This window comes from Streptosporangium sp. H13245, from assembly GCF_055690525.1.
On the sequence record NZ_JBSZKT010000004.1, the window covers coordinates 334023 to 391693 of the forward strand.

General features: G+C 70.5%; 47 protein-coding genes and 2 riboswitches (2 of these 49 cut by a window edge). Of the genes, 17 read left to right on the forward strand and 30 right to left on the reverse strand.

Going from position 1 to position 57671, the window contains the following annotated elements; all coding sequences use genetic code 11:
- On the reverse strand, positions 1–771 hold the 5' portion of the coding sequence (locus ACW9TB_RS11340; RefSeq protein WP_472747929.1) for a sugar phosphate isomerase/epimerase family protein. It extends 39 nt beyond the left edge of the window; only the first 771 of its 810 coding nucleotides appear in the window; the start codon lies at positions 769–771; its stop codon lies beyond the left edge, outside the window.
- A gap of 162 nt (positions 772–933) precedes the next feature.
- Here ACW9TB_RS11340 and ACW9TB_RS11345 point away from each other — a divergent pair, with 162 nt between their 5' ends.
- The 5 genes from ACW9TB_RS11345 (at position 934) to disA (ending at position 5263) form a co-directional block, all read left to right on the forward strand.
- Positions 934–1632, forward strand: coding sequence for a class I SAM-dependent methyltransferase (locus ACW9TB_RS11345; RefSeq protein WP_472747930.1), 699 nt, complete (start codon positions 934–936; stop codon positions 1630–1632).
- 171 nt (positions 1633–1803) lie between these two features.
- The gene (locus ACW9TB_RS11350) at positions 1804–2184 is read left to right on the forward strand and encodes a MerR family transcriptional regulator (RefSeq protein ID WP_472747931.1); all 381 of its coding nucleotides are present in this window, start codon (positions 1804–1806) and stop codon (positions 2182–2184) included.
- A complete protein-coding gene (gene trxA, locus ACW9TB_RS11355) occupies positions 2181–2495 on the forward strand; it encodes a thioredoxin (RefSeq protein ID WP_472747932.1) in 315 nt (104 codons plus the stop codon). Before ACW9TB_RS11350 ends, trxA begins: the two co-directional genes overlap by 4 nt.
- A 90-nt stretch (positions 2496–2585) precedes the next feature.
- Complete coding sequence (gene radA, locus ACW9TB_RS11360) at positions 2586–3989, forward strand: DNA repair protein RadA (protein ID WP_472747933.1); 1404 nt, start codon at positions 2586–2588, stop codon at positions 3987–3989.
- Positions 3990–4177: 188 nt separating this feature from the next.
- Positions 4178–5263: a DNA integrity scanning diadenylate cyclase DisA gene (disA, locus tag ACW9TB_RS11365; RefSeq protein WP_472747934.1), complete on the forward strand. Its 1086-nt coding sequence runs from the start codon at positions 4178–4180 to the stop codon at positions 5261–5263.
- A 104-nt stretch (positions 5264–5367) separates the two neighbouring features.
- Here the strand turns inward: disA and ACW9TB_RS11370 are convergent, their stop codons facing one another.
- Positions 5368–6039, reverse strand: coding sequence for a hypothetical protein (locus ACW9TB_RS11370; RefSeq protein ID WP_472747935.1), 672 nt, complete (start codon positions 6037–6039; stop codon positions 5368–5370).
- A 144-nt stretch (positions 6040–6183) separates the two neighbouring features.
- Between ACW9TB_RS11370 and ACW9TB_RS11375 the strand changes: the two genes are divergently transcribed.
- The gene (locus ACW9TB_RS11375; RefSeq protein ID WP_472747936.1) at positions 6184–7059 is read left to right on the forward strand and encodes an HhH-GPD family protein; all 876 of its coding nucleotides are present in this window, start codon (positions 6184–6186) and stop codon (positions 7057–7059) included.
- A gap of 105 nt (positions 7060–7164) precedes the next feature.
- Here the strand turns inward: ACW9TB_RS11375 and ACW9TB_RS11380 are convergent, their stop codons facing one another.
- The 5 genes from ACW9TB_RS11380 to ACW9TB_RS11400 all read right to left on the reverse strand — a co-directional run bounded on the left by ACW9TB_RS11380 (position 7165) and on the right by ACW9TB_RS11400 (position 14925).
- Positions 7165–8115, reverse strand: a complete 951-nt coding sequence (locus tag ACW9TB_RS11380) for a TIM barrel protein (protein ID WP_472747937.1) — start codon at positions 8113–8115, stop codon at positions 7165–7167.
- A 373-nt stretch (positions 8116–8488) separates the two neighbouring features.
- Positions 8489–10996 (reverse strand): ATP-dependent Clp protease ATP-binding subunit, encoded by a 2508-nt coding sequence (locus ACW9TB_RS11385; protein WP_472747938.1) that lies wholly within the window; start codon positions 10994–10996, stop codon positions 8489–8491.
- A gap of 279 nt (positions 10997–11275) precedes the next feature.
- Complete coding sequence (locus tag ACW9TB_RS11390) at positions 11276–11608, reverse strand: histone-like nucleoid-structuring protein Lsr2 (protein ID WP_012895497.1); 333 nt, start codon at positions 11606–11608, stop codon at positions 11276–11278.
- A 1292-nt stretch (positions 11609–12900) separates the two neighbouring features.
- Positions 12901–14055 (reverse strand): RDD family protein, encoded by a 1155-nt coding sequence (locus ACW9TB_RS11395; protein ID WP_472747939.1) that lies wholly within the window; start codon positions 14053–14055, stop codon positions 12901–12903.
- A gap of 228 nt (positions 14056–14283) precedes the next feature.
- Complete coding sequence (locus tag ACW9TB_RS11400) at positions 14284–14925, reverse strand: amino-acid N-acetyltransferase (RefSeq protein WP_472747940.1); 642 nt, start codon at positions 14923–14925, stop codon at positions 14284–14286.
- Between the two features lie 337 nt (positions 14926–15262).
- Positions 15263–15412: riboswitch (cyclic di-AMP (ydaO/yuaA leader) on the forward strand.
- Between the two features lie 5 nt (positions 15413–15417).
- On the opposite strand from ACW9TB_RS11400, the gene ACW9TB_RS11405 reads away from it, so the two are divergent.
- The gene (locus ACW9TB_RS11405; protein WP_472747941.1) at positions 15418–16467 is read left to right on the forward strand and encodes a C40 family peptidase; all 1050 of its coding nucleotides are present in this window, start codon (positions 15418–15420) and stop codon (positions 16465–16467) included.
- Positions 16468–16660: 193 nt separating this feature from the next.
- Here the strand turns inward: ACW9TB_RS11405 and ACW9TB_RS11410 are convergent, their stop codons facing one another.
- The 6 genes from ACW9TB_RS11410 to ACW9TB_RS11435 all read right to left on the reverse strand — a co-directional run bounded on the left by ACW9TB_RS11410 (position 16661) and on the right by ACW9TB_RS11435 (position 24974).
- The gene (locus tag ACW9TB_RS11410) at positions 16661–16861 is read right to left on the reverse strand and encodes a helix-turn-helix domain-containing protein (RefSeq protein ID WP_030905642.1); all 201 of its coding nucleotides are present in this window, start codon (positions 16859–16861) and stop codon (positions 16661–16663) included.
- A gap of 1046 nt (positions 16862–17907) precedes the next feature.
- Positions 17908–19365: a bifunctional lysylphosphatidylglycerol synthetase/lysine--tRNA ligase LysX gene (lysX, locus tag ACW9TB_RS11415; protein ID WP_472747975.1), complete on the reverse strand. Its 1458-nt coding sequence runs from the start codon at positions 19363–19365 to the stop codon at positions 17908–17910.
- 122 nt (positions 19366–19487) lie between these two features.
- Positions 19488–20270 carry a type III pantothenate kinase gene (locus ACW9TB_RS11420; RefSeq protein WP_472747942.1) on the reverse strand — a complete coding sequence of 261 codons (783 nt, stop codon included), beginning with the start codon at positions 20268–20270 and terminating at the stop codon, positions 19488–19490.
- Positions 20270–22822, reverse strand: a complete 2553-nt coding sequence (locus ACW9TB_RS11425; RefSeq protein ID WP_472747943.1) for an L-aspartate oxidase — start codon at positions 22820–22822, stop codon at positions 20270–20272. Before ACW9TB_RS11425 ends, ACW9TB_RS11420 begins: the two co-directional genes overlap by 1 nt.
- A gap of 212 nt (positions 22823–23034) precedes the next feature.
- Entirely contained in the window at positions 23035–23850 is an 816-nt protein-coding gene (gene panC / locus ACW9TB_RS11430; RefSeq protein WP_472747976.1) for a pantoate--beta-alanine ligase, read from the reverse strand.
- A 233-nt stretch (positions 23851–24083) separates the two neighbouring features.
- The gene (locus tag ACW9TB_RS11435; protein WP_472747944.1) at positions 24084–24974 is read right to left on the reverse strand and encodes a Rossmann-like and DUF2520 domain-containing protein; all 891 of its coding nucleotides are present in this window, start codon (positions 24972–24974) and stop codon (positions 24084–24086) included.
- 300 nt (positions 24975–25274) lie between these two features.
- Here ACW9TB_RS11435 and ACW9TB_RS11440 point away from each other — a divergent pair, with 300 nt between their 5' ends.
- Complete coding sequence (locus tag ACW9TB_RS11440; protein ID WP_472747945.1) at positions 25275–26240, forward strand: SAM-dependent methyltransferase; 966 nt, start codon at positions 25275–25277, stop codon at positions 26238–26240.
- Between the two features lie 165 nt (positions 26241–26405).
- Here the strand turns inward: ACW9TB_RS11440 and ACW9TB_RS11445 are convergent, their stop codons facing one another.
- Positions 26406–27605: a cytochrome P450 gene (locus ACW9TB_RS11445; protein ID WP_472747946.1), complete on the reverse strand. Its 1200-nt coding sequence runs from the start codon at positions 27603–27605 to the stop codon at positions 26406–26408.
- A gap of 175 nt (positions 27606–27780) precedes the next feature.
- Entirely contained in the window at positions 27781–28608 is an 828-nt protein-coding gene (locus tag ACW9TB_RS11450; RefSeq protein ID WP_472747947.1) for a TerC family protein, read from the reverse strand.
- A 231-nt stretch (positions 28609–28839) separates the two neighbouring features.
- Positions 28840–28955, forward strand: a riboswitch (SAM riboswitch).
- Between the two features lie 52 nt (positions 28956–29007).
- On the opposite strand from ACW9TB_RS11450, the gene ACW9TB_RS11455 reads away from it, so the two are divergent.
- The 3 genes from ACW9TB_RS11455 (at position 29008) to ACW9TB_RS11465 (ending at position 32809) form a co-directional block, all read left to right on the forward strand.
- Positions 29008–30315: an aminotransferase class V-fold PLP-dependent enzyme gene (locus tag ACW9TB_RS11455; RefSeq protein ID WP_472747948.1), complete on the forward strand. Its 1308-nt coding sequence runs from the start codon at positions 29008–29010 to the stop codon at positions 30313–30315.
- A 17-nt stretch (positions 30316–30332) separates the two neighbouring features.
- On the forward strand, positions 30333–31517 hold the full coding sequence (locus ACW9TB_RS11460; RefSeq protein ID WP_472747949.1) for an NADH-quinone oxidoreductase subunit D: 1185 nt from the start codon (positions 30333–30335) through the stop codon (positions 31515–31517).
- Between the two features lie 179 nt (positions 31518–31696).
- The gene (locus ACW9TB_RS11465) at positions 31697–32809 is read left to right on the forward strand and encodes an acyltransferase family protein (RefSeq protein ID WP_472747950.1); all 1113 of its coding nucleotides are present in this window, start codon (positions 31697–31699) and stop codon (positions 32807–32809) included.
- A gap of 126 nt (positions 32810–32935) precedes the next feature.
- Here ACW9TB_RS11465 and ACW9TB_RS11470 read toward each other — a convergent pair whose 3' ends face one another.
- The 11 genes from ACW9TB_RS11470 to dacB all read right to left on the reverse strand — a co-directional run bounded on the left by ACW9TB_RS11470 (position 32936) and on the right by dacB (position 43806).
- Complete coding sequence (locus ACW9TB_RS11470) at positions 32936–33388, reverse strand: DUF3180 domain-containing protein (RefSeq protein ID WP_472747951.1); 453 nt, start codon at positions 33386–33388, stop codon at positions 32936–32938.
- Entirely contained in the window at positions 33385–33882 is a 498-nt protein-coding gene (folK, locus tag ACW9TB_RS11475) for a 2-amino-4-hydroxy-6-hydroxymethyldihydropteridine diphosphokinase (RefSeq protein WP_472747952.1), read from the reverse strand. The genes ACW9TB_RS11470 and folK overlap by 4 nt, the downstream gene beginning before the upstream one ends.
- Positions 33879–34229, reverse strand: a complete 351-nt coding sequence (gene folB / locus ACW9TB_RS11480; protein WP_472747977.1) for a dihydroneopterin aldolase — start codon at positions 34227–34229, stop codon at positions 33879–33881. Before folB ends, folK begins: the two co-directional genes overlap by 4 nt.
- Positions 34230–34690: 461 nt before the next feature.
- Positions 34691–35131: a nuclear transport factor 2 family protein gene (locus tag ACW9TB_RS11485; RefSeq protein ID WP_350972537.1), complete on the reverse strand. Its 441-nt coding sequence runs from the start codon at positions 35129–35131 to the stop codon at positions 34691–34693.
- A complete protein-coding gene (folP, locus tag ACW9TB_RS11490; RefSeq protein ID WP_472747953.1) occupies positions 35128–35979 on the reverse strand; it encodes a dihydropteroate synthase in 852 nt (283 codons plus the stop codon). Before folP ends, ACW9TB_RS11485 begins: the two co-directional genes overlap by 4 nt.
- Before the next feature lie 500 nt (positions 35980–36479).
- Complete coding sequence (folE, locus tag ACW9TB_RS11495; protein ID WP_472747954.1) at positions 36480–37064, reverse strand: GTP cyclohydrolase I FolE; 585 nt, start codon at positions 37062–37064, stop codon at positions 36480–36482.
- A gap of 2 nt (positions 37065–37066) precedes the next feature.
- The gene (gene ftsH / locus ACW9TB_RS11500; RefSeq protein WP_472747955.1) at positions 37067–39073 is read right to left on the reverse strand and encodes an ATP-dependent zinc metalloprotease FtsH; all 2007 of its coding nucleotides are present in this window, start codon (positions 39071–39073) and stop codon (positions 37067–37069) included.
- Positions 39074–39353: 280 nt separating this feature from the next.
- Entirely contained in the window at positions 39354–39911 is a 558-nt protein-coding gene (gene hpt, locus ACW9TB_RS11505; protein WP_435289114.1) for a hypoxanthine phosphoribosyltransferase, read from the reverse strand.
- 12 nt (positions 39912–39923) lie between these two features.
- Positions 39924–40937, reverse strand: coding sequence for a tRNA lysidine(34) synthetase TilS (tilS, locus tag ACW9TB_RS11510; RefSeq protein WP_472747956.1), 1014 nt, complete (start codon positions 40935–40937; stop codon positions 39924–39926).
- A 355-nt stretch (positions 40938–41292) separates the two neighbouring features.
- On the reverse strand, positions 41293–42387 hold the full coding sequence (locus ACW9TB_RS11515; protein WP_472747978.1) for a zinc-dependent metalloprotease: 1095 nt from the start codon (positions 42385–42387) through the stop codon (positions 41293–41295).
- Positions 42388–42438: 51 nt separating this feature from the next.
- Positions 42439–43806, reverse strand: coding sequence for a D-alanyl-D-alanine carboxypeptidase/D-alanyl-D-alanine endopeptidase (gene dacB, locus ACW9TB_RS11520; RefSeq protein WP_472747957.1), 1368 nt, complete (start codon positions 43804–43806; stop codon positions 42439–42441).
- Positions 43807–43928: 122 nt separating this feature from the next.
- On the opposite strand from dacB, the gene ACW9TB_RS11525 reads away from it, so the two are divergent.
- Positions 43929–44426, forward strand: a complete 498-nt coding sequence (locus tag ACW9TB_RS11525) for an inorganic diphosphatase (RefSeq protein WP_350941556.1) — start codon at positions 43929–43931, stop codon at positions 44424–44426.
- Between the two features lie 52 nt (positions 44427–44478).
- Here the strand turns inward: ACW9TB_RS11525 and ACW9TB_RS11530 are convergent, their stop codons facing one another.
- From ACW9TB_RS11530 to ACW9TB_RS11545, 4 genes are all read right to left on the reverse strand, one after another.
- Positions 44479–45768 carry a C40 family peptidase gene (locus ACW9TB_RS11530; protein ID WP_472747958.1) on the reverse strand — a complete coding sequence of 430 codons (1290 nt, stop codon included), beginning with the start codon at positions 45766–45768 and terminating at the stop codon, positions 44479–44481.
- 343 nt (positions 45769–46111) lie between these two features.
- Positions 46112–48166, reverse strand: coding sequence for an RNA polymerase sigma factor (locus tag ACW9TB_RS11535; protein WP_472747959.1), 2055 nt, complete (start codon positions 48164–48166; stop codon positions 46112–46114).
- Between the two features lie 228 nt (positions 48167–48394).
- On the reverse strand, positions 48395–49213 hold the full coding sequence (locus ACW9TB_RS11540) for a hypothetical protein (RefSeq protein ID WP_472747960.1): 819 nt from the start codon (positions 49211–49213) through the stop codon (positions 48395–48397).
- Between the two features lie 63 nt (positions 49214–49276).
- On the reverse strand, positions 49277–50887 hold the full coding sequence (locus ACW9TB_RS11545; RefSeq protein WP_472747961.1) for an ABC-F family ATP-binding cassette domain-containing protein: 1611 nt from the start codon (positions 50885–50887) through the stop codon (positions 49277–49279).
- 261 nt (positions 50888–51148) lie between these two features.
- Between ACW9TB_RS11545 and ACW9TB_RS11550 the strand changes: the two genes are divergently transcribed.
- The 5 genes from ACW9TB_RS11550 to ACW9TB_RS11570 all read left to right on the forward strand — a co-directional run.
- Complete coding sequence (locus tag ACW9TB_RS11550; protein WP_472747962.1) at positions 51149–53017, forward strand: ABC transporter ATP-binding protein; 1869 nt, start codon at positions 51149–51151, stop codon at positions 53015–53017.
- A complete protein-coding gene (locus tag ACW9TB_RS11555) occupies positions 53017–54843 on the forward strand; it encodes an ABC transporter ATP-binding protein (protein ID WP_472747963.1) in 1827 nt (608 codons plus the stop codon). The genes ACW9TB_RS11550 and ACW9TB_RS11555 overlap by 1 nt, the downstream gene beginning before the upstream one ends.
- 276 nt (positions 54844–55119) lie before the next feature.
- Entirely contained in the window at positions 55120–55599 is a 480-nt protein-coding gene (locus ACW9TB_RS11560; RefSeq protein ID WP_472747964.1) for a hypothetical protein, read from the forward strand.
- Positions 55596–56522 (forward strand): oxidoreductase, encoded by a 927-nt coding sequence (locus tag ACW9TB_RS11565; RefSeq protein WP_472747965.1) that lies wholly within the window; start codon positions 55596–55598, stop codon positions 56520–56522. The genes ACW9TB_RS11560 and ACW9TB_RS11565 overlap by 4 nt, the downstream gene beginning before the upstream one ends.
- Before the next feature lie 302 nt (positions 56523–56824).
- Positions 56825–57671, forward strand: the start of a protein-coding gene (locus ACW9TB_RS11570; protein ID WP_472747966.1) for a tetratricopeptide repeat protein. 2210 nt of this gene lie beyond the right edge of the window; only the first 847 of its 3057 coding nucleotides appear in the window; its start codon is at positions 56825–56827; its stop codon lies off the right edge, out of view.

Genomic DNA, 57671 nt, shown 5'->3' on the forward strand with positions numbered 1-57671 from the left:
GGCCAGCGCCTCCGCGAGGTCGTCGATCCGCTCGGAACGGCTGGTCGCCCTGCGCGTGTTGATCTCCAGCACGACCAGCCCGGAGTATCCGTTGCCCGCCATCCGCTCCAGGATCGGCGCGCACGGCTGGCCGCCCCGCCCGGGAACCAGGTGCTCGTCCTTGTTCGGCACGCCCATGCCGTCGGCCAGGTGCAGGTGGGCGAGCCGGTCGCCGAGCTTGGTGAACATCTCCAGGGCGTCGGACCCGGACACCGCCGTGTGCGACAGGTCCAGCGTGACGTGCGGGAAGTCGTGGTCGACCGGGTTCCAGTCGGGGGAGTAGGGGACGACCTCGTTGCCCCTGGCCTTCAGCGGGAACATGTTCTCCACCGCGAAGACCACGTCGGTCTCCTCACGCATCCTGGCCAGGCCGACCTCGAAGTCGCGGGCGTAGTCGCGCTGCCAGCGGAACGGGGGGTGCACCACGACCGTCTGGGCGCCGACCCGCTCGGCGGCGCGCTGCGCGCGCTGGAGTTTGGCCCACGGGTCCTTGCCCCAGACGCGCTGCGTCACCAGGAGGCACGGCGCGTGGATGGCCAGGATCGGCAGCTGGTAGTGGTCCGACAACCGCTCCAGGACGTCGACGTCCTGGCTCACGGGGTCGGCGCCCACCATGATCTCCACACCGTCGTACCCCAGGCGCGCGGCCAGCTCGAACGCGTCGGGAGTACGTTCGGGATACACCGACGCGGTGGACAGCGCGATCTTCGCGCTGGATACACGGACGCTCATACCGCTTCCTCGTCTCCGGCTCGGAGCGCACACTCGCGAACACCGCCGGGCCGACCGGCCCCCTCGCTCAAGTCGCTCACCTTTGCCAGCCTAAGCGGGTCCGGAGAGCAGTGCTGTCCGCCACCGCCGACGCGTCCGAGATCACACCATTACGGTGAGGGCATGCCGAGGTTCTTGAGGGGCGCCATCCCCAGCCCCAACATCTGGAACGCCCCCCAGACCTACGAGCTGGAGAACCGGGCGGTGGACCCCGAGGGACGCGCCGAGGCCGCGATGGCGGCCATCCGGTCGTGGACCGGGGCGACGGTCCTCGACATCGGCTGCGGCACCGGCTACCACCTGCCCGCCCTCGCCGCCACCGCCACCCGCGTGATCGGCGCCGAACCGCACGCGGACCTCGTCGCGCTGGCCAGGCGCCGCTGCCACGCCCTGCGGAACGTCGAGATCCACGCCGCCACCGCCCAGGCCCTCCCGCTGCCCGACGCCTCCGTGGACGTGGCCATCGCCCGCTGGGCGTACTTCTTCGGCCCCGGGTGCGAGCCGGGCCTGGCCGAGCTCTCCCGGGTGACGCGGCGCGGCGGCGCGGCCTTCGTGATCGACATCGACACCACCCGCGGCGCCTTCGGCCGCTGGTTCAGCCAGTCCATCCCCGCGTACTCGGCCAGGTCGGTCGAGAACTTCTGGAACCGCCAGGGCTGGCAGACGAGCAGGCTCGACCTGCGCATGTCCTTCGAGCGCCGCGCCGACCTGGAGGCGGTGCTCCGCATCGAGTTCACCCCCGCGGTCGCCGACCAGGCCATCGCCGAGACCCCCGGCCTGGAGATCGCCTATCCCAACCTGCTGCGCTGGAAGCTGTTCTGACCCTCCCCACGGACCCGGCGGGCTCTCGCGGACCCGGCGAGCTCTCGCGGACGCGGCGGGCTCTCGCGGACCCGGCGAGCTCTCGCGGACACCGTGGGCCGGGAACAACGCGACGGGGCTTGACCTTGACGTTGATGTCAAGGTCTATCGTCGTGTCATGGGGAGGGCCGGATGCGGATCGGTGAGCTGGCGCGGCGGGCGGGTGTCAGCACCCGGGCGCTGCGCTACTACGAGCAACAGGGGCTGATCACGGCCAGGCGCTCGGCCAACGGCTACCGGGAGTACGGGGAGGCGGACCTCAGGCTCGTCTCCGAGATCCGCTCGCTGCTCGCCGTCGGCTTCACCCTGGACGACGCCCGCCCGTTCGTCGACTGCCTGCGGGCCGGTCACGACTCCGGGGGGTCGTGCCCGGAGTCCGTGGCCGTCTACCAGCGCAAGCTGGCGGAGATCGACGACGAGATCCGCACGCTTCTCACCCGGAGGGCGGAGGTCGCGGCGCAGCTGACCACGGCCTGCCCAGGATGCGTACTGAGGAAAGTGGGAAAATCATGATCACATTGACCGCGGAGAACTTCGACGAGCAGGTGCTCAAGAGCGACAAGCCCGTCCTGGTCGACTTCTGGGCCGAGTGGTGCGGGCCGTGCAAGATGATCGCGCCGGTCCTGGCGGAGATCGAGGCAGAGTACGGCGACCGCGTCACGATCGCCAAGCTCAACGCCGACGACTACCCCGAGATCACCGCGAGGTACGGCGTCCTCGGGCTGCCGACGCTCAACCTCTACAAGGGCGGCGAGGTGGTCCAGCAGATCAAGGGCGCCAAGCCCAAGCGCCTGCTCCTGGCCGACCTCGAAGGCCACATCTGACGGGACACACCGTCCCTCCCGACAACTTTCACCCGGTACGGCATGCCGTACCGGGTGAAAGTTGTCGGGCCCTGCCGGTAGCGTGCGGCCATGGCGAAGAAGGCTGGTGGCTACCGCTGTGCCGAATGCGGGTGGCAGACGGCCAAGTGGGTGGGGCGCTGCGGCGAGTGCCAGGCCTGGGGCACGGTCGAGGAGGAGACGGCACCCGCCGGGGCGCGCGTGGCCTCCGCAGGGGCGGTGTCGGCTCCCGCGGTGCCGATCGGCCAGGTCAAGGCCGAGGTGGCGCACGCGCGCGGCACCGGGGTCCCCGAGCTCGACCGGGTCCTCGGCGGCGGCCTGGTCCCCGGAGCCGTCGTGCTGCTCGCCGGTGAGCCCGGCATCGGCAAGTCGACCCTCCTGCTGGAGGCGGCGGCCAAGATCGCCCGGCAGCAGACGGTCCTCTACATCACGGGCGAGGAGTCGGCCGCCCAGGTGCGGATCAGGGCCGACCGGATCGGCGCGATCCAGGACCGCCTCTACCTCGCCGCCGAGACCGACCTGGGCGCGCTGGTCTCGCACGTCGAGAAGGTCCAGCCCGACCTGCTCATCGTCGACTCGGTGCAGACGATCGGCTCCACCCAGGCGACGGGCGTGCCCGGCGGGGTGACCCAGGTCAGGGAGGTCGCGGGAAACTTGGTGCGGCTCGCCAAGGAGCGCGGCATGTCCACCGTGCTGGTCGGCCACGTCACCAAGGAGGGCTCGATCGCCGGTCCCCGCACCCTGGAGCACCTCGTCGACGTCGTGCTCCACTTCGAGGGCGACCGGCACTCAAGGCTCCGCCTGGTCCGCGCGATCAAGAACCGGTACGGCCCGGTCGACGAGGTCGGCTGCTTCGATCTTCACGAGAGCGGCATCGAGGGCATCACCGACGCCAGCGGCCTGTTCGTCTCCCACCGCACCGACCCGGTGCCCGGCACGTGCGTCACGGTCACCCTGGAGGGCACCCGGCCGCTGCCGGCCGAGGTCCAGGCGCTGGTCGCCAGGACCGAGGCCCAGCAGCCGCGCCGCTCCTCCTCCGGGCTCGACACCTACCGGGTGACGATGGTCCTGGCCGTGCTGGAGCGGCGGCTCAACGCCAAGCTGGGCGGGTGCGACGTCTTCACCGCCACCGTCGGGGGGATCAAGCTCAGCGATCCCGCGGTCGACCTGTCGGTGATGCTGGCGGTCGCCAGCGCGGCGGGCGACAAGGCGCTCCCCTCCGGCCTGGTGGTGCTCGGCGAGGTGGGCCTGGCGGGAGAGCTGCGCCCGGTGCGCGACGTGCGGCGCCGCCTGTCGGAGGCCGCCCGGCTGGGTTTCACCCGGGCGCTGGTCCCCGCGGGCTCCCTCGACACGGGCAAGAAGCGCAACGGCGACAACTCCCTGGTCCCCGTGGCCGGGCGCGGCGCGCCCTTCGCGCCCGGCTTCGACGTCGTCGAGGCGGAGAACGTCTGGGATGCCCTCACCCACGTCACCTGAGACCCGCCCTGGCGCCGTGGCCGCCCCGGGCGCCGTACGAGAGCCGCGCCCCCGGCGGTGCGGCGCGGGCGGGCTGTACGGGACGCGGCGCGTCACGGGTGCCGTACGGCGCGTGGCATCCGCCGATTCCGGACCGCGCGGGTCCTTCGCCGGTAAGCTGAGCGTTATACGCAGACCACGGGGGTCATGTGGCAGCAACCTACAAAGGACTCGACGAACGCCGCAGAGCCGTCCTGGCCGCGGTCGCACCGGGCACCGCGCTGCGCGACGGGCTGGAGCGCATTCTCCGCGGGCACACGGGCGGTCTGATCGTGCTGGGATATGACGGCACGGTCGAGGAGATATGCAGTGGCGGCTTCGAGCTGGACGTCGAGTTCTCCGCGACGCGGCTGCGCGAGCTGGCCAAGATGGACGGCGCCATCGTCCTCAACTCCGGCGATCTCAGGATCGTGCGCGCGGCCGTGCACCTGATGCCCGATCCGTCCATTCCCACCGACGAGTCCGGCACCCGGCACCGCACCGCCCAGCGCGTGGCCCTGCAGACGTCGCTGCCGGTCATCTCCCTCAGCAAGTCCATGCGGATCATCGCGCTTTACCTTGAGGGCATCCGCTACGTGGTGGAGGAGTCGGCGGTCATCCTGTCCAAGTCCAACCAGGCCCTGGCCACGCTGGAGCGCTACAAGCTCCGCCTGGACGAGGTCTCCGGCACGCTCTCGGCGCTGGAGATCGAGGACCTGGTGACGGTCCGTGACATCGCGGTGGTCGCCCAGCGGCTGGAGATGGTCAGGCGCATCTCCGAGGAGATCGCGGGTTACGTGGTCGAGCTCGGCACCGACGGCAGGCTGCTCTCCCTGCAGCTGGACGAGCTCGTGGCCGGTACGGAGAGCGACCGCGAGCTGATCGTGCGCGACTACCTGCCCGCGGCGGGCCGCCGCCCGCGCAAGTTCGCCGAGGCGCTGCACGAGCTCGACCAGCTCTCCTCCGCCGAGCTGCTCGACCTCTCGGTCGTCGCCCAGATCCTCGGCCACTCGGGCAACGACGCCCTGGAGGCCCCGGTGAGCCCCAGGGGCTACCGCCTGCTGGCCAAGGTCCCGCGCCTGCCGAACACGGTGGTCGACCGTCTCGTCGACCATTTCGCCAGCCTGCAGAAGCTCCTGGCGGCCAGCATCGGCGAGCTCCAGGAAGTGGGCGGGGTGGGCGAGGCCAGGGCCCGCCACATCCGCGAGGGCCTGTCCCGTCTGGCGGAGTCGTCCATCCTGGAACGCTACGTCTGAGATCCCCGCCTCGGCGGGGATCCGGGTGCCCGGCGTTCCGCCCGGCGCGGACCCGAGGTCCCCGCCGGGTGAGGATCCCCGGCGGGCACCCGGGCCCTAGACGGCTATCGGAGGTGGAAGACGGCCTTGCGGCTTTTCAGGCCCGGGGCGTGGACCACCGCGACGTAGGTGCCGGGCAGCGCGGCGGCCCGGTCGGCGGCGCAGTCGTCACCGGACCTGCGGCGGTCCCACACCAGCTCCTTGACGTACGGGATGCCGCGGTTGAGCTCGCGGACGTTGGTGGCCTCTCCGCTGACGCAGTCGGAGGACGACCACACGCGGTCGTCGCCGGAGGTGATGCGCACCTCCATGGCGCGCGGCCCCACGTCGGTGGTGCACATCACCTTGCCGACGTTGACCAGGGTGAGGACGAACCGGGGCCGGATGCCCGGCGGGTAGACCGTCCCCTGGCCCTCCATGCTCAGCACGAGCTGCGGGGAGACGCAGGGCTCGCCCGGCCGCCTGGGGCTGGCGGCCGTCCTGGTCACCCCCGGCGTGGGCGTGGGGCTCGCGGACGCCGAGGGGATGACCGTCACGGTCGGCAGGACGGCCAGCAGCGGGTCCGGTGTCTCCTGCCGGGCGGCCGAGTCTCTCTCCCTGACGTCGTCCGGCCCGCTCGTCGAGGAGCAGGCCCACGCCACGACGGCGACCACCACGAGCACACCGACGAGCGCGGCCATCCGGCGCCGCCAGTAGACGTCGACTCCGATATCGCTACGGAACGTGTCGGGATCCATACGCTCAGTATGGTTAGTCCTGGCGGGCCGCAGGAGGCGACCCGCCGCTTCCGGCCTGTTTCGGCCTCCGGCCGCTGGGCCGGGGGCGGGTGAAGACGGGCGAAGACCGTCCAGGGCCGCCCGATCCCGCACTATCGTCGAAAGGTGCCCGAGTCGAACCGCTTACTCGAACCCATCCTCGACTGGTACGCCGGCAACGCCCGCGACCTTCCCTGGCGGACGCCCGGCGCCTCCCCCTGGTCGATCCTGGTCAGCGAGATCATGCTGCAGCAGACTCCGGTGGTCAGGGTGCTGCCCGTGTGGACCGAGTGGATGGAGCGCTGGCCCACGCCCGCCTCCCTGGCCCGCGAGTCCCCCGGCGAGGCCGTACGCCACTGGGGCCGCCTCGGCTACCCCCGCCGGGCACTGAACCTGCACGCGTGCGCCCGCGCGATCACCGACCGGCACGGCGGGGAGGTCCCCACCGGCCACGACGCCCTGCTGGCGCTTCCCGGCGTCGGCGAGTACACCGCCGCCGCGGTCGCCAGCTTCGCGTTCAAGGGCCGCCACGCGGTGCTCGACACCAACGTGCGGCGGGTCCTGGCGCGGGCCGTGGGCGGCCAGGAGTATCCCCCCAAGGCCACCACGCCCCCCGAGCGCAGGCTCGCCGCCTCGCTGCTCCCCGACGCCGACCGCGCGCCCGTCTGGGCGGTCGCCGTCATGGAACTGGGCGCCCTGGTCTGCACCGCTCGCGCCGCCCGCTGCGCCGACTGCCCGATCAGCGACCTGTGCGCCTGGCGCCTGGCGGGCAAACCGGCCCACGACGGCCCGGCGCGCAAGGGCCAGACGTACGCGGGAACGGACCGCCAGTGCCGCGGCCGCCTCCTCGCGGTGCTGCGCCAGTCCTACGGCGCCGTGCCCAAGGACGCCCTCGACGTGGTCTGGGACGACGCCCCGCAGCGCGAGCGCGCCCTCGACGGCCTGGTCGCGGACGGCCTGGCCGAGGTCCTCGACGACGGCACCTACCGCCTCCCCGGCTGAACCGGGGCCCTCCCGCCGGAGCCCGCCCCGTCGAGGCCTCCGTACACGACGGGGAGGGCTCCCGCCGCCGCGCCGTGAGACCGGCGGACCGGCGGGCGAGGAGGGTCAGGCGGCGAGGCGCAGGCCGAGGGCGGTGAGGCTGGTGCGCGCCCAGTCGAGCTCCTCGGCGATCATGTTGACCAGGGCGCCGGGGCCCCTCGCCCTCAGGGGCACGGCCAGGTCGTGGGTCTCCACCTCGATGTGGGCGGTGCCGTTCACCGCACCGGAGAGCATCGCGGTGAGGGTGTCCTCCAGGACCGGCCGGGTGCTGGGCAGCTCCTGACAGGCGGCGGCCATGTGGTTGTGTACGTGGCCGAGCTTCACCACCGGGGCCCCGGCGTCCGCCAGGCCGCGCAGGGCGGCTCCGGGCTCCTCAGAGCCGCCCGCGAGGTAACAGGCGTCCAGGCAGATGCCGAGGTGCTCGGAGTCGATGCCGCCGACCCGGTCGAGGGCCTGCTTGGTGGTCTCCAGCACGCATCCGGGCCACGGCTCGAAGCCGACCCTGATCGTCTTGCCGGTGACGCTGTGCAGCCCGCGCAGCTCGCGGGCGAGGCGCTCCAGCCGTCGCGAGGCGATCGAGTGCAGGTCGGCCGGCCAGTCGCGGCGCCAGCCGATGGGGATGGTGGAGATGCTTCCGAAACGGACGTCCTGCGGGAGCAGGAAGGCCAGGATCTTGGCCAGCGCCATCGTGTAGCGGTAGCGCTCGGGCTTGGCCCAGTCGGGGCCGGGGACCTCCTGGTTCCTGCCGCCGGTGCCGTTGAGGCTGACGACCTCAAGGCCGCGCTCCTCAAGGGAGCGGCGCAGGCGCACCAGCTCGATCCTGTCGGCGGTGAGATGGTCGGCGACACTCGGGGAGAGCCAGAGGCCGACCCCCATGCGCTCCACCCCGAGGCGCTTGCGCACCGGCACCGCGTACCGGGTCAGGTGCGCGATGAGGTTCTCCAGGTCCTCGGCGGGGTGCACACCCGCGTTGTAGGCCAGGTGAACGAGTGTCCCGTCCTCGTGCCGTAAACGCATGCGTGCCTCCAAGGCGTACTTCGTGTAAGCGGCCCCGATGGCCCCGCGCCGGTCGACGGCGCCGTGAGCCGGAGCTCTCCCTGTCGGGAGCTCGACCCGGTCCTCCGAAGCATCCCGCGCGGCCACCGGCTCCGCGTCACTCCCGGAGCTGATTCGCTGGTACGCCGCTGGGCTGACCTCGATACCGCTCTCACCGCAGCCAGTACTACTTTGAGATCATCTGGATGAGATTCACCGAACTCGCTCTACAGAGTGTAGTACTACCTGTCGTGGCGAGATACCGTCTTTGGTAACAAATAAGCAGACCCCGCCGTGAGTCTCCTCACGGCGGGGTCTGCTTGTTTCCGCCTGATCAGGCCATGCCGGGCCGGCCCTAATTCTGGATCGGCTCCGCGATGGCGGCGGCCGAGTCGGGAACCTGGGTGACCGGCGCGTTCTCACCGATGAAGGTGAACTTCGCGTTCTCCCCCTCGCCCTCGATCGCGATCTTCACGATCTGGCCGGGACGGAGCTCGCCGTACAGGATCTTCTCGGACAGGGTGTCCTCCAGCTCGCGCTGGATCGTACGGCGGAGCGGACGGGCGCCCATCACCGGGTCGTAGCCACGGTCGGCCAGCAGCTGCTTGGCCTCCTGCGTGAGCTCCATCCCCATGTCGCGGTCCTTCAGACGCAGGCCCACCTGGGCCAGCATCAGGTCGACGATGCGGATGATCTCCTTCGGCGTGAGCTGATGGAAGACCACGATGTCGTCGACACGGTTGAGGAACTCCGGCCGGAAGTGCTGCTTGAGCTCCTCCTGGACCTTCGACTTCATCCGGTCGTAGTTGGACTCGGCGTCGTTGTTCTTCGCGAAGCCGACTCCCTGACCCTTGGAGATGTCGCGGGTGCCGAGGTTCGTCGTCATGATGATGACGGTGTTCTTGAAGTCGACCACCCGGCCCTGGGCGTCGGTCAGGCGACCGTCTTCCAGGATCTGCAGCAGCGAGTTGAAGATGTCGGGGTGGGCCTTCTCGATCTCGTCGAACAGGACGACCGAGAACGGCTTGCGCCGCACCTTCTCCGTCAGCTGACCGCCCTCCTCGTACCCGACATAGCCGGGAGGCGAGCCGAACAGGCGGGAGACGGTGTGCTTCTCCATGAACTCCGACATGTCCAGCATGATCAGCGCGTCCTCGTCCCCGAACAGGAACTCGGCCAGCGCCTTGGACAGCTCGGTCTTACCGACACCGGACGGACCGGCGAAGATGAACGAGCCACCCGGACGGCGCGGGTCCTTCAGACCGGCGCGCGTACGGCGGATCGAGCGGGACAGACCCTTGATGGCGTCGTCCTGGCCGATGATCCGCTTGTGCAGCTCGTCCTCCATGCGGAGCAGTCGCTGGGACTCCTCCTCGGTGAGCTTGAAGACCGGGATGCCGGTGGCGGTCGCCAGGACCTCCGCGATCAGCTCCTCGGTGACCTCGGCGACGACGTCCATGTCGCCGGCCTTCCACTCCTTCTCGCGGCGCTCGCGCTTGAGCTGGAGCTGCTTCTCCTGGTCACGCAGCGCGGCGGCCTTCTCGAAGTCCTGCGCGTCGATCGCGGACTCCTTGTCGCGCCGCACGTTGGCGATCTTCTCGTCGTACTCGCGGAGGTCCGGCGGCGCGGTCATGCGGCGGATGCGCATGCGCGAGCCGGCCTCGTCGATGAGGTCGATCGCCTTGTCCGGCAGGAACCGGTCGCTGATGTAGCGGTCGGCCAGCTGCGCGGCGGCCACCAGGGCGCCGTCCGTGATGGAGACGCGGTGGTGTGCCTCGTAACGGTCGCGCAGGCCCTTGAGGATCTCGATCGTGTGGCTGAGGCTGGGCTCGGCCACCTGAATCGGCTGGAAGCGCCGCTCTAGCGCCGCGTCCTTCTCCAGGTGCTTGCGGTACTCGTCGAGGGTGGTGGCCCCGATGGTCTGCAGCTCGCCCCGGGCCAGCATCGGCTTCAGGATGCTGGCGGCGTCGATCGCGCCCTCGGCGGCGCCCGCGCCGACGAGCGTGTGGAGCTCGTCGATGAACAGGATGATGTCGCCTCGGGTGCGGATCTCCTTGAGGACCTTCTTCAGCCGCTCCTCGAAGTCACCTCGGTAGCGGGAACCCGCCACCAGGGCGCCCAGGTCGAGGGTGTAGAGCTGCTTGTCCTTCAGCGTCTCCGGCACCTCGCCCTTGACGATCTTCTGGGACAGGCCCTCCACGACGGCGGTCTTGCCGACGCCGGGCTCGCCCACCAGGACCGGGTTGTTCTTGGTCCTGCGGGACAGGACCTGCATGACCCGCTCGATCTCCTTCTCCCGGCCGATGACCGGGTCGAGCTTGCCCTCCCGGGCGGCCTGGGTCAGGTTGCGGCCGAACTGGTCCAGCACAAGGGAGGTCGACGGTGCGGCCTCGGTCGGACCGCCCGCGGCGGCCGGCTCCTTGCCCTGGTAGCCGTGGAGCAACTGGATGACCTGCTGCCGGACCCGGTTGAGATCGGCTCCCAGCTTCACCAGCACCTGGGCGGCGACGCCCTCGCCCTCACGGATGAGGCCGAGCAGGATGTGCTCGGTGCCGATGTAGTTGTGTCCCAGCTGCAGGGCCTCGCGGAGCGACAGCTCAAGGACCTTCTTGGCACGCGGGGTGAACGGAATGTGCCCCGACGGCGCAGACTGACCTTGGCCGATGATCTCCTCGACCTGCTGACGCACACCTTCAAGACTGATGCCGAGGCTCTCCAGAGCCTTGGCGGCAACGCCTTCACCTTCATGGATCAAACCAAGAAGAATGTGCTCCGTACCGATGTAGTTGTGGTTGAGCATCCGGGCCTCTTCTTGGGCCAGGACGACAACCCGCCGTGCGCGGTCGGTGAACCTCTCGAACATCTCGTCGCTCCTCACAGAGCGGTCAGGCAGGTCCGGGATATCCGAGCCCTGTCATCCCGCATGGTAGCCCCGACCCGGCGACCGCTCTATACAGAAGACGTTCCCCGAGAGCAGGGCGTTCACCCTCCATCCAACTACTTACGAGGGGTGGGATGTTCCCGCTACGCCGCAAGCGAACGACGTTTGTCGAACCGCCAAACGCATCATGCGGTCATGGCCGCCACCGGACCCCACCGTGACCGCCATAACCGCATGATTCACCCGATCCGCTGAGCCGATCTAGTGAGCGGCTTCGTACTGCTCGACGATCTTGGAGGCGATTCGACCGCGCTCGCTGACATTAAGGCCGTGAGACTTCGCCCACGCCCGGATGTCGGCGCTCTTCTCTCGCGTGAGTGCCCGCGCTCCGCCCGCGCGGCGGCGGCGGGGAGCCAGGGCGCCGGAACGACGGGCGCTCTGCACGAAAGGCGACAGGGAGTCGCGGAGCTTCTTCGCGTTAACGTCACTGAGGTCAATCTCATAGCTGGTGCCGTCAATCGCGAAGGCGACAGTCTCATTGGCCTCGCCCCCATCGAGGTCGTCGATGAGAATCTCCTGGATCTGCTTGGCCATCTACACAATCCTTTCGCGGAGTATTGTTTCATTCGCAAGCTAAACATATACCCGCGATCGAAGAGCGGCAATTCCAGGAGCCCGGCGATTCTCACAGGCAACCGAGACTCCCAGTCGAGCCTCCTGTGGATCAGCTCTTCTGCGACTCGGGGCCGGGCCGTTTTGCCGGGCGCCGGCCGACGGCTTCACTCCGAAGTAGCTTGACGACTCCGAAGATGAAGGCCCCGCCGACGACCGCCGGGGGTATCAACGCGGACAATACGTCGTACATTCGTCCTCGCTCCGCACCGTGGGTGGCTTTCTGGGGACCATGGAAATGTGGCGGCGACTCTCCGGGCCGCGCGGGCGCGCCCGATCGGTCCGGAACCGCCCACAGATGACCATAGCGCCACCAGCCGGTGACGCGCGTCAGGCAGGGGCGACCATGCCGTCTCTCTCCAGCCTAATGCTTCTCTCCAGCCGCCTTACCGGTTGCAGTCGTAAAGCCGTGAGGAAAAACCGGCGAGGCGATCAGGTGATCATCACCGTCTCCGTAATACCAATGCCCGGCGGGTTCCCGGCCGCCCCTCCATCGGCCTCCCGGCGACGAATCCCCTGCTGGAGGGGCCTGCCCGCCGGGATGAACGGCACCGTGCCATGGAACCGGAGATCGCCGCGATCGGGTTCATCACGGGAATGCCCGCCACCGGCAGAACGCCCGGACGGAGAGCCGCTCGCTTCATCACCCCGGTGTGAGCCGATGCGACACAAGCGTATGGAACAAGACGGATCTTCAACACTTTCTCGTCAAGAGTACGACCCGCTCTGGCACGGAGTACATAGTCGTAGACCGTATAACCACCAAAGACGATGGGCCCCTCGGACAACCCCGCCAACACCACGCGTCCCCGATCCGGATCCGTAAGAAGGCCTTCACCGACCGTCCTGAACACGCGACGGAAGGCGAAGAAGAGAATCCGGCGCGGGGTCACCGAGGATGCCGGAGGCACGCCGAGCCGACCATTCGGCGAGTAGTGCGCGAACCCCCGACGGGGGTGGATCCGGCATTGACGCCTCATAGGAGACCCACGGGCGCCTGTGAGCCCGTTGTGGGCACCGTACGCGAATATTCCGGCGAGCGGGCCGAGACTCGGTCATAAGTTCCCCCACGTTGCTCAGGGCGCGGCAAATGGTTTTGCGGCTTCCGTGACCCCGGACCCGAGCCCCTTACGGGCCCCTATGGCCCCCCGTTTTCTCGCCCGCGCACGAAAACGGGGCCGGCGGTTGAACCGCCGGCCCCGTTATTCAGGGAACTACTTGATCTTGACGACGACCGTCCCGGCCACCTTGTCGTGCAGGGCCTGCTGCAGCGGCTTGTCCCACAGCTGCCACAGGACGTTGACGACATAGAAGATGTAGGCGACGAATCCCAGGAACGGGATCCAGGTCAGGCCGTAGGGGCCCCAGAGCACGCCGGCGCGCTTGACCGCCGCGTCGGAACCGAGCCCGCCGGGCGGCAGGGCGCTGCCGACCGGAACGACCTTGATGCCCAGGACCATCTTGCCGACCGTCTGCCCGCCCCGGCTGAGCATGAAGAACTCGTAGGCCACGTAGATGGCCGCGGTGATCAGGGCGGTGAGCAGGGCGGCGAGGAAGTAGCCGCCCCCCTCCGTGATCGTCGTGCCGTTGAAGGTGGGAGCCGTCACGACCAGCGCGGTGATCACCGTGTTGACGATGAACAGCGGGATCGCCAGGATGACCCCGTCGACGATCCTCGCCACCAGGCGCTGCCACCACTCGGCGAGCGGGGCGGGCGCCCCGGGGGGACCGCCGTACGGCTGGCCGTAGCCCTGCTGCCCGTACGCGGGCTGCTGCTGGCCGTAGCCCTGCTGCTGCCCGTAGTCGGGCTGCTGACCGTAGCCCTGCTGCTGGCCGTACCCTGGCTGCTGACCGTAGTCGGGCTGCTGGCCGTAACCGGGCTGGGACTGCTGGCCGTAGCCGGGCTGCTGCTGGCCGTAACCCGGCTGCTGGCCGTAGCCCTGCTGCTGACCGTAGTCGGGCTGCTGGCCGTAACCGGGCTGAGACTGCTGCCCGTAGCCGGGCTGCTCGTGGGACGCCTGCTGGCCGTAGCCGGGCTGCTGTCCGTACGCGCCGGTCCCGCCCTGCTGGCCGTAACCCTGCCCGTAGCCGGACTGCTCGTGGGACGCCTGCTGGCCGTAGCCGGGCTGCTGACCGTACGCGCCCGTCCCACCCTGCTGTCCGTACGCGCCGGTCCCGCCCTGCTGACCGTAGCCCTGCTGCTGTCCGTAGTCGGACTGCTGGCCGTAGCCCTGCTGCTGCCCGTAACCGGGCTGCTGGCCGTAGCCCTGCTGTCCGTAGCCCTGCTGTCCGTAGCCCTGCTGGCCGTAACCGGGCTGGCTCTGTCCTGGGCCGGTGTTCGGCTGTGAGGCCTCCGACCGATATCCCACAACTGTCACGTCGGGGTCGAGTTCGCCAGCGGCTCGACCCGCGTTGTGCTGTCCGTAATCCGGGTGCCCCGACGGTGTGCGATCGCGGTCGGGATCATCCTGTGGATACGGCGGCTGTCCGGTGCTCACCGCGTCACCTCACTTAGACTGCGCATGTGGCAAATGTCAGACGCACATGCTTGCTGCTGCACAAGGTATCGACATAGGTATCGACAGTCACCTTTCCGATCAGTCAGCTCCAAAGTCATCGGAGTCGGGCTCACGTGTCAGGTGCAGCAGCATCCGGGAGTTTCCCAGGGTGTTGGGCTTGACGTGCTCCAGGTCGAGGAACTCCGCCACACCCTCGTCGTAGGAGGCGAGAAGCTCGGCGTAGACCGCGGGGGCGACGGGAGTGCCCTGGATTTCCCGGAATCCGTGCCGGGCGAAGAAGTCGAGCTCGAAGGTCAGGCAGAAGACCCGGCGCAGGCCCAGTTCGACGGCCGTGCGAATGAGCGCGGAGACGATCCGGTGGCCGATCCCCATTCCCCTGCGGTCCGGATCGACGGCGACGGTGCGGATCTCGGCCAGGTCCTCCCAGAGGACGTGGAGCGCCCCGCAGCCGATGACCGCGCCCTCCGCGTCGGTGGCGACCCAGAACTCCTGGACGTCCTCGTACAGGGTGACGGTGGCCTTCTCCAGCAGGCGCGGGCCGACGCCGCCGTAGGTGTCGACGAGCCGCCTGATGGCGCGGACGTCCGGGGTGCGGGCGCGGCGGACCGTGATCTCGGGGCCCGCGCCGGGCACGGGCGAGGCTCCCTCGGATTCGGCGCGCCGCTCCCCTTCGCCGGGGGCACGAGCCGGTACGGGAGAATGCTCAGCAAGCTGCTCCATGACCGTTCAGCGTACGTCCCTCGCCGCTCTTCAATTACGGCTCATCCTTAACTCGCAGCCCACAGCCCCCACGTGACCCTTGGTGATCGCTTTACCACACCGAGCGCACGGTGCCTCCCATGTGCCGAGATTCACCTTTGGCACGGTCCCGGACCTGGGAAGACCTTCGCCACACCCGTCACCTGGGCGGTAAAGCCAGCGTAATGGCCATGTTGATCATATTGCCATGTGATCTTTCCGTGACATTTCAGTTGCGAAACCTCTACTGAATTCGCAGTTCTGGTTGAGCAGGAACCACGGGTGCACTAATCTCCGTGCTCGATGTCAGAGACGTAAAAAGCCTGACCCGCCGAATCCCCCGCCGAGGGGGAACCGGGGACCCACCACAGTCCTCCGGGGTGAATCCGAGTGCCACCGGCGCACCCGGTAGGGCTGCCTCCGGCCCGAACCCGTCAGCTAACCCGGTAGGCGGCCGAGGAGAGGAGCCTGTTGGTGAAGCGCACGCGCGACCGCGGAGGAAAGCACGCGGGCGACGACGCCCGCTGTCGAGAACGCGCGCCGCGAGGGCTGCGCCGCCGCATGGCGGTGATCGGCCTGGCATTCGCCACCCTCACCCTCGGCACGCCGCTGATGTCGGCCACCGCCGACCCCGAGCCCAGCCTCCAGCAGCTGGCCAAGCAGGCCGAGAAGCTGCACGAGGAGATCGGCACCCTCGCCGAGCGGTACAACGGCGAGCGGGTCAAGCTCAAGCAGGCCCAGCGGGCCGCGGAGAGCGCCAAGAAGACCCTCGCGTCGAGCGAGTCCGAGCTGGCGTCCCGCCGCACCAAGGCCACCCTCCTGGCGCAGAGCACCTACATGTCGGGCGGCCTGAACTCCGGGCTCGCCTTCACGCAGGCGACGGACCCCGACACCTTCCTCGACCAGGCGACCACCAACTACGCGCTCCAGCAGCAGCAGAGCGAGGAGGTCGCCCAGGTGGCCCGCGCGATCGAGGCCGCCGAGCGGGCGCAGGCCGGGGCCAAGGCGAGGACCTCCGAGGTCAAGAAGCTCCTGGCGGAGATCGACGGCAACCGGACCAGGATCGAGCGGCTGGTCGCGCGGGTCGAGAGCAACCTGTTCAGCGAGGTGCGCAGCAGGGCCGTCAGCAACAGGGGCGCCCGGGTGCGGACCAACGTGCCCATCGTGGGCAGCGGCAAGGCCGCGGAGGCCACCCGCTGGGCGCTCACCCAGCAGCTCAAGCCGTACGTCTGGGGCGCCGAGGGTCCCAACTCCTTCGACTGCTCCGGGCTGGTCATGTGGGCCTACCAGAAGGTCGGCATCAGCCTGCCGCACTACACCGGCGACCAGTGGACCGCGGGCACCCACGTCGGCAGGGACGAGCTGCGTCCCGGCGATCTGGTCTTCTTCTACAGCGACCTGCACCACGTCGGGATCTACATCGGCGCGGGCCTGATGATCCACGCGCCCCAGACGGGTGACGTCGTCCACATCGCCACGATCGACAACCGGCCCTTCGCCGGAGGCGTCCGCATCGCAGGCTGATCCGGAAATGTCCGCGTCGTCGGCTGAACGTGCTCGGAGGGGTCACCGGCTGAACGCATCCGGAGGGGTCACCGGCTGGACGCGCTCGAAAGCGTTCGCGTCGTCGGCTGAACGCACCCGGAGGCGTCGCCGGTTGAACGGCGCCTGGACCGCACGCGTGTCCGGCCCGACCTGCCGGACACGCGGCGGTGTGTCAGATCAGGCGGCGGCGGGCGGCCCAGGCCACGGCCTCGATCGCCGTGGCGACACCGATGCGGTCGCAGATGCCTCTCAGCCTGCGCCTGACGGTCCGCCCGCTGATGTCGAGGCGACGGCCCACCCGATCGACCGTGACACCTTTGGCGAGCTCAGCCAGCAGCACGAGGTCGTCGTCGCTGAGACCGATATCGCTCATGCCCAGGGGGCTGTCGCCATGGCGTGAATCCACTTCTGGATATGCCATCAAGAGTCACTCCCCCCACTCTGGAAACCGGGTGCGAGACGCCGGAAATGAATACCGTCCGCCAGGAACGGTAAACGCCTTGTTCAAAGGTCGTCAAGTTCCGCTCTTCATAACGTGCGTCCAGTATTGACATAGTAGGCGCTACATGAAGTACTCATGATATGTCAGTGCCTTTGCGGCTATGTCATGATCAAGCCCAGGCACGAGCCGGCAAGCCCCCCCTGGCTGCGGCGATCGAAGCCCCGGCAGAACAAGGTTTCGCCGGAACCACCGGGCGTGCCGGAGCCGGCCCCTCGGGGATCCGGCCCGCCCGCATTTCTCGGAAAAACCGATCTCTTCCAGATACTCTTCGGGCGACCACGGTCACTCAGCGCCTTGACGGCACCCCGCGGAAAACACGGAAATATGAGGGTCAAGGGAGCAGCTTTGCGGCATTCGCGAAGTATCGCGCGGCAGCGATGGGGTGCCGAGCGATATTGGACGTGCTGTAAATGGATTTCCGCACCACACGAAAAGGCGTCCGCCATTGCGGGGAACCCCGGGCGCGACGACCGTTTCCGGCCCACCGGTTTCGCCCTGCCCGCCCCGCCTCCCCCCGCACGCCGTACGGGGACCCCCACCCCCGCGGATCCGCGGGGGTGGGGCCCGGCGCCGCTCCGCCACGCCGCCCCGAGCCGCCTCCTCAGGGGAACGGCCCGGAGACGATCGACGAACCGCCCCGCCGTGCCCCGGCCGTACGGCTCCTCGAAAACCGCGCGGGATCGCGAGAGGCGCCGCCCGGTGCGGCCGGGACGCTCACCGGACCTAGCGGCGTCCCAGCGCAAGAGGGTGCCGCCCGCGAAAGCGCGGCCGGGACGCTCGCCCTCGACGCGCCACGGACCGGGCCTCGGCCCGCCTCCGGGTCGCCCCGGCCGGGCCCCGGCCCGGAGGCGACACCGGTCCCCACGGCCGTGATGGCCGTGGCGCCGTACGAAGGGGAGGGTCCCTCCGTGCCGGGCTCAGGTGGTCGGCTTGACCAATGGGAACAGGATGGTCTCGCGGATGTTCCTGCCGGTGAAGGCCATGACGAGGCGGTCGATGCCGAGCCCCATGCCGCCGGTGGGCGGCATCGCATATTCCAGGGCCGTGAGGAAGTCCTCGTCAAGCTGCATGGCCTCGACGTCGCCGCCCGCGGCGAGCATGGACTGCTCGGTGAGGCGGCGGCGCTGCTCGACCGGGTCGTTCAGCTCCGAGTAGCCGGTGCCCAGCTCGGTGCCGAAGCCGATCAGGTCCCACTTCTCGGTGAGGAGCGGGTTGTCCCGGTGGTTGCGGGCCAGCGGGGAGGTCTCCAGCGGATAGTCCATGACGAACGTGGGCTGGACGAGCGTGTGCTCGACGAGGGCCTCGAAGATCTCCTGGACCAGCTTGCCCTGGCCCCACTTGGCGTCCCAGTGGATCCCCCGCGCGTCGGCGAGCCCTCGGACGTGCTCCAGGGGCGTCTCGGTGGTGACCTCCTCGCCCAGCGCCTCGGAGACCGACCCGTACAGGGTGATCCTCGGCCACTTCGCCAGGCCGAGGTCGATCTCCTGGCCCTGGTGGACGACCACGGAGTGGCCGAGGGCGGCCACCACGGCCTTCTGGATCATCCGCTGGGTCAGGTCGGCGATGTCGTTGTAGTCGAGATACGTGCCGTACGCCTCCAGCATCGTGAACTCGGGGTTGTGGGTGGAGTCCGCGCCCTCGTTGCGGAAGTTGCGGTTGATCTCGAAGACCTTCTCCAGGCCGCCGACCACCAGCCGCTTGAGATAGAGCTCGATCGCGATGCGAAGGTAGAGCCCCATGTCGTACGCGTTGATGTGGGTCCTGAAGGGCCTGGCCGTGGCTCCGCCGTGGATCGGCTGGAGCATCGGCGTCTCGACCTCCAGGTAGCCCTCCTCGTGCCAGAAGTCGCGGACGGCCCGGACCACCGCGCTGCGGGTGTGGGCCGTCTTCCTGGCCTCGTCGTTGACGATGAGGTCGACGTAGCGCTGGCGGACCCGCGCCTCGGGGTCGGTGAGCCCGGCGTGCTTCTCCGGCAGCGGGCGCAGGCACTTCGAGGTGATCGCCCAGCGGTCGGCGAGGACGGACAGCTCGCCCCTGCGGGAGGTGACGACCTCGCCCTCGACGCCCACGTGGTCGCCGAGGTCGACATCGCGCTTCCACGCGGCCAGGGACTCCTCGCCCACCCGGTCCAGGGAGATCATGACCTGGAGGTCGCCGGAGCCGTCGCGGAGGGTGGCGAAGCAGAGCTTGCCACCGGTCCTGGACAGCATCACGCGGCCGGTGACGCCCACCCTGTCGCCCGTCGCGGTGTCAGCGGGAAGATCGATGTGTTTCTGACGGATCTCGGCGTTGATCGCGGTGCGCGGGAAGTTCACCGGGTAGGGGTCGACGTCCTCGGAACGAAGACGGTCGAGCTTCTCTCTGCGTACGCGCATCTGCTCGGGCAGATCATCGGCGGGATTCGTCACATCATCGGTCACAGTCCCAAAGGGTACCGACGTGACAAACTTCGCGAGTTCGTCGACCTCCCGGCGCCGCGACCGGTGCCGCGACGTCCTCAGACGGTGTTGCGGTGGTAGATCAGGCGCAGGCCGATCAGCGTGAGCCAGGGCTCGTGCATGTCGATCGAGCGGGCCTCGCTCACCACGAGCGGCGCCGCGCTGCCGGTGGCGACCACGGTGACGTCGTCGGGGTCGTCGGCGAGCTCCGCCGCCATCCGCTCGACGATCCCGTCCACCTGGCCGGCGAAGCCGTAGATGATGCCGGCCTGGAGCGCCTCGACGGTGTTCTTGGCGATCACGGAGCGGGGACGGATCAGCTCCACCTTGTGCAGCTGCGCCCCCGCCGCGGCGAGCGCGTCCACCGAGATCTCGATGCCGGGGGCGGTCACCGCGCCGACGTACTCCCCCTTGGCGGAGACGGCGTCGAAGGAGGTCGCGGTGCCGAAGTCGACGATGACGCACGGCCCGCCGTACAGCTGGATGGCCGCCAGCGCGTTGACGATGCGGTCGCTGCCGACCTCCTTCGGGTTGTCCATCCTGACCGGCACCCCGGTGCGGACGCCCGGCTCGACGATCACCGCGTTCACGTCGCCGTAGTAGCGGCGGCACATCTCGCGCATCTCGTTGAGCACCGAGGGGACGGTGGAGCAGATCACGATGCCGTTGACGTCGGCGCCCTTGAGCAGCGGCGACTGCCCGAGCAGCCCCTGGAGCACGACGGCGATCTCGTCCGCCGTGCGCCGGGCCTCCGTGGAGATCCGCCAGTGCTCGATGACGTCCTCGCCCTCGAAGAGGCCGAGAACGGTGTGGGTGTTGCCGACGTCGATGGCAAGCAGCATCAATTCCCCCGAAGGTCCAAGGCGATGTCCAGCGCCGGCGCCGAGTGCGTGAGCGCGCCCACGGCAAGGTAGTCAACACCTGTTTCGGCCACATCGCGAGCGACCTGGAGGGTCAGCCCCCCGCTGGACTCCAGCCGCGCCCGGCCGGCCACCAGCCGTACGGCCAGCGTCAGCTCCTCGACGGTGAAATTGTCCAACAGGATCTCCTCCGCTCCCTCGGCCAGCACCGGTTCGATCTGGTCGATCCGGTCGACCTCGACCTCGATCGGCAGGCCGGGGTAGGCGTCACGGACCGCCCGGAACGCCTCGGCGACCCCGCCGGAGGCCACCACGTGATTGTCCTTGATCAGCGCGGCGTCCGAAAGCGACATGCGGTGATTGGTACCGCCGCCGCACCGGACGGCGTACTTCTCCAGGGCGCGCAGCCCCGGCAGCGTCTTGCGGCTGTCCCTGATCCTGGCCCCGGTCCCCTCGACGGCCCGGACCCACTCGCCGGTCAGGGTCGCGACGCCGGACAGGTGGGTGAGCAGGTTGAGCGCGGTGCGCTCGGCGGTCAGCAGGTCCCGGGTGGGGCCGGTGACGGTCATCAGCACGTCGCCCCTGGCGACGCGCTCGCCGTCCTTGACCCTGCGCTCGGCCACCAGGCGGCCCTGGCTGAGGTGGGAGAACGCGCCCTCGGCCACGGCCAGCCCCGCGACCACGCCGTCCGCGCGGGCCACCACGTCGGCGGTCGCGGCCTGGTCCGCGGGGATGGTGGCGACGCTGGTGACGTCGCCCCCCTCCTGAAGGTCCTCGGCCGCGGCGGCCTCCAGGATCGCGGTCACCGCTCCCGGGTCCAGGCCCGCCTCGACGAGGTCGTTCTCCACCTGGGGTGGCAGCGCGGTCACGCGCCGCCCGTGCGGTACGTATGTCATGGCCGGTCCCTCCGCGGTCAGAGTGGTGTCGAGGTGGCCCAGCCACCGGTCGTCGTTTCGCTCGGGAAAGTCCTCACGCCAGTGTGACCCCCGGGTCTCCTGGCGTTCGCGGGCGGCCGTCACGAGCGCGGAGGCGACCGTCAGCAGGTTCGTGGTCTCCCAGGACTCGGTGCACGGCTCGACCTCCACCGGGGTCCACCTGAGGTTCAGCAGGGCCCTGGTGACCTCTCCCAGGGACTCCTGGCCGCGCAGCACGCTCGCCCCCCGGCTCATGTGCGCCTGGATCCTGCTCCGGGCCCTGGGGTCGATCAGGCCGGTGGGGCGGTCGTCGGGGGCGGGCTCACCCGCGACCGGCCGCCCCGCGCCACGGGCGGCCCGTACCGCGTGGATGTCGGCGGCGATGCGCCCGGCGAAGACCAGGCCTTCGAGCAGGGAGTTGGAGGCGAGCCGGTTGGCGCCGTGCACGCCGGTGCACGCGACCTCGCCGCACGCGTACAGGCCGGGCACGCTGGTACGGCCGCGCAGGTCGGCACGGACGCCGCCGCTGGCGTAGTGGGCGGCGGGGGCGACGGGGATGAGCTGGGTGACCGGGTCGATGCCGTGCTCCAGGCAGACCGCGTGGATCGTCGGGAAGCGGGTGCGCCACTTCTCCTCGCCGAAGTGGCGGGCGTCGAGGTAGACGTGGTCGGTGCCCGTGACGCGCGTCCGCCGCATGATGGCCTTGGCCACGACGTCGCGGGGGGCGAGGTCGGCGAGCTCGTGGACGTCCTCCATGAACCGGGTGCCGTCCGCGTCGACCAGCACGGCCCCCTCGCCCCTGACGGCCTCGGAGATCAGCGGCTGCTGGCCGGTGGAGTGCTCGCCGAGCCAGAGGACGGTCGGGTGGAACTGGACGAACTCCAGGTCCCTGACGACGGCGCCCGCGCGCAGCGCGAGCGCCACCCCGTCCCCGGTGGAGACGACGGGGTTGGTGGTGGCGGCGTAGACCTGGCCCATGCCGCCGGTGGCCAGCACCACGGCCCCCGCCGTGACCGCGCCCACCCCGTCGCGCTCGCCCTCGCCCATGACGTGCAGGGTCACCCCTGCCGTACGGCCCTCGGCGTCCTTGAGGAGGTCGAGGACGAGCGCGTGCTCGATCACCTCGATCCCCGCCTCCACGACGGCCTGGACGAGCGCCCTCTGCACCTCGGCCCCGGTGGCGTCGCCGCCCGCGTGCACGATGCGGTCGCGCCGGTGGCCGCCCTCCCTGGTGAGCTGGAGGGCCCCCGAGGCGTCGGTGTCGAACCGGGCGCCCACCGCGATCAGGCCGCGCAGCGCGTCGGGCCCCTCGGTGACCAGGATCCTGACGGCCTCCTCGTCGCAGAGGCCCACCCCGGCGACGAGCGTGTCGGAGAGGTGCTCCCCGGGGGTGTCCCTTGGGTCGAGCACGGCGGCGATGCCACCCTGGGCCCAGCGGGTCGAGCCCGACGACAGGACGTCCTTGGTGACGACCAGGACCTTCGCCCCGGGGTCGAGGGTGGCGTACCGCAGGGCCAGGGTGAGGCCGGCGACGCCGGAGCCCACCACGACCACGTCCGCCCGTACCGTCCAGCCCGGAGCGGGAGCGGTCAACCTCTGGGGAATGGCCGGGATGCTCATAGCCGCCTCCTCGCGGGGTTCATTAGAGGCCGTTCATTTCGTCAGTGTGACGATAACGCCACCTCGAAAGCGGCTGTTCCCCGGGGTGGGACATTTCACCCGAACCATGAAATCACGGCAGCTCGGCACCTTATGTGGACAGGGAAGACCGTCGATTGGACGTACCGCCGTGCCGCCGTGCCGTGGGAACGCGACGGCTCACCGGGCCCGGATCAGCGAACGGCGAGCGTGACGTTGTCGATCAGCCTGGTGGACCCCACCCGCGCGGCCACCGCGAGGATCGCCTCGCCCGCGTGGTCGTCGCCGACCTCCGCGAAGGTCGCGGGGTCGACCAGGACCAGGTAGTCCAGCGCCAGCGACGGCTCGGCCTCCAGGACGGCGAGCGCGGCCCCGCGGATCTCGGAGGGCACGCGCCGCCCGGCTCCGGCCTCCAGCGCGCGGGACAGGGCCAGGGCCGCCACCCGGTCGTCCGGCGACAGGTAGCGGTTGCGGCTGGACAGCGCCAGGCCGTCGGGCTCACGGACCGTGGGTCCCCCGACGATCGAGACCGGCAGGTTCAGGTCGGCGGCCATCCGGCGGATCGTCGCGAGCTGCTGGGCGTCCTTCTGCCCGAACACCGCCACGTCCGGCTGGACCAGGTTGAACAGCTTCAGCACCACGGTCAGCACGCCGTCGAGGTGGCCGGGCCTGAACTCCCCCTCGACGACCGCGCCCATCGCGCCCGCGGACACGCCGACCTGCCTGCCCGGCGGGTACATCTCCTCGGCCGAGGGGGCGAACACCACGCCCACCCCCTCGGCCGCGCAGACTTCGAGGTCGGCGTCGAACGTACGGGGATAGCGGGAGTAGTCCTCGGCGGGCCCGAACTGGAGCGGGTTCACGAAGATGCTCACCGCCACGTGCGCGGCCCTCTCGCGGGCCAGCCGGATGAGCGAGCGGTGCCCCTCGTGCAGCGCGCCCATGGTCGGCACGAGCGCCAGCGTGCTCCCGCCCGCGCCGATCCCCAGGGTCTCGCGGGCCTTGAGCAGCCCTGCGCGGTCGTCCGCCACGATCACTGGAACCTCCCGGGGGTGCTCCGGCTCCCGGGCCGGAGAGGAATGACGTTCGTCGGTGTCCGCCGGTATACGCCGGTTCCCTTCTCGCCCGGTGGATTTCGGCTCACCGGATCAGCTAACCGGATCGGCCCGCCGGGCCGGGCACCGGGTCGGGGGTCGTCAGGTCCATATGTTGCCGCCCGGGGGACGATCTCGGCGATCTTGGTTCAGGTCCATATGTTGCCGCCCAGGGCGTCCAGGAGGCGCTCGGCGGCCTCGGGCTTGAGCAGCCCGGCCGCCAGCGCCCGGTCGGCGGTGAGCCTGGCGAGCGCCACGTAGGCGTCCGCCGCCTCGGGAGCGGCGAGGATCAGCGCGTCCACGTGCCTGCGGACGGTCCCCGCGTCACCGCGTACCACCGGGCCGGTCAGCCCCGCGATGCCGAGCCTCAGCACGTTCTCCAGGGCCGCGCCGAGCAGCGGGCCGAGCATCCGGCCGGGCTGCTCGACGCCGATCCTCCCCAGCAGCTCGGAGGACTCCGCGATGAGCGTCACCATGTGGTTGGCCGCCCCCGCCAGGGCCGCGTGGTAGAGCGGCCGGTCCTCGTCGGCGATCCAGACCGGTTCGCCCTCCATCTCGATGACGAGGGCCTCGGCCACCGGGCGGAGCGCGTCGGGGGCGGTCACCCCGTACGAGATCCCGGTGAGGCGGCGCAGGTCGTCGTCGCGGCCGGTGAAGGTCATCACGGGGTGCAGCGCCAGCGGCAGCGCCCCCGCCTTGATCGCCGGATTCAGCACGGCCAGGCCGTACGCGCCGCTGGTGTGCGCCACCAGCTTGCCGCGCAGCTCAGCGCCGGTCTCGACCAGACCGGAGACCAGGCCGGGCAGCACGTCGTCGGGGACCGTCAGCAGGATGAGGTCCGCACCGGCCACCACGTCCTCGGGCCGGGTGGGGACGAGCCCGAGCCGCTCGACCGCCCGTTCCCTGGAGGCGTCGGAGACGCCGCTCGTCGCGACCACCCGGTGCCCCGCCCTGACGAGCGCGGCGCCGAGCGCAGAACCGACCCTGCCCGCTCCAACCACTCCGACGGCCAGCCGTGCCGGGCGATCGACTGCGTCCATGACGTCCCGTCCTTCGACCATGTGGGGCTCCATGCCCGATTGACCAGCGTAACGGGCCACGCTCTCGCAACCGCGTCAAGACGCGGGTTCGGTAGCGGAGACGGGGTCTCCGGCACCGGGAGCGTACGGGACTCGGGAGAGCCCGCGGACCCGGCCCGCACGGCGGTTCGAACGTCGGCACGCCGACGTGGCGTCGACAATGATCGCGCAAATCGGTGACAGGATGTAGTCATGCATTCACTCGAAGCGTCAGCGCGAGTCGATCTCGTTCCCCCGCCCCGGCGGGTAGCGTCTGAGAGCGTGTGGCTCACCTGGCGTGCCGCCATGGAGCACGCGCTCTACGGCGAGAGCGGCTTCTATCTCCGGGAGCGCCCCTCCAGTCATTTCCGGACCTCGGTCGGCGCCTCCCCCGTCTTCGCCGAGGCCGTGCTGCGCGAGCTGGCCGCGATCGACGAGGCCCTGGGCCGCCCCGAGGTGCTCGACCTGGTCGACATCGGTGCCGGTGAGGGCGGGCTGGCGTCCGGTGTGCTCGCCGCGGCGCCGCCCGCGCTCCGGCCGAGGCTGCGGGTGACCGCGGTCGACCTGGCCCCCCGGCCCCCGGCGCTGCCCGAGGAGATCGTCTGGGCGCGGGCCGCGCCGGACGGGATCCACGGGCTGGTGATCGCCAACGAGTGGCTCGACAACATCCCCGTCGACATCGCGGAGCAGACGGCCGACGGGCCCCGGCTGGTCCTGGTCAACGTCACGAACGGTGAGGAGCGGCTCGGCGGCAGTCCCTCCGAGGCGGATCTCGCGTGGCTGGCCCGCTGGTGGCGGATGCGGTCCCCGGGCGAGCGGGCCGAGATCGGCAGGCCGCGCGACAGGGCCTGGGCGTCGGTGGTCGTGCGGCTGGCTCGCGGCCGGGCGATCGCGATCGACTACACCCACACCCTGGACGACCGGCCGCCGTACGGCACGCTGGCCGGATACCGCGACGGGGCGATGGTCGCGCCCGTGCCCGACGGCTCGTGCGACATCACCGCCCACGTGGCGCTCGACGCCTGCGCGGCCTCCGGCGAGAGCGCCGGTGCCGTCACGACGGCGCTGACCACGCAGCGGGAGGCGTTGCGCGCCCTCGGCGTCACCGGGAGCCGCCCGCCGGTCGAGCAGGCCAGGAAGGACCCGCGCGGCTACCTGCACGCCCTCACGCGGGCCTCGGAGGAGGCGGAGCTCATCGCCTCGGGCGGCCTCGGCGGGTTCGGCTGGCTGTCGCAGAGCCGTCCCTGACCTGACGGGACCCGGCGAGACCTGGCTAGACCCGGCGAAAGCCTGACGAGACGCTGCCGTCGCCCCGCCGTGCGTGGCGTCACCCGCTTTGCCCGCTTTGGCCGGTCAGATTTGACCGGTCGGGCCGGTCGGTCGGTTTGGCCGGTCGGTCGGTTTGGCCGGTTCTCAGACTCGTATCTGGAGGGACTCCAGGCCCCGGATGACGTAGCCCGGTCCCCAGGAGGGCTCGGTGACGAGTTCCATCTTCGGCGCCTTGCGCAGCAGGGCGCCGAACGACTCGATCAGCTCGACCCTGGCCAGCGGCGCCCCGAGGCAGAAGTGGATACCGGCGCCGAAGGAGATGTGCGGGTTGTCGGCCCGGCCCACGTCCAGGCGGCCGGGGTCGGCGAAGACCTCGGGGTCGCGGTTGGCCGAGCCGAACAGCAGTGCCACCTCGGTGCCGCGCGGGATGTCGACCCCGCCCACCGAGATGTCCTCCAGCACCCAGCGTTCGAACATCTGCAGCGGGGTGTCCCAGCGCATCAGCTCCTCGACCGCCGTGGGCAGCAGGGTATGGTCGGCGCGGAGCCGCTCCAGCTCGGCCGGGTTGCGGAACAGCGACCACCAGCCGTTGCCGGTGACGTTGACGGTGGCCTCGTGCCCGGCGTTGAGCAGCAGCACGCAGGTGCCGACCAGCTCCTCCTCGGTGAGCCGGTCGCCCTCGTCGGCCACCAGGGCGAGCGCGCTGATCAGGTCGTCACCGGGGTCGGCCCTGCGGGCGCGGGCCAGCTCGACGAGATAGGCGGAGAACTCCTCGGCCGCCCGTACCGCCGTGCGCTGGGCCTCGACCGACGGCTGGAGCTCGTACATGCCGCAGATGTCGGCCGACCAGGGCCGCAGCAAGTGCCGGTCAGCCTCGGGGACCCCGAGCATCTCGGCGATCACGGTGACCGGGAGCGGCTCGGCGACCTCGGCGATCAGGTCTCCTCCGCCGCGCTCGACGAAGACGTCCACCAGCTCCGCGGCCATGCGGGCGACCTTGGGACGGAGCGCCTGGACCATGCGGGGGGTGAACGCCTTCGAGACCAGCCGCCGGAGCCTGGTGTGCACCGGCGGCTCGACGTCGAGCATCCCCGCCCTGATCACCCGCCAGAACGGGTCCTGGAACCCGGGGTCGTCCGGCCTGCCGAACTCCCGGTGCGAGGCCACGTGCAGGTAGGAGCGGCCGAGCCTGCGGTCCCGCAACAACGCGTTGACGTCGGCGTGCCTGGCCACCAGCCACTGGCCGGTCGGCTCGAAGAAACTGACCGGCCGCTCCCGCCTCAGCTCGTCGTAGACGTCGTAGGGATGGGCGACGAATTCCGGATTCCAGGGATCAAAGCGCACGTAAGCATCGTAATCCCGCGCCAGGAGCCTGCCCGTTCGGCTTTCTCTGGACCATCGCGCTGGTAACGCCATGGATCCCGGCTTCCCCTGGGCTATCGCGCAGGTGACGCCGTGGACGCGGATCCTGTCTCAGGAACCGGCTTCCCGTGGAGACGCCGTGGATGTGGACCCCGCGCTAGGAGCCTGCCCGTTCGTCCGGCCTCCTCTCCTCGACCGGCCCGTCCGCCCGGCCCGCCGGGGTTTCCGGGCCGGGCTGGTCCCCGGCCTCGTAGCGGGCGCGCAGCTCGACCGGCTTCCGCTTCGCCTTGCCGCGCATCCGGATGTTCAGCAGCTCCACCAGCAGCGAGAACGCCATCGCGAAGTAGATGTAGCCCTTGGAGATGTGCTGCTCGAACCCCTCGGCGATGAGCACGACGCCGATCAGCACCAGGAAGGACAGGGCGAGCATCTTGATGCTCGGGTGCCGGTCCACGAAGCGGCTGATCGGCCCGGAGGCGACCAGCATCACGATGACCGAGACGATGACGGCCGCGATCATGACGCCCAGCTCGTCGACCATGCCGACCGCGGTGATCACCGAGTCGAGCGAGAAGACGACGTCGAGGATCATGATCTGGATGATCACCGAGGTGAAGGACGAGGCGACCTTGCCCTCGGAGTGGTGGGAATCTCCCTCCAGGCTGCCGTGCATCTCGTGGACGCTCTTACCCAGCAGGAACAGGCCGCCGAGTATCAGGATCAGGTCGCGCCCCGATATCCCCTGGCCGAAGACCTCGAACATCGGCTCCGTGAGTCTCACCACCCACGACAGCGCCAGCAGCAGCAGGAGGCGGCTGATCAGGGCTACGGCAAGGCCGAGCTTGCGGGCCTTGTCGCGCTGTTCGGGCGGGAGCTTGCCCACCAGGATCGAGATGAAGATGATGTTGTCGATTCCCAGGACGATCTCCAGGGCGACAAGGGTGAAGAACCCTATCCATATCTCCGGGCTGGTCACCCAGTCCATTGCTTTCTCCTTCGTCGGTCGGCGCTTGAACACACCGTCGGCCAACTGCCCGAACGCTTCTTCGGCTGACTGCCAGGACGACCGGGGAACGCTCTGAGTTCCTTCCCCGTCATCACACTTCGCTGTGAATTCGCCGGACGCTCCCGGAAGTGCCCGCCCCGGCCCGATATCGGGTTGATCACGTTTCGGACTTGCGGGGCACCGCGGGGCGTCGGTTATAGTTCCCCCGTAGGTCATGAGTGCCAGTGACAAGCCCCGGCTCGCTGGCCGGCAACCCTCGCGTCCGCGGCGGGGTGCCCCGGGTGAGGACCTGGTCCGGCACGAGGTGTGCCGGGCAAGCGCGGGCTCCAGGCACCTATGCCATGGGTTGGGGTCCGATGACCTCGAAGGAGCCATGGCGTGTCCACCCTGACGATCTTCAGCACCCCCGCGACCCCCGCCGCCGACCCGGTGACCGTCCCCGAGAGCCACGTGTCCGGTGACCGGCCGATCCCGACCGTGCTCGGCTCGGACCTGGAGGTCCCGGTCAGGGGCGGCAGGCTCGTCCGCTACGCCAACCTCGACTACGCCGCGAGCGCCCCCTGTCTGGAGCCGGTGAGCGCCGCCGTCGCCGCCGCGCTCCCGGCCTACTCCAGCGTCCACCGCGGCGCCGGGTACGCGTCCCAGCTGACCACGGCCCGCTACGAGCAGGCCAGGCACACGGTGCGCGCCTTCGTCGGCGCCCGTCCCGACGACTCGGTGATCTTCACCCGCAACACCACGGACGCGACCAACCTGCTCGCCCGCAGCCTGCCCGAGGGCACCACCGCCGTGGTCTTCGACACCGAGCACCACGCCTCGCTGCTGCCCTGGGAGCGGGTCGTGCGGCTCGCGGCCCCCGCCTTCCCCGGCGAGGCCGTCCGCGCCGCCGACGACGCCCTCGCCTCGATCGACGGCCCCAAGCTGCTCGTCGTGACCGCCGCCTCCAACGTCACCGGGGAGCTCTGGCCGATCGCCGCGCTGGCCCACATCGCCCACCGCCACGGGGCCCGCGTCCTCGTCGACGCCGCGCAGCTCGTCCCGCACCGCCGCCTCAACCTGACGGCGCTCGACCTGGACTACGTGGTCTTCTCCGGCCACAAGCTCTACGCGCCGTTCGGCACCGGCGCGCTGATCGGCCGTTCCGACTGGCTGGCGGAGGCCGAGCCGTACCTGCGGGGCGGCGGCGCGGTGAAGGCCGTGAACGACGACGGCACCGAGTGGCACGACGACCCCGAGGCCCGCCACGAGGCGGGGACCCCGAACGTGCTGGGCGCCGTCGCGCTCGCCGCGGCCTGCGACGCCCTGACCGCCACCGGCTGGACCCCGCTGGTCCGCGAGGAGGAGCGCCTCCTCGGGCGCCTGCGCGCGGGCCTCGCCTCGATCCCCGGCGTCCACGAGCTGTCCCTGTGGGGCCCGGACCACCCGCGCGTCGGCATCGTCTCCTTCGTGGTGGACGGCTTCACCGCCCGCGAGGTCGCCGAGGCCCTGTCCGGCGACTACGGCATCGGCGTCCGCGACGGCAAGTTCTGCGCCCACCCCTTCGTACGGCACCTGCTGGGCGCCAAGGACGGCGGCTGCGACGACGTCACCGCCTCCGCCGTCCGCGCCTCCATCGGCATCGGTACGACCTCCGAGCACGTCGACCGGCTGATCGGCGCCCTGCGGGATCTTGCCTCGCGCGGCTGACGTGACAGCATGGCCCTATGACTGAAGGCGCGCCCCGTGAGCTGAGCGTGGGGATGGGCGCGGGCGCCGAGGCCGTGCGGGGGGCGTACGGCAAGGAGCTCGCGACCGAGGACATGATCCTCAACATCGGGCCGCAGCACCCGTCCACGCACGGCGTGCTGCGGCTGCGCCTCACGCTGGACGGCGAACGGATCAGCGCGGCCGAGCCGATCGTGGGCTACATGCACCGGGGGGCCGAGAAGCTCTTCGAGGTGCGCGACTACCGGCAGATCATCGTGCTGGCCAACCGGCACGACTGGCTGTCGGCGTTCGCCAACGAGCTGGGCGTCGTGCTCGCGGTGGAGCGGATGCTCGGCATGGAGGTGCCGGTCAGGGCGGTCTGGACGCGCACGCTGATGGCCGAGCTCAACCGGGTGCTCAGCCACCTGATGTTCCTCGGGTCCTATCCGCTGGAGCTGGGCGCGATCACCCCGGTCTTCTACGCGTTCCGGGAGCGCGAGACCCTCCAGGCCGTGATGGAGGAGATCTCCGGCGGGCGCATGCACTACATGTTCAACCGGGTCGGCGGCCTCAAGGAGGAGATCCCCGAGGGGTGGACGGGCCGGGTCGCCCAGGCCGTGGCCGACGTACGGCGGCGGCTGCCCGACATCGAGAACCTGGTCACCGGGAACGAGATCTTCCTCGCCCGCACGCGCGGGGTGGGCGTCCTCGACCGCGAGACGATCATGCAGTACGGCGTGAGCGGCCCGATCGCCCGCGCCTCCGGCGTCGACGTCGACCTGCGCAGGGACGAGCCGTACCTCGCCTACGGCGAGCTGCCGGTGAAGGTCGTCACCCGGTCGGCCGGAGACTGCCACGCCCGGTTCGAGGTGCTGCTGGAGCAGGTGAAGGTCTCCCTCGACCTGGCCGACGCCTGCGTGGAACGGCTCCTCGACCTGCCCCCGGGGCCGGTCAACCAGCGCCTGCCCAAGGTGCTGAAGGTGCCCGAGGGCCACACCTACGCCTGGACGGAGAGCCCGCTCGGCCTCAACGGCTACTACCTGGTCTCGCGCGGGGAGAAGACGCCGTGGCGGATGAAGCTCCGCTCGGCCTCCTTCAACAACGTCCAGGTGCTGCGGGAGATGCTCCCCGGCCACCTGGTCTCGGACATGGTGGCCATCCTGGGCTCGATGTTCTTCGTCGTCGGCGACATCGACAAGTAAGGCACGGTTGGAACCGCATGATCGAACCCGGTGGGGAGCAGGAGAGGGCGACCCCTTCGACGCCGCCTTCCCCTTCGACGCCGCCATCCCTGGAAACCCCCGAAACCCCTTCCGGAGCCGTCGCACCCTCTTCCGGAGCCGTCGCACCCTCTTCCGGAGTCGCCGCGCCCTCGGATTCCGTGCCGCCCGGGGCTCCCGCGGTCGCGGGCGGGCCGCGGCGGGACCGGTACGTCGACTGGCTGCGCGCCTTCAGCCTGATCGTCGTGGTCGTCTGGCACTGGGCGTTCACGATCCTGCAGTGGGGGCCTGACGGCCCCTCGCCGACGAGCCCGCTGGGCTTCACCTCGGGGCTGTGGATCCTGACCTGGCTGCTGCAGGTGCTGCCGCTCTTCTTCTACGTGGGCGGACACGTCCACCTGCTGTCGTGGAACCGGGCCCGCGAGCGCGGGGTCGGCATCGGCACCTTCGTGTGGCGGCGCATCCGGAGCCTCGCGATCCCCGCGCTCGCGCTGGCCGGGACCTGGATCGTGTTCGGCGTGATCGTGACGTGGGCGTTCGGGATCGAGTGGATGGACCGCGTGGTCCTGCTCGTCATCAGCCCGCTCTGGTTCATCGGCGTCTACCTCGTGCTGATCGCCCTGCTGCCGATCTCGCTCTGGCTGCACCGGCACTACGACGTACTGGCCCTGATCTGGCTGGCGGGAGCGGCGCTCGTCGTCGACGTGCTGCGGCTGCGCTACGGGTACGAGGCCGCGGGCTGGCTCAACATGATCATCGTCTGGGGGCTGGCCCACCAGGCCGGATTCTTCTACGACAGGGTGGTGGCGCTTCCCCGCCGCTTCGACGTCGCCATCCTGTGGACCGGGCTGTTCGCCCTCTTCGGCCTGGTCTATTCGGGCATCTACCCGGGCTCGATGGTGGGCGTCCCCGGCGACAAGCTGTCCAACATGGCGCCGCCCACCTTCGTCATCGTGGCGCTGCTGATCTTCCAGATCGGCCTGGTGGAGGTGCTGAGGCCCTCCATGGAACGCCTGCTCGAACGCCCCAGGTGGCAGCGCGTGAACGAGATGGTCAACCGGTTCGCGCTCCCGCTGTTCCTGTTCCACACGACCGGCATGGCGATCTGGGTGGCGCTGACCTGGTGGCTGGCGGGCGGCGGGCCGGGCGAGAGGGTACGGCCGGACCTGTTCTGGTGGCTGGAGCGCCCCCTGGCCGTCGCCGGGGCGCTGGTCTGCACGCTTCCGGTCATCATGCTCTTCGGACGCCAGTGGACGGCGAGGCGCCGACGCTAGCGCGACGGCACCTCGGCGACGGATGGCGGCCGGGAGCCGTGGACGTCGAGCCGACCGGACATCGGGCGCACGCGCCTCGGCGACGGATGGCAGGGGAACGAAACCGGCGCGGTGCCCCGGCGATCCTCAGCGGTCGTCGTCCGCGGAGTCCTTGGGCACCTTGCAGCAGTGCTCCAGGTACAGGGCCGAGCAGATCAGCAGCACGCACACCAGCGCCGACCCGCCGGTGATGAAGAAGTCGCGGCGGGGGACCTCCTGCTCCAGCAGCTCCACCGTGTAGAGGGTGAACCCGGCGAAGATCCCGCCGAAGACCGCCCCGCCGTACGCGGAGGCCTTGGCCAGGGCGGCCAGGCGGGCCACGGCCAAGGGCTCGACGGGCTTGGTGTCGGGCTTGCGCTCGATCCTGGCCTTCGTCATCCACCCGCTGTAGAACTCGCCGATCGCCAGCAGCAGCACCGTCGGGATCGCCGTCCACGGCACGGTCGGCAGATCCGAGTAGAGCGGTTTGAGGAGCGCCCAGGTGAGGATCCCGAGCACGAGGAAGATCCCGACGAGCACGCCGGGACGGGTTGGCTTCACGCGGGCCTCTGGAGGGTCAGGTCGGGACGCGGCCGTACGTAGCCCTGGTCGAGACCGGCCAGCAGGTCGGCCACCCGGCGCCCGGAGAGGACGGCGCCGGGGTCGGCCCGTACCCAAGGGACCAGCACGAACGCGCGCTCGTGCGCCCTGGGGTGCGGAAGGGTGAGGTCCGGGTCGTCCATGACGACGTCCCCCACGGTGATCAGATCGACGTCCAGCGTGCGCGCTCCCCAGCGCTCCACCCGGACCCTGCCGAAGGCGTTCTCCACACCTTGAGCACGATCGAGGAGCGCCCGAGGTTCCAGCGCGCTCTTGGCGATCACCACCGCGTTGAGATAGGCGCCCTGCTCGGGACCGCCGACCGGGTCGGTCTCGTAGATCGGCGACACCGCGACGAACGTGAGATCCGGCTTCTCGAAGAGGGCGTCGAGGGCGCCCCGCAGGGTGTCGAACCGGTCGCCCAGGTTGCTGCCGAGCGCCAGGACCACCCTCATGCCCGGCCCCGGGTGATCGTCACGATCACGTCGTCGAACGGCAGCGGGATCGGCGCGGCGGGCTTGTGCACGCTCACCTCCGCCACCTGGACGAGCTCGCGGGCCAGGCAGACGTCGGCCAGGCGCTGGGCCAGGGTCTCGATCAGGTCGACCGGCTCGCCCCGTACGACCTCCGCCAGGTCCTCGGCGAGCTCGCCGTAGTGGACGGTCCTGGTGAGGTCGTCCCCGGCCGCCGCCGGTGCCGTGTCGAGGAACAGGGTGACGTCGACGACGAACTCCTGGCCGAGCTCCCGCTCCGCCGTCAGCACGCCGTGCCGCCCGTGCACCCGTAGCCCCTTCAGGCTGATCCGGTCGGCGACCGTCCGACCGGCCGTGCCCGGTGACGAGCCGTACGCCGCGTAGCCGGGGGCCGGGTTTCCCAGCGGGTCCCCGGCCGGGCCGCCGACGGGCTCGTCGGCCGGATCGCCGATCAGGTCGCTGACGGCGTCGTCGATCCGCAGGGGCGTCTCGGCGTGGATACGGGGTCCGTCACCGGCCCGGGGCACGCCACCGGCCCGTCCTTCGTTCACCACGTAATCGTCACGCCCACCGGACCGGCCGTTCGCCACGGATCCGCCACTCCCACCGGACCGCCCATCCACCGCGGAATCGTCACGCACACCGGACCGGCCATCCACCGCGGAACCGCCACTCCCACCGGATCGGCCGTTCGCCACGGATCCACCGCTCCCCCCGGACCACCCGCCGACCGCGGGAAAGTCGCCTGGGAAGTCGCCGCCCCCGCCTGACCGTTCACCGGTGCGCTCGCTCACGCGGCTTCCTCCTCCTCGTCCTCGTCGTCACCCTGCAGCACGGGTGAACCGTGGTGCAGCCAGAGCCGCCACCCCGCCGACGTCCGCACGAAGGTGTTGCTCGCGACCACCTTGCCCGCCGCGAAGCTGGAATCACCTTCGTCGCCCGCGGTGAGGATGTTCTCCTCACAGGTGAGGATGGCGACGTCGCCCAGGACCATGACGCGGACGTCGGTCAGCACGAACTGGATGTAGGGCGTGTTGGCCATGATGAGCGCCCAGGAGCGCAGCACCTCCTGCCGGCCGTTCACGATCGGCCAGCCGGGGTGGACGCAGCTCACCTGCTCGCCTTCGATGTCCTCGGCCCAGATCTCGGTCATCCGGTCGAGGTCGGCGTCCTCGATGGCGGTGTAGAACGCCTGGTTGACCGTCTCGACGGCGGTGGTGTCGACGCTCATGATCTCGCTCCCTGAACTGCGGCAGCCACACGGACGGCGTCCGCGTTCGGGCGGACGTCGTGCACGCGTACACACCAGGCCCCCGCCTGCGCGGCGAGCGCGGTCACGGCGAGCGTGGCGTCGTCACTACGACTGAAAGGGCGCGGCGCGCCGTCCGGGTCGGCCAGGAGGCGACCCAGGAAGCGTTTTCGCGAGGCCCCGACGAGCAGCGGGTATCCCAGCTCCCCGAGCTTGTCGATGCCCGCGATCAGCGCCCAGTTGTGTTCGGGGTTCTTGGAGAAGCCCAGCCCGGGGTCGAGCACGATCTGCTCCTCGGCCACCCCTTCGGCCAGCACGGAGGCGACCCGCTTGGCGAGCTCCTCGCGCACCTCGGTCACCACGTCGCCGTACACGGCCCTGCGGTCCATGGCGTGGCTGTGCCCCCGCCAGTGCATCACCACGTACGGCACCCCGGAGGCGGCCACGACCCTCGGCATCGCCGGGTCGGCCAGCCCTCCGCTGACGTCGTTGACCAGTTTCGCCCCGGCCTCCACGGCCATCTGGGCGACCTCGGCCCGCATGCTGTCGACGCTGACGGTGACGCCCTCGCGGCTCAGCTCCCTGATGACCGGCTCGACCCTGGCCAGCTCCTCCTCCAGCGGCACCCGCGCGGCACCGGGCCTGGTGGACTCGCCGCCCACGTCGACGATGTCGGCGCCCTGCTCGACCAGATCCAGGCCGTGCCGTACGGCGACCGCCGGGTCGAACCACCTGCCGCCGTCGGAGAAGGAGTCGGGAGTCACGTTGACCACGCCCATCACGAGGCACCGGCCCGCGTCCGGCAACCCGGGCACACTCCACGTAGTCATGGCGACAAGCCTAGGCGTTGTGCACCGTACGCCCGTCTCGTGGGTCCGGCTTGTGCCATAACGAATCCGCACACCCGTCACAGGGCGGACGGCCTTCGGCCGGTGTCCCGCCGGGGACGTCTGGCTGACATGCGTGCTCCTCCACTCGGAGTCGGCGGCTCCGCGGGACCCTCGGGCGTGTCCGCCGCGACCGGGGAACCGGGGGGAACGCGGCCGGGGCTCCCGGCCCTGCCGGGTGTGGCGATAGTAGCCCGACCAAGGTCACCTCGGGGGACTTTCCCCGCGCCACAGCCCTTCCCGGTCACGGGTCCCACTGCGGGTCCCGTCGCGGCCCCCGGCCGGGCCTGCCGGAGGCCCCGTCACGGCCCCCCGCCAGAAACCCGGTCGCGGGCAGGGCGCCACCCTCCGTGACGCGAAAACCCCGCCAGGACCGCCGATGAGGTGGTCCGGACGGGGCATCGGAGGCCCGTACGGGCTCTCGAAGGCACGCGAGAAGAAGATCAGCGGATGATGAGGGCCATCGCCTCGGCGCGGGTCTTGTCACTGTTGCGGAAGTCTCCGCGCACGGCCGAGGTGATCGTCTTGGCACCGGGCTTGCGGACACCCCTCATGGTCATGCAGAGGTGCTCGCACTCGATCACGACGATGACCCCACGAGGCTCCAGCACGTTCATGAGCGCGTCGGCGATCTGGGAGGTCATCCGCTCCTGCACCTGGGGGCGCCTGGCGTACACGTCGACGAGGCGGGCGAGCTTGGACAGGCCGGTGACCTGCCCCTTCGCGTTCGGGATGTAGCCGACGTGGGCGACGCCGTGGAACGGCACGAGGTGGTGCTCGCAGGTCGAGTAGACCTCGATGTCGCGGACGAGCACCATCTCGTCGTGGTCGACGTCGAAGACCGTGGTCAGGACGTCCTCGGGAGCCTGCCCCAGCCCGGCGAACTGCTCCGCGTAGGCGCGGGCGACCCGGGCCGGGGTGGCCTGGAGGCCGTCGCGGTCGGGATCCTCGCCGATGGCGATGAGGATCTCGCGGACCGCGTTCTCCAGCCGGACCGTGTCGACCTGGAGCGGCTTGACACCCGCCACGCTCAGTTCACGTCCTTGGGCGAGACGTCGGGGTGACCCGTGCCCGCGGGCAGTGCGCCGTTGCCACCGGCCTGCTCCCCGCCGGAGAGCGCGCCGTTGCCGGACTGCTCCTTGCGGGACAGGATCGGCGGGCGGTTGGAGGGCAGCCGCTTGCCGTAACCCGAGTAGGAGGGCCTCTTCTCCTTGACGACGACCGGGGCGAAGATCTGCAGGACCTGGTCGCGGGAGAGAGTCTCCTTCTCCATCAGCTCCAGCACCAGGTTGTCGAGCACGTCGCGGTATTCGACGAGGATCTCCCAGGCCTGGTCGTGGCCGGACTCGATGAGGCGGCGGACCTCCTCGTCGATCGTGGAGGCGATCTTCTCGGAGTAGTCGCGCTCGTGACCCATCTCGCGGCCGAGGAAGACCTCGCCGTTGCCGCTGCCGAACTTGCGGGCGCCGAGCTGCTCGCTCATGCCGTACTCGGTGACCATGCGGCGGGCGATGGAGGTGGCCTTCTCGATGTCGTTGGAGGCGCCGGTGGTGGGCTCGTGGAAGACGAGCTCCTCCGCCGTACGGCCGCCGAGGAGCATCGCGAGCTGGTCCAGCATCTCCGAGCGGGTCGCGAGGAACTTGTCCTCCATCGGCAGCGTCATCGTGTAGCCGAGGGCGCGTCCGCGGGACAGGATCGTGATCTTGTGGACCGGGTCGGAGTTGGGCAGCGCGTGCGCGACCAGGGCGTGCCCGCCCTCGTGGTACGCGATGATCTTCTTTTCCTGGTCCGACATGACGCGCGACTTGCGCTCGGGACCGGCCATCACGCGGTCGATGGACTCTTCGAGCAGCTCCATCGTGATCAGCTTCTGGTCGGCCCGCGCGGTGAGCAGCGCGGCCTCGTTGATCACGTTGGCCAGGTCGGCACCGGTGAAACCGGGCGTCCTGCGGGCGATGATGTCGAGGTCGACGCCCTCGCCGAAGGGCTTGCCCCGGCCGTGCACCTTGAGGATGCCCTTGCGGCCCTCCAGGTCGGGGCGATCGACGGTGACCTGGCGGTCGAAACGACCGGGGCGCAGCAGCGCCGGGTCGAGGATGTCGGGCCGGTTGGTCGCGGCGATCAGGATCACGCCGCCCTTGACGTCGAAGCCGTCCATCTCGACGAGGAGCTGGTTCAGCGTCTGCTCGCGCTCGTCGTGACCGCCGCCGAGACCGGCGCCGCGGTGGCGGCCCACCGCGTCGATCTCGTCGATGAAGATGATCGCCGGAGCGTTCGCCTTGGCCTGCTCGAACAGGTCGCGGACCCGGGAGGCGCCGACACCGACGAACATCTCGACGAAGTCGGAACCGGAGATGGAGTAGAACGGCACCCCGGCCTCACCGGCGACGGCCCTGGCGAGCAGGGTCTTGCCGGTTCCGGGCGGGCCGTAGAGCAGGACGCCCTTGGGGATCTTGGCGCCGATCGCCTGGAACTTGGCCGGGGCCTGAAGGAACTCCTTGATCTCCTGGAGCTCCTCGATGGCCTCGTCGGCACCCGCGACGTCGGCGAAGGTGGTCTTCGGGGTGTCCTTGGTGATGAGTTTCGCCTTCGACTTGCCGAAGTTCATCACCCGGGAGCCGCCGCCCTGCATCTGGTTCATGATGAACAAGAAGATCAGCACGATGAAGACGATCGGCAGGAAGCTCACCAGGAGCCCGAGAAGGAAGTTCTCCTTGGGCACGTCGACGTTGTATCCGCCGGGCAGCTTGTTGGCGTCCTCGGCCGCCTGGAGCTTGTCGGCGAGCTGGACGCCCTGGCCCGTCACCCACGAGGAGTAGTAGCGCTTCTTGTCGGTCAGAGTGACCTCGATGCGCTGGTCCTTGTCGATGATCTTGGCGTTGGAGACCTTGCCCTCGTCGATCCAGCTGACGATCTTTGAGGTGTCGGCTCTCTCGAAGTTGCCCTCACCGCCCCACATCGTGGTGACGAGAAGGAGCAGAACGACGATGCCCAGGATCCACAGCAGTGGCCCACGTGTAAATCGCTTGAGATCCATCCGATGCGGAACCCCGGCGGGCCCGTCCCTTCCTGACCAGAGCCTGGCAACCCCGGGCGAACCCGGGGTTCGCGGTATCCCTAACCGCTCCAACTGACTACCCAGAGACGACGCGAGGCCACCTCTTCGGTTGTCCGAAGGTACACCGGCGTGGCGCACGGGGTCACCGCGCGGACAGACCGGCTTTGCCCTACCAACGTACGTCAGGTAGGTCCGTGTTCCCCGCCGCTATGGGCAATGTCGCGTTTGTGAATGACTTACTTCGCGCAGGGCGTACTTTTCAGCCCGCTCCGTATACGTGGGGGGCGAGAGTCCCGATGAAGGGAAGGTTGCGATAGCGCTCGGCGTAGTCGAGGCCGTAACCGATCACGAACTCGTTGGGGATGTCGAAACCCACGTACTTCACGTCGATCGGCACCTTGATCGCGTCCGGCTTGCGCAGCGCGGCGCAGATCTCCACCGAGGCGGGGTTGCGCGACTTCAGGTTGTGGACCAGCCACGACAGGGTCAGGCCGGAGTCGATGATGTCCTCGACGACCAGCACGTGACGTCCGGCGATGTCGGTGTCGAGGTCCTTGAGCACGCGCACGACGCCCGACGACCTGGTGCCCGCCCCGTAGGACGAGACGGCCATCCAGTCCATCTGCACGGGCAGGTGCAACGCCCTCGCCAGGTCCGCCATCACCATGACCGCGCCCTTGAGCACGCCCACGATCAGCAGGTCCTTGCCCGCGTAGTCCTCGTCTATCCGGCTCGCGAGCTCCTTGATCTTGGCTTGGAGCTCTTCCTCGGGGATGAGGACCTTCGAGAGGTCCCGGCCCATGTCGGCTGCGTCCACCTGGGATTTTCCTTACGAAACGGGGCTGGCTGGCTGTCTGGCGAGTATCAGGGTGTCATACCGCCGAACCGCGCCAACCCCCCCGGGCACCTCTACGCGCCGCTGTCCCCGCCACGCCGTGACCAGACGGTCGACCTGGAGGACGTGCGAGGCCGCGAGCGTGCCCGGTGGCGCCCCCGCCTCGATCGCCGCCCGCCGCAACACCCTCCGCCGCACGGCGGCGGGAAGATCCTCCAGGTCCCGTACGGCCACCGTCACCGTCGTCATATCGCTAAGAGCGCAATCCCGTACGGCGACGCGGGTGTAGACCTCCCCGGCCCAGGCGTCGAGCGCGTCGGCGTCGTCGCGGCACAGGGACGCGGTCCTGGCGAGTGCCTCGGCGACGCCGGGGCCGAGCTCGTCCTCCAGGGCGGGCAGCAGCCGCTCGCGGACCCGGACCCGGGTGTATCTCGGGTCGACGTTGTGCGGGTCGTCCCACGGGTTCAGGCCGAGCGCCGCGCAGGCCGCCACGGTCGTCGCGCGGCCGAGTCCCAGCAGTGGCCGCCGGTAGATCCCGGTCCGCGCGGGCATCCCGGCCAGCGACCGGGTGCCGCTCCCCCTGGCCAGCCCGAGCAGCACGGTCTCGGCCTGGTCGTCCCTGGTGTGCCCGAGCAGCACGGCCGCCGCCCCGAGACGCCCGGCGGCCTCGGACAGGGCCGCGTACCTGGCCTGCCTGGCCGCCGCCTCGGGCCCGCCCGAGGTGCCGACGGAGATGGGCAGCGCCTCGGCGAGGTCGAGCCCCAGGCCGGGCGCGAGCCGCACGATGTCACCCGCGCGGTCGCCGGACCCCTCCTGCAGGCCGTGGTCGACGGTGAGCAGCCCGGCGCGGAGCCCGGCACGGGGTGCCGTGAAGCCCAGCGCGGCGGCCAGGGCCAGGGAGTCGGCGCCGCCGCTGCACGCGGCCAGCACGAGAGCGCCAGGCTCCAGGTCGCCCAGCGTGAGCCGTACGGCGCGACGGACGTCGGCGACGGCGGGATGCGGACCCATGCCCGCCATTGTCCGGCCTCGAACGGGACGGCGGCGCAACCACCTCACCGGAGACCGGCGGGGCGGCCCAGTCGATCGGGCACGGGATGGCGGAACGGCCCGATGTCGACCGGGCATGGAACGGCGAAGCGGCCCGGTGTCCCATCAGGCCGAAGCGGTCGAACGCCCCCGTGTCGATCGGACACAGGACGGCGAAACGGCCCGATGTCGACCTGGGCGCGGGACGGCGAAGCGAGCCGGTATCCCAATCAGGCCGAAACGGCCGGACGCCCCGGTATCAACCGGACACGGGACGGCGAAGCGACCGGACGCGGGACGGTGAGGCGGCCCGGTGTCGGCCGGGCCGCCTCGCCGGTCAGCCGACGGTGCCGCTGGCCTCGGGGATGGCCGGGGTGCCGATCACCCTGGCGATCCAGCGCTCGGGCTTGGCGATCTCCTCCTGGGAGGGGAGCGTCTCCGGCGAGGTCCAGACCCTGTTGAAGCCGTCGATGCCCACCCGTCCCACGACCGTGCGGACGAAGGCCGAGCCCTCGGCGTACTGCCTCATCTTGAGGTCGAGGCCGAGCAGCCTGCGGATCGTGCGGTCGAGACGGGAGCCGCCCTCGCGGCGGTGGTGGAACTTGGCGCGGATGTCGGCGACCGAGGGGACCACCGAGGGGCCGACCGCGTCCATGACGTAGTCGCCGTGCCCCTCGACCAGGGTCATCACCGCGGTGAGCCGGTCGAGGATCACCTTCTGCTCGGGCGTCTGGATCGCGTCGATCAGGTTGCCGTCACCGCCCCTGACCACGTCCGTGAACGTGCCCGCGGCCGAGCGGAGCCGTTCGAGCAGCGCGGGCAGGTCGATGTCGGAGGCGAGCAGGAAGTCGGTCGTCTGCGCCCTGACGTACTCGCGCAGCCAGGGGACGCCGGTGAACTGCACCCGGTGGGTCTCCTCGTGCAGGCAGACCCAGAGGCGGAAGTCACGCGGGTTGACGTTGAGTTCCTGCTCGGCGTTGACGATGTTGGGCGCGACCAGGGTGAGGCGTCCGGTGGGCGCCTGGCCGGTCGGGTCGGGCGGCAGGAACAGCTCGTACTGCCCCAGGACGCGGGAGGCGAGGAAGGCCAGCACCGCGCCCACCTCGACTCCGGTGACGCGCGAGCCCACGGCGCTCACGATCGCCGGTGTCTGGTTGCCCCGGGCGGCCATCCGCTCGGTGAGCGGCTCCAGCACCACCCGGAACCCGTCGACGTTGGCCTTGATCCAGCCGGGCCTGTCGACGATGGTCGCGGGCTGCGGCGCGGTCTCGGTGTCGATTCGGGTGAACTCGCGGACATGCCCCTCGGCCTCGCGCGAGAGCCGCCGTAAATCGGCGACGGCCTGCCGGGCCTCCTCTCGGCTCACTTGCGGTCCGGGGCGCACCAGGCGCGTTCCGGTCGCTACGGCAAGATCCCAGTCGATCACCTGCATACCGTCCACCGTACGTGCTCTCCTCCCGAGTCGCGCACCCGGAACCCTTGATCAACCGGCGGCGACCGTGGCGGCGAGCCTGTCGAGGGCCGCCTCCGCCTTGCCCCAGCCCGGCGGGACCTTGTCCGCCATGAAGGCGAAGGTCACCAGGCGTCCGCCCCGCGTGGTGGTCGTGCCCGCCAGGGTGTTGACCCCGTCGAGGGTGCCCGTCTTGGCGCGGATCAGCCCGTAGGCGGAGCGGAGCTTGCCGAACCTGTGCCCGAGGGTGCCGCTGAAGCCCGCGACCGGCATGCCGCTGATGATCGGGTGCAGGGCGGGATTGGCCGGGGAGGCCGCCACCGCGACCAGGCGGGCGAGCGCCTCGGGGGCGATGCGGTTCTTCGGCGACAGCCCGCTGCCGTCGAACACCCGCACGCCCTTCGCCGCGCCGAGCCTGGTCAGCACCTTGCCGATGGCCGAGGCGCCGCCGTCGAAGGAGGCCGGTTCCCCCTCCTTGATCGCCACGTGCCTGGCCAGCGCCTCCGACAGGTCGTTGTCGCTGAGGGTGAGGGCCCGCTCGACCAGGGCGTAGACCGGCGCGGAGTCGACCCGGGCGAGCTCCTGCGCGCCGGCCGGGGCCTTGGCCCGCCTGGCGGACCTGGAGACCGTGACCCCGTACTTCGACAGCAGCGCCACGAACGCGCCGTGCGCCACGCGGGAGGGATCGGAGACCCTCTGGTCACTTCCCCGCGAGGCCCTGCCCTCGTCGATCATGAGCGCCGTGACGGGGGCGACGCTGCCCTCGGGGACGTAGCCGGGCTTCCACGTCGCGGCGGTACGCGGTCCCGTGTAGAGGGAGTCGTCGTAGGCGACCGTCACCTTGGACACCCCGGCCTCCTTCAGCGCCCTGGCGGTACGCGAGGCGAGGGTGGCGAGCGAGGCGGGCCGGGGATAGACCGGGCTCCCCGCCGTCCTGGGGCCCGCCAGGGTGGGGTCACCGCCCCCGACGAGGATGATCGAACCGGGTGAGGATCCCCGTACCACGCGGGTGCTCAGCCTGGCGTCGGGTCCCAGCGAGGCCATCGAGGCGACCGAGGTGACGACCTTGGTGGTGGAGGCGGGGGTGATGCCCGCGGCCTCGCCGCTGCCGAACAGCAGGGCGCCTGTCTCCGCGTCGAGGACCGCGGCCCCGACACTCACCCCCAGCGCGGGGTCACCCAACGCCTCGGTCAGCCGCTCCGTCAAAGTACCCTTGGCGGGGAGAGGGCCGTTCCCCCCCGCGGCCAGCACCGGACCCGCGGTGATGACCGGGACGGGGGGCGGCTCGGCCGACGTGACGACCGTCTCGGGCTCACCCTCGACCAGCACACCGCTGGTGAGCAGGTGTGCCCCGGCCGCGACGACGAAAATCTGCAGCAGGACGAGAGTGACCAAGGCCACCCAACGCTCACGCCGCATTACCGTCGCCGTCCTCTCATCATCCGTATCCAAAAGGCATAAAACGCCTACGAGACATTAACGCCCAACCGGGGGTGCCCGGGGGCCTGAGTGGAGGAACCGCGGTGGAGTTCGACGTTCTCGTTGAGATTCCCAAGGGGCAACGGAACAAGTACGAGGTGGACCACGAGTCAGGCCGCATCAGGCTCGACCGCATGCTCTTCACCTCCACGCAGTACCCCGCCGACTACGGCTTCATCGAAGACACGCTCGGCGAGGACGGTGACCCACTCGACGCCCTGGTGCTGCTCCAGGAGCCGACCTTCCCCGGCTGCCTGATCAAGTGCCGGGCGGTCGGCATGTTCCGTATGACCGACGAGAAGGGCGGCGACGACAAGGTCCTGTGCGTCCCCGCGACCGACCCCCGGATGGAACACATCCGCGACATCCACCACGTGCCGGAGTTCGACCGCCTGGAGATCCAGCACTTCTTCGAGGTCTACAAGGATCTGGAGCCCGGTAAGTCGGTCGAGGGTGCCAACTGGGTCGGCAGGGTGGAGGCCGAGGAGGAGATCGTCCGCTCCATCAAGCGCGCCAAGGACGATACCCACGGAAAGCACTGATCCTTGACCGGGTTGCCGCCCGGTCTCTGATCGGCCACCCTCTGGCCGGTCATCACGCGGGACGGGTCGCGCCGACAAGATCGCTACGCCACATCGGCGCGACCCTGACCACGTCCCCCGTCTGCGGGGCGTGCACCATCAGCCCCCGGCCGATGTAGATCCCCACATGGTGGATGTCGCCGGGGTTCTGCGTGACCTGCCCGTAGAAGAGCAGGTCGCCCCGCTGAAGCTCGCTGAGCCGCACGTGCGGGCCCGCGGTCCACTGGGTGCCGGTCCAGTGGTCCATGGCGATCCCGACCCGTTCCCAGGCCCGCATGGTCAGCCCCGAGCAGTCGTAGGCGGCCGGTCCGTCGGCCGCCCACACGTACGGCTTGTCCAGCTGGGTGAGCGCCCAGTCGGCGGCGATGTCGCCCTTGGCGGATCCGGCCGTCACGTTGAGCGCCCAGCGCGACGCGTCCTCTCCCGAGGCCACCGCCGTCCGCGCCGCCTCGCGGCGCGCCGCGGCGGCCTGGTACCGGGCGCGCTCGGCGTCCTCCCTGGCGATCCTGGCCTGTTCCAGGGCCGCCTCGCGCCGCCTCGCGAGCAGGTCGGCGCCGCTGCGCGCCTCGTCGGCCAGCCTCTCCAGCCGGGCCTGCTCCTCCTTGATCCGCCGGGTCTCGTCGACCTGCTCGTCGACGGCCTCCTCGGCGGCGAGCTTCGCCTCCTCGGCCCTCGCCTGCGCCTCCTGCTGCCCGGCGTAGGCGTCGTCCGCCTGCGCCCGCAGGATGGCGAAGACCTCCTGGGCGTCCCGCAACTGCTTGAGCGTCTCCGCCTGCCCCCCGCCCATGTGCGCCAGGATGCTGGCCCGGCGCAGGTAGCCGTCGTCCGTGGGACCGCCGTTGTCGGCCATCATGGCCATCATGGGCTGGGCGATGTCCAGCCCGCCGTAGCTCTGCGCGGTGATCGCGGCCACCGCCTCCCGGGCCTCCGCGACCTCGGAACCCGCCGTCTCGGCCCGCTCTGCCGCCTGCTCGGCGAGCCCCTTGGCGCGGGCCGTCCTGACCAGCTCCCCGTTGTACGACTCGACGAGCCGCTCCGCCTGGGCGACCAGCTCCTCCAGCCTGGCCTGCGCCTCGGCGACCTGGACCGTGGTCGCGCCGAGCCTCTCTGCGCGCTCGCGGGCCAGGGCCCGCGCGTCGGCGACCTCACCGGCCGACGGGCCGGAAACGCCGCCCGGTAAGGCGTCGTCGGCCGGTCCCGGCCGACCGGGAACGGCACCGGCGGGGAGCCCCGGCCCGGCGATCAGGCAACAGGCGAGGCCCGCCACCGCGGCGGCATGGCGGCGCCGTCTGACTGAATGCATGCGTCTCCCCCCGGAGTCCCCTCGGATACCGCGTGTCGCGGTCTCACCGCACAACGCGGCGCGTCGCCGCGTGCCAGGCGGCGGCCTACCTCAACATTCCCGCTCGTCACTCTCCGCACACATGTCACTCACGCCCCGTGTTCACCGCCCGCCACAATACCCCCGCCGACGAGGGTCCCGACCCCCGAACCCCACGACCAGGCCCCCGTACGGCGGGGACGCGGCGGGTTTCTCCCCGGACATCCGTACGGCCCGCTTGGCGAAGGTACGCGGAGCGGGCCGAGAGCCGGGCGGGCCGGAAACCAGGGGAAGCAAACGGGCCTGGGGGAACGGCGCAGATCGGTCAGACCGGTGTGGCGGGCGGCCCGGGGAGGGCGGGCGGCTCCGGCCGCGAGGGGGACGTGGCGGGGGGCGCGACGGGGTTAGCGACGGGGTTGGCGGCGGGGGTCGCGGCGATGGAAACCGACGGGGAGCCTCCCGGGGAACGCCCCTGCCCCGAGCCGTCCGGGGACCTTTCCCGGCCCGCGCCGTCCGGAGTGCGGCCCTGACCCGCGTGGTCCGGAACACGGCCCCGGCTCGCGTCGTCCGAGGCGCCGTCCGGGGTCCGTCCGTGGCTCCTGCTGGCCGGGACGCGTTCCGGGCCGTCCGAGGTCCGCCCCGGACCGGTGGAGGCGGGCCGGGAACCGTCGGGGACCCGTCCCGGACCGGGCCCCGGGTGGCCGGGGTCGGCACGCGGGCCTCGCGGATCGGCGTGCGGAGGCCGGGGGTTCGCCTGAGGGGGCCGGGGGGCCGCGTACGGAGGCCGGGGGGCCGCGTGCCCTCTTCCCGGGCCCGTCGCGTCTCCGGGAGGTCTCGGGTTCGCCCGCGGAGGTGCCGGGTCCGCCTGCGGGGAACCCGGGGGCAGCCGAGGGGGCACCGGGTTCGCCGGTCGGTGGAGGGTCCGGCAGTGGCGGGAGGAGTGTCCGTGGTGATCGCGGGACGGGTGCCTGTCCGGCGTACCGAACCCGGAAGGTCCTGGTGTCACGGGCGGGGAGGGCCGGGCCGGGTTCTCCGCCGGAGCGGCCGGACGGTCGGCCGGTCCTTCGCCAACCGGACCAACCGGACCAACCGGACCCGCTGGACCTGCCGGACCCGCCGGACCTTCGCCGGGCGACCTTTCACCAACCGGTCCTGACGGTCCTTCATCGACCGGACCCGCCGGGCCTTCGCCGGAGGGTTCGTCGCCTGCCCGCCGGGGCGGGTCCGCCGCCTCGCGGCCGATCGGGCCCGGCCCTCCCGGCCGGTCGCTCCCAAGGCCGGGTCCGATGGCGCCGACCGGCTCCGTCGCCCCGAGCGAACCGATCCGCTCGACGGCCACCCCCTCCCCGACGGGCTCCGGCGTCACGGGCCCGCCCTCCCTTTTGGGCTCACCCGGCCTCCGGGAGTCCGGAGGCTCCGCCACCGCCGGGAACGTGTCCGACGCGACACCGGAACCCGCGCCTCCCGGCTCGACCATCGTCTGGGCGAGGACCAGGACCAGCGCCGTCGCCGCGGCGACCGCCGCTGCCGCACCGGCCAGCGCGTAGGGTCGGCGACGGCTCTCGCGGGCGCTGCCGACGGGGAACCCGGTGCTGTCGAGGGGACCGGCCCGGTGGGCGACGTCGCGCCGGTAGGGGACCTGCTCGGGGTCGGTGAAGTGACTCATCACCCACGCGCGCAGCGCGGGTGGCAGCGCGACCAGGGGGAGCAGGTCGAAGACCTTGGCCGCGGAGACCTGCCTGACCCGGTGCGGGGCGCAGGTGTCGCAGCGGTTCACGTGGCGGATGACCCGCTCGCGCGCCTCCGGCGTGAACTCGCCGCTGAAGCCGGTCAGCATGCGGGCCCGGCTCGCGCAGTCGTAGGGCCCCTTGCGGACGAGGACCTCGGCGGTGACGACGTCGCGCAGGCGCTCCCTCGCCGACTCGTACAGCGCGCCCGCGACCTTGGGGGTGACGCCCAGGACCGCGCCGAGGTCGATGGGCCCGAAGCCGTGCCTGCAACTGAGGTCGAGGACCTCCCGGTCGTCGGGCGACAGGCTCCGGGTGGCGTTCCACGCCATCACCCGCAGGTCCGCGTCGCCTCCGGCGGTGACCACCGGGGCGGGGACCCGCGCCTCCGGCTCCCCGGCGAGATGACGCCGTACGCACTCCCCCCGAGCGAGTGCGTACAGCCACGCCTCCAGCCGACGGGAGTCGGCGAGCGCGTGAACATGGGCCTCGGCGGCGATGAAGGTGCCGAGGAGCGCCGACTCGGCGGCGCCGGGGGTGGTGAGCATTGAACGGCAGTATCGGTAGACGCTTTCCGCGTATGTGTCGTAGAGATCGGCGAGGGCTCCGGGACTCCTCGCGCGCAACGCCGCGACCAGGACACTGTCAGCCATGTAATCGAAGGTAAACGCTGAGTAAGCGTAAATGCAGCAGTTCGCGGGCGGTGACTTCGACTGTCTTCGCCACGTCAACGAATCGAGTAAAAAACTCGACGCCAATAGCAATCATAAATATTGATGAATATCCATTTAGCAGAATTAATCGTGCATATTGGTGCGTCGAGGGAAAGGCCCCCGGTCACGGACATCAGGCCACCGGCGGGCGACCAGGAGATCACGCGATCACGGGGAGACGGCGCCCGCGAGGGGGGTCTGCCTGCCCCGGTCCTTGGCGAACGGGGGCATCTTCGGCTTGACCGTGTTCAGGGGCAGCGAACCACCGAGGGCGAGCTGCTCGAAGGGACGGCTGCTCGATCCCCAGGTGCGCGCGGTCACCTCGGCGGAGGCGATGTCGCGGGTGTCCTGGACGCTCTTGATCTGCAGGATGAACCGGCGCTTCTGGCCCGCCTGGACGTTGTCCACGAACGTGCTCCCGCCGCCGAGCAGCTTGCCCCGCTTGTCGCGCAGGAGCGCGGTGACGGCCAGGCTGCGGGCCGGTATCACGTACGGGGTGCCGACGTAGCCGGTGACGAGATAGTCGCCGTCCGCCGTGCGGTCGGTCAGCACCTCCCGTACCGGGAAGGGCTGGAAGGCCGAGACGATCCGGCCCGCCTGGTGCCAGCGCGCCGGGCGGTACGCGATGCTCACGTTGGCGGGTTTGTCCTGGGTCACCACCTGGCCGGTGAAGGGGAGCGTCCCGGCGGGGGGCACGGCGTCCAGCGGCTGTTCCAGCCGGACGACCTCCTTGCCCTCGGAGTTCTTGGCCACCACGGTGGCCACGACGTGCTCGCCGAAGTGCCACGGGTTGGTGTTGGCCAGCACTCCTGCCCAATTCACCACATACCCATCATCGCCCTTGATGATGGACGAGGCCTGCTCCCTGACCGCGATCGGCTGGAGCGCGGCGGCCTGCTTCGTCTCCTCGTCGTCGTCGGTGCATCCGGCGCATCCGACAAGCAGGAGGAGGGCGAGGGCGCCGACGATTCGGGTGCTGTGCGTCACCTAGCCGTGATAACCGGTGACGGTCCCCCGCCCACCTAAGCGCGCCGGAAACGGCCCGAGTCTTTACCTCTGCCGGACCACCCTGGCCTCATCCCATACCGGTTCGGATGATTCGTAGACCTTTCCATCTGCGCCGAAGACCAGATACCGGTCGAAGTCATCGGCGAACCAGCGGTCGTGGGTGACGGCGACCACGGTCCCGTCGAAGGCGTCCAGCCCCTCCTGGAGAGCCTCGGCGCTGGCCAGGTCGAGGTTGTCGGTCGGCTCGTCCAGCAGCAGCAGGGTGGTGCCCGACAGTTCGAGCAGCAGGATCTGCAACCGGGCCTGCTGACCGCCGGACAGCGTCTCGAAGCGCTGCTCGGCGATGGTCCCGGCCAGCTCGTAGCGGGACAGCACCTTCATGGCCTCGTTCTTGAGCCGGGCGTGCTCGGTCATGACGATCTCGCAGGGCGTCCGGCCGATGAGCTCGGGGCGGGCGTGCGTCTGGGCGAAGTGGCCGGGGACGACCCGGGCGCCGAGCCTGGCCACGCCGGTGTGCCTGACCTCCTCCCCGGCGACCAGGCGCAGGAAGTGTGACTTGCCCGACCCGTTGGAACCCAGCACCGCGACCCGCTCGCCGTACCAGATCTCCAGGTCGAACGGCTTCATCAGGCCGGTGAGCTCCAGTTGCTCGCAGATCACCGCCCGCTTGGCGGTCCGGCCGCCCTTGAGCCGCATGCTGATGAACTGCTCCTTGGGCGCCGCCTCCGGCGGCCCGGCCTCCTCGAACCTGCGCAGCCGCGTCTGGGCCGAGTGGTAGGCGGCGGCCATGGTGTCCATGTACTTGGCCTTCTGCTTCAGCATGAGGACCAGGCGCTTGATCTTGGCGTGCTCCTCGTCCCAGCGCTTCTTCAGCTCGTCGAGGCGCTCGTTGCGCTCCCTGCGCGCCTGGGCGTACGAGCGGAAGCCCCCGCCGTGGACCCAGATGTTGCCGGACTCGACGGTGATGATCCGGTCGGCCGCGTTGGCCAGCAGCTCCCTGTCGTGGCTGACCAGCAGCACCGTCTTGGCCGTCTCGCGCAGCGCCCGCTCCAGCCAGAGCTTGCCCGGCACGTCCAGGTAGTTGTCCGGCTCGTCGAGCAGCAGCGTCTGGTCGGGCCCCCGCAGCAGCGCCTCCAGCACCAGCCGCTTCTGCTCACCGCCCGACAGCGTGTTGACCTCGCGGTACTTGCAGTCGTCGTACGGCATGCCGAGGGCGGCCATGGCGCAGGTGTCCCAGAGCACCTCGATGTCGTAGCCGCCCGCGTCGGTGTAGTCGGTGATGGCCTGCGCGTAGCGCATCTGCGCCTTCTCGTCCTCGCGCTCCATCATCACGAGCTCGGCGGCGTCGAGCCGCCCGGCCGCCTCCCGTACGCGCTGCGGGGCGACGCTGACCAGCAGGTCGTGCACGGTCCTGCCGTCGCGGATGCTGCCGATGAACTGCCGCATGATGCCCAGGCCGCCGGAGCTGGCGACGCTCCCGTCGACGGGCTGCAGGTCGCCCGCGATCAGCCGCATCAGGGTCGTCTTGCCCGCCCCGTTGGGCCCGACGAGCGCCGCCTTGACCCCCTCGCCGACCCGGAAGGACACGTCGTCCAGCAACGGCCGCCCATCCGGCAGAACGTACGTCAGATGACCAACCTCAACGTGCCCCACGACGATTTCCCTCCACAGTTCCCCGCGCAGGGTACACGCCGGTTTCCGTGTCAGGCATCCCGGTATCAGGCGCGTGCGCCTCTCTCCCCTGAGTTCTCCTCCGGCTTCCTCACCGGGCGGGGCGGGGCTGAGCTGGACCGGGAGGGGCAGGGCCGGGCGGACCCGGGCGGGCGGGGCCAGAAAATGCGGTGGGAAACCGTCGGTGCCCGGTGATAGAAAACAGTTTCGACCTTCACCCTCGATCTGCTCGGGAGCGAGCCTGTGGCCACCAGCAGTTCGGAGTTCTCCGTCTCCGGCCGCCCGTACGACAGACGGGGTCCGGTGCGCTGGCTCTGGTCCCATGTCCGCCGCCATCCGGTCCAGCTGACCGGGTTCCTCGGCTCGTCACTGATCATGGTCGTGCTCAACGCCACGGTCCCCGGGCTCACCGGCGAGGCGTTCGACGCCGTGCTGGGCGAGGGCGGCGGCGGGGCGCGGGCACTGGGCGCGATCGCGCTGGGGCTGCTCGCGGTCGTCGTGGCGCGCGGCGCCTTCGACCTCGTCGCGCGCATGGCCAGCGAGGTCCTGGCCAAGCGGCTGGAGCGGGACGCCAGGGACGAGCTCTACGTCAGCCTGCTCGGCAAGAGCCAGACCTTCCACAACAGGCAGCGGGTCGGCGACCTGATGGCGCGGGCGGCCAACGACATCCGGCAGCTCTCCATCATGATCAGCCCGGGGATCGACCTGATCGTCGACTCCGGCCTGACCGGCCTGGTTCCCCTGGTCTTCATCACCGCGATCGATCCTCGGCTGCTGCTGGTGCCCGGCGTCTTCGCGATCACCTTCGTCGTCGCGCTCCGCCACTACATGGGACGGCTCAATCCCGTGGCGACCCGCATGCGGGAGCAGTTCGGCGATCTCAACGCCGGGCTGAACGAGGCCGTCCGCGGCATCGAGGTGATCAAGGTGACCGCGCAGGAGGACCAGGAGCGGCGACGGTTCCGGACCCGCGCGCGGCGCTACCGCGACTCCTTCGCCCACAACGGCCTGGTCCAGGCCCGCTACCTGCCGACCCTGCTCTTCGCCTTCGCGATGGCCGGGGCGCTCTGGCACGGCCTCCACCTCCAGGCAACGGGTGCCATCACGATCGGTGAGCTGGTCGCCTTCATGGGCCTGGTGAGCATGATGGGCTTCCCGACCAACATCTCGATCTTCACCTTCTCGCTGGTCCAGATCGGCGTCGTGTCCTCCCGCCGGATCCTGAGCATCATGAACACCGAGACCGAGCTCGGGCAGCGCGCCGACGGCCACACCGCGCCGATCGGCGGGGCGATCGTCTTCGAGAACGTGACGTTCGGCTACGGGGAGGGCGACCCGGTGCTGCGCGGGGTGACGTTCGCCGTACGGCCCGGTGAGACCGTGGCGATCGTCGGCGAGACCGGTTCGGGCAAGAGCACCCTGGCGAAGCTGGTCCCCCGGATCTACGACGTCACCGAGGGGCGGATCCTGGTCGACGGCGTGGACGTCCGCGAGTGGGACCTCGACTCGCTGCGCTCCCAGATCTCCACCATCGAGCAGGACATCGTGCTCTTCTCCCGGTCGGTGGCCGAGAACATCGCCTTCGGCCTGGGCCAGCGGGTGGAGCGGGACGCCGTCGTCCGGGCCGCGGAGGAGGCCCAGGCCGCCGAGTTCATCGGCGAGCTCGACGACGGCTACGACACGGTCATCGGTGAGCGCGGCATCACCCTCTCCGGCGGCCAGCGCCAGCGCCTGGCCATCGCGCGGGCGCTGCTGACGGATCCGGCGATCCTCGTGCTCGACGACTCGACGAGTGCGATCGACTCCGCCACGGAAGACAGGATCCAGCGGGCCATCGGCCGCGTCCTCGACGGGCGCACCACCCTTCTGATCACCCACCGGCTCTCCCAGATCCGCTGGGCGGACAAGGTCCTGCTGCTTCGCCGGGGCGAGCTGGTCGACTACGGCACACACGACGAGCTGCTCGCCAGGAGCCGCCTCTACCGGCGGATCTTCTCCCACTACGACGAGATCGACGCGACCGACACAGCCGACACGGCCGACGGCGCCGTGTCCGGCGACACCACCGACCCGGCCGTGGTCCTCACGGGCGAGCAGGGAGCGCGGGGCTGATGGGCTTCGTCATGGACGGCCTCGACGCCGAAGACTACGACCGCACCTACAGCGACCGTGACCTCCTCCGCCGGATCCTGTCCTATTTCCGGCCGAAGCTGGGGTCGATGATCCTGGTCGCGGTCATGATCGTGCTGTTCTCGGTGAGCCAGGCGATCATGCCGTTGCTGGTCAGCTGGGGTGTGGACGGGATCGAGGACGGCACGATCACCGGCGTGGGCTGGCAGCTCACCGCCGGCCTGCTGCTCGCCGGGGTGCTCGGCTGGCTGTTCAACTTCGTCCGCCAGTGGTACAGCGCGAAGGTCACCGGCGACGTCGTCCTGCACCTCCGCGAGGACGCGTTCGACGCCGTGCTCAAGCGTGACCTGTCGTTCTACGACGAGACCCCGTCGGGCAAGATCGTCAGCCGGGTCACCTCCGACACCGATGACTTCGCCACCGTCTCCACCCTGACGATGGACCTGATCAGCCAGGTGCTGATGGTGGGCTTCGTCACGATCCTGCTCTTCCTGCGCAGCGTCGAACTCGCCCTGCTGACCCTGCTCGTGGCGCCGATCGTGGTGGGCGTCGCCCTGCTCTTCCGGCGGGTCGCCCGGAGCAGCACCCGCAGGGCGCAGCGCTCGCTGAGCCGGGTGAACGCCACCCTGCAGGAGACCATGGGCGGGATCGCCGTCGCCAAGAACTTCCGCCAGGAGCAGCGGATCTACGACGAGTTCCTCCCCATCAACCGGCAGAGCTACCAGGTGACGCTCAGGCAGGGGTTCGTCTTCTCCGGCATCTTCCCCGTGCTCTTCCTCGTCGCCGGGCTGGCCACGGTCGCGCTCGTCCAGCTGGGCGGCACCGCCGTGCTCGGCGGGCGCCTGTCCGGCGGCGACTGGTTCCTCTTCCTCCAGGGCGTCTCGCTCTTCTGGTTCCCGCTCACCTCCATCGCCGCGTTCTGGTCCCAGTTCCAGCAGGGCCTGTCCGCGTCGGAGCGGGTCTTCGCCCTGATCGACGCGCCACCCCGGGTCGTGCAGACCGATTCCCAGCCGGTCGGCAGGCTGGCGGGCCGCATCGAGTTCCGCGACGTCAGGTTCGGCTACGAAGCCGGAAGCACCGTCCTTCGCGACTTCAACCTCACCGTCGAGGCGGGCGAGAGTGTCGCGCTGGTCGGCCACACCGGTGCGGGCAAGTCGACGCTCAGCAAGCTGATCACCCGGTTCTACGAGTTCCAGGACGGCCGGTTGACGATCGACGGCCGTGACGTCCGTACGCTGGACCTGGCCGGATACCGGCGGCAGATCGGCGCGGTCCCGCAGGTTCCGTTCCTGTTCAGCGGCACCGTCGCCGACAACATCCGCTACCCGAGGCCGGAGGCGGGCGACGAGGAGGTGCTCGCCGCCGCCGCGGCGGTCGGCGGGGGCGACTGGGTCGACGCCCTGCCCGACGGCCTGCGGACCGACGTCGGCGAGCACGGCCGCGCCCTGTCCATGGGCCAGCGCCAGCTCGTCGCGCTGGCCCGCCTGCTCATCCAGGATCCGGCGATCGTGGTCCTGGACGAGGCCACCGCCAGTGTCGACCCGCTGACCGAGGCCCAGATCCAGGAGGGCCTGGACCGGGTGCTGGCCGAGCGCACCTCCATCGTCATCGCGCACCGGCTGTCCACGATCGAGCACGTCGACCGCATCATCGTGCTGGACCACGGCCGGATCGTCGAGGAGGGCGACCACACCACGCTGCTGGCCCGCGGTGGTCACTACTGCCAGGTCTACAACGCCTACTTCCGGCACCAGTCTCCCAACTACCGTCCCGGTTCCGGGTTCGTCTCCGTCTCCGGCTCCGCCTGACCGAGGCCGCCCGGACCGAAAACCCTCCGGGCGCACCGGCCCGCACCCACGATTCGAGCGACCCGCCAGGACAGCGGGACACGGGAGCACGAACGGTGACGGACGGCCGACGTGCCCGTACGTCCCGGATCAAGCGATGGCCGATCTCATCGAAATCCCGCTCGATACGACGGCCGAGCGCCTTCGCGACCCCATGGAAACTACTTGACGTTCAGCATCAAGTAGTTGATGCTGATCACCAGCGCTTGACGCCCAACGTCAAGTAGGGGAGGAAGCATGGACACCTGGACGGAGGCGCGTGACGCGCTCGCGGACGATCTGGAGAGGGTCGTCGGCAGCCGCCTGCTCGATCCGCTCGACATCCTTTTCGGCACGGCGGACCTGATGCGGGACCGGCTGGCGGCGGAGGCCCGCGCCTGGGCCGAGACACTGCTGGGCCAGGACGACCAGGCCGCGACGCACACCGCGATCCGCCTGGTGAGCGCCCTGTACCCGGGAGACGCCCCGTTCGATCCACCGGCCGGGTGGTGGGGCACCCCCTTCGGCCAGGCCGTGCTCCGGAGGGCGGGGCATCCCACCGCCGTCGCCGTCTCCGTGTCCGTGGCCGCGGGCATGCTCGGCATCACCCGCCAGGGCGTTCACGACCTGGCCAACCGCGGCAAGCTCGAACGGCATCCTCCCGGCATCACCGTCGCCTCCATCCGCGTCCGGCTCGCCACCCGCGCGCCGGACCCCGTAAAGGGAGACCACACATGACCAGCGACCACGCCGCTCCCGGCGGCCTCCTCCCGCTCGGCGACGGGCCCGCCGTCAGCCGCCTCGGCTTCGGAGCCATGCAGCTGCCGGGCGCCGGGGCCTGGGGACCACCGGCAGACCCGGCGGCGGCCCGTGCCGTTCTGCGCCGGGCGGTCGAACTCGGTGTCACCCACATCGACACCAGTGACTTCTACGGACCACACGTGGCCAACGACCTCATCCGCGCGGCACTCCACCCTTACCCCGACAATCTGGTGATCGCCACCAAGGTCGGGGTGGTCCGCGACGAATGGCGCGGATGGAACCCCGCCGCCGCACCGGCCGAACTGCGCGACCAGGTCGAGGAGAACCTCTCCCGGCTCGGCAGGGCACGCCTCGACCTGGTCTACCTGCGGGTCGGCGGCGACGGCCTGCTCTTTCCCGACGACACGCCCTTCGCGGAATCCTTCGCCACGCTCGTCGAGCTGCGAAGGCGTGGTCTCATCCGGAACCTCGGGCTCAGCGGGGTCACCACCGCCCAGCTGGCCGAGGCTCGCGAGCTGGACACCGTGGCCGCGGTGCAGAACCGCTTCCATCTTCTCGACCGGGGCGGCTCCGACGTCCTCGCCGCCTGCGAGGAGCACGGGATCGCCTTCGTCCCGTACTTCCCCCTCTCCGCGGGGATGCTGAGGCCCGGCCTGGACACGTCACAGGCTCCGCCCGGCATGGCACCCACCCGGGAGCAGGAGCTCACCCTGGACGATGTCGCCGGTCGGCACGGCGCGAGCCGCGCCCAGGTCGTACTCGCCTGGCTGCTGTCCCGCTCCCCGGTCACCTTCGCCATCCCCGGGACCTCCTCCACCGCCCACCTGGAGGAGAACGTCGCCGCGGCCGGTCTGCGGCTGACCGAGGACGACATCGCCCGGCTGGACAAGCTCGCCTGACCGCCCCCGTCCGGCGATCCGTCGACGGAGGGCGGGGCCCCTGAACTCGTACGTCAGGACCGAAAATATCTCCTGAATCTACGTTAAAAACGTCTGAATACCTATTATCGGCTAAAATAGCGAAAAGTGCACTTTCCTGATCGATGATCGTCATCAGGGCACATTTCTCCAGCGCATCCCGGCCAGCCGGAAATCGAGCCACGGCTTACGACAGAAGCATATTTGTCACCTTATTATTGTTGATTTCAACCTTTCGTATGCTGCGCGGCGAGCGATGATGTTGCGATGAGTGGCGAAAAGAGATGAAAAACGGCGATGAGAGCAGCGGCCACGTGCGGCGGCGACCGCTCCTGATCATCCAAGAGAAGGCCCGCCTGAGCTCGCCGACCGGGTCGCCGATCCGCTCTCTGACCGACCCGTTCCCGCTGGGGGTGCACCGGGCGATCGACGCGGGCGCGGAGGCCGCCGGAATGACCGGCCTGCCCGCCTACGTGCCGCGCCCCCACGACGACCACCTGGCCACCGTCGTACGACGGGCGGTGGCCGGGCACAGCGCGGTCGCGATGCTGGTCGGTGACTCGTCCACCGGCAAGACCCGGGCCTGCTGGGAGGCCGTCCGGCTCCTGCCCGGCGGGTGGCGGCTGTGGCACCCGGCCGATCCCGGCCCTCCCGAGGCGACCGCCGTGGCCCTGGGCTCCCTCGCGCCGCGGACCGTCGTGTGGCTCGACGAGTCACAGTCCTACCTGCTCACCCCCGCGGGCGGCCTGGGCGAGCGCGTCGCCGCCGGGTTGCGGGCCCTGGTGAGCGACCCGGAACGCGGCCCGGTGCTGGTCCTGGGCACCCTGTGGCCCGAGTACTGGGCCGCCCTCACCTCGGCTCCCGTCGCGGGCGGCGACGACCCCCGTACCCAGGCGCGGGCGCTGATGAGCGGCGCGGCCATCCACGTCCCCGACCGTTTCACCGGCCCCCTCCTGGAGGCGGTGCGCGACGCGGCGCGCGGCGATCCACGCCTGGAGCGCGCGTACGCGGGGGCCCGCGACGGCCGGATCACCCAGTACCTGACCGGCGTGCCCGGCATGGTGGAGCGCTACCGCAACGCGCCCGCCCCGGCCAAGGCCGTGATCGAGGCCGCCATGGACGCCCGGCGCG

What these genes read in the sequence shown, in the direction of transcription:
- folP (WP_472747953.1), bottom strand. Translation starts at nt 35,979, where the DNA reads ATGACTACGTGGAGTGTGCCCGGGTTGCCGGACGCGGGCCGGTGCCTC.
- ACW9TB_RS11370 (WP_472747935.1), bottom strand. Translation starts at nt 6,039, where the DNA reads ATGGATCCCGACACGTTCCGTAGCGATATCGGAGTCGACGTCTACTGG.
- folK (WP_472747952.1), bottom strand. Translation starts at nt 33,882, where the DNA reads ATGAGGGTGGTCCTGGCGCTCGGCAGCAACCTGGGCGACCGGTTCGAC.
- ACW9TB_RS11410 (WP_030905642.1), bottom strand. Translation starts at nt 16,861, where the DNA reads ATGAGCGATATCGGTCTCAGCGACGACGACCTCGTGCTGCTGGCTGAG.
- ACW9TB_RS11400 (WP_472747940.1), bottom strand. Translation starts at nt 14,925, where the DNA reads ATGGAGCAGCTTGCTGAGCATTCTCCCGTACCGGCTCGTGCCCCCGGC.
- ACW9TB_RS11535 (WP_472747959.1), bottom strand. Translation starts at nt 48,166, where the DNA reads ATGGCTGACAGTGTCCTGGTCGCGGCGTTGCGCGCGAGGAGTCCCGGA.
- ACW9TB_RS11345 (WP_472747930.1), top strand. Translation starts at nt 934, where the DNA reads ATGCCGAGGTTCTTGAGGGGCGCCATCCCCAGCCCCAACATCTGGAAC.
- ACW9TB_RS11385 (WP_472747938.1), bottom strand. Translation starts at nt 10,996, where the DNA reads ATGTTCGAGAGGTTCACCGACCGCGCACGGCGGGTTGTCGTCCTGGCC.
- ACW9TB_RS11565 (WP_472747965.1), top strand. Translation starts at nt 55,596, where the DNA reads ATGACCAGCGACCACGCCGCTCCCGGCGGCCTCCTCCCGCTCGGCGAC.
- ACW9TB_RS11380 (WP_472747937.1), bottom strand. Translation starts at nt 8,115, where the DNA reads ATGCGTTTACGGCACGAGGACGGGACACTCGTTCACCTGGCCTACAAC.
- ACW9TB_RS11530 (WP_472747958.1), bottom strand. Translation starts at nt 45,768, where the DNA reads ATGCATTCAGTCAGACGGCGCCGCCATGCCGCCGCGGTGGCGGGCCTC.
- ACW9TB_RS11515 (WP_472747978.1), bottom strand. Translation starts at nt 42,387, where the DNA reads ATGCAGGTGATCGACTGGGATCTTGCCGTAGCGACCGGAACGCGCCTG.
- ACW9TB_RS11460 (WP_472747949.1), top strand. Translation starts at nt 30,333, where the DNA reads ATGACTGAAGGCGCGCCCCGTGAGCTGAGCGTGGGGATGGGCGCGGGC.
- tilS (WP_472747956.1), bottom strand. Translation starts at nt 40,937, where the DNA reads ATGGGTCCGCATCCCGCCGTCGCCGACGTCCGTCGCGCCGTACGGCTC.
- radA (WP_472747933.1), top strand. Translation starts at nt 2,586, where the DNA reads ATGGCGAAGAAGGCTGGTGGCTACCGCTGTGCCGAATGCGGGTGGCAG.
- ACW9TB_RS11485 (WP_350972537.1), bottom strand. Translation starts at nt 35,131, where the DNA reads ATGAGCGTCGACACCACCGCCGTCGAGACGGTCAACCAGGCGTTCTAC.
- ACW9TB_RS11435 (WP_472747944.1), bottom strand. Translation starts at nt 24,974, where the DNA reads ATGGACGCAGTCGATCGCCCGGCACGGCTGGCCGTCGGAGTGGTTGGA.
- ACW9TB_RS11555 (WP_472747963.1), top strand. Translation starts at nt 53,017, where the DNA reads ATGGGCTTCGTCATGGACGGCCTCGACGCCGAAGACTACGACCGCACC.
- lysX (WP_472747975.1), bottom strand. Translation starts at nt 19,365, where the DNA reads ATGCGCGTACGCAGAGAGAAGCTCGACCGTCTTCGTTCCGAGGACGTC.
- ACW9TB_RS11560 (WP_472747964.1), top strand. Translation starts at nt 55,120, where the DNA reads ATGGACACCTGGACGGAGGCGCGTGACGCGCTCGCGGACGATCTGGAG.
- ACW9TB_RS11425 (WP_472747943.1), bottom strand. Translation starts at nt 22,822, where the DNA reads ATGAGCATCCCGGCCATTCCCCAGAGGTTGACCGCTCCCGCTCCGGGC.
- trxA (WP_472747932.1), top strand. Translation starts at nt 2,181, where the DNA reads ATGATCACATTGACCGCGGAGAACTTCGACGAGCAGGTGCTCAAGAGC.
- ACW9TB_RS11390 (WP_012895497.1), bottom strand. Translation starts at nt 11,608, where the DNA reads ATGGCCAAGCAGATCCAGGAGATTCTCATCGACGACCTCGATGGGGGC.
- ftsH (WP_472747955.1), bottom strand. Translation starts at nt 39,073, where the DNA reads ATGGATCTCAAGCGATTTACACGTGGGCCACTGCTGTGGATCCTGGGC.
- ACW9TB_RS11420 (WP_472747942.1), bottom strand. Translation starts at nt 20,270, where the DNA reads ATGCTGCTTGCCATCGACGTCGGCAACACCCACACCGTTCTCGGCCTC.
- ACW9TB_RS11350 (WP_472747931.1), top strand. Translation starts at nt 1,804, where the DNA reads ATGCGGATCGGTGAGCTGGCGCGGCGGGCGGGTGTCAGCACCCGGGCG.
- ACW9TB_RS11450 (WP_472747947.1), bottom strand. Translation starts at nt 28,608, where the DNA reads ATGGACTGGGTGACCAGCCCGGAGATATGGATAGGGTTCTTCACCCTT.